The 51,260-nt window shown below is 68.4% G+C and carries 50 protein-coding genes; 28 read left to right on the forward strand and 22 right to left on the reverse strand.

Annotated elements, in window-relative coordinates; genetic code table 11:
• On the reverse strand, positions 1 to 565 hold a 565-nt coding region (locus WC493_RS06665; RefSeq protein WP_373063814.1), incomplete at its 3' end, for an aconitase family protein.
• 226 nt (positions 566 to 791) lie between these two features.
• Here WC493_RS06665 and WC493_RS06670 point away from each other — a divergent pair.
• The 13 genes from WC493_RS06670 to WC493_RS06730 all read left to right on the forward strand — a co-directional run bounded on the left by WC493_RS06670 (position 792) and on the right by WC493_RS06730 (position 11,899).
• Positions 792 to 1,556, forward strand: a complete 765-nt coding sequence (locus tag WC493_RS06670) for a crotonase/enoyl-CoA hydratase family protein (protein ID WP_373063816.1) — start codon at positions 792 to 794, stop codon at positions 1,554 to 1,556.
• A 7-nt stretch (positions 1,557 to 1,563) separates the two neighbouring features.
• Positions 1,564 to 2,175, forward strand: coding sequence for a heme ABC exporter ATP-binding protein CcmA (ccmA, locus tag WC493_RS06675; RefSeq protein WP_373063818.1), 612 nt, complete (start codon positions 1,564 to 1,566; stop codon positions 2,173 to 2,175).
• Positions 2,172 to 2,840 carry a heme exporter protein CcmB gene (gene ccmB / locus WC493_RS06680; RefSeq protein ID WP_373063820.1) on the forward strand — a complete coding sequence of 223 codons (669 nt, stop codon included), beginning with the start codon at positions 2,172 to 2,174 and terminating at the stop codon, positions 2,838 to 2,840. Before ccmA ends, ccmB begins: the two co-directional genes overlap by 4 nt.
• Before the next feature lie 55 nt (positions 2,841 to 2,895).
• Positions 2,896 to 3,621 carry a heme ABC transporter permease gene (locus WC493_RS06685; RefSeq protein ID WP_373063914.1) on the forward strand — a complete coding sequence of 242 codons (726 nt, stop codon included), beginning with the start codon at positions 2,896 to 2,898 and terminating at the stop codon, positions 3,619 to 3,621.
• Between the two features lie 3 nt (positions 3,622 to 3,624).
• Positions 3,625 to 3,825, forward strand: coding sequence for a heme exporter protein CcmD (gene ccmD / locus WC493_RS06690; RefSeq protein ID WP_373063822.1), 201 nt, complete (start codon positions 3,625 to 3,627; stop codon positions 3,823 to 3,825).
• Entirely contained in the window at positions 3,822 to 4,328 is a 507-nt protein-coding gene (gene ccmE, locus WC493_RS06695; protein WP_373063824.1) for a cytochrome c maturation protein CcmE, read from the forward strand. Before ccmD ends, ccmE begins: the two co-directional genes overlap by 4 nt.
• Entirely contained in the window at positions 4,325 to 6,289 is a 1,965-nt protein-coding gene (locus tag WC493_RS06700) for a heme lyase CcmF/NrfE family subunit (RefSeq protein ID WP_373063826.1), read from the forward strand. The genes ccmE and WC493_RS06700 overlap by 4 nt, the downstream gene beginning before the upstream one ends.
• Positions 6,290 to 6,293: 4 nt before the next feature.
• Complete coding sequence (locus tag WC493_RS06705; RefSeq protein ID WP_373063828.1) at positions 6,294 to 6,839, forward strand: DsbE family thiol:disulfide interchange protein; 546 nt, start codon at positions 6,294 to 6,296, stop codon at positions 6,837 to 6,839.
• Positions 6,836 to 7,303 (forward strand): cytochrome c-type biogenesis protein, encoded by a 468-nt coding sequence (locus WC493_RS06710; protein ID WP_373063830.1) that lies wholly within the window; start codon positions 6,836 to 6,838, stop codon positions 7,301 to 7,303. Before WC493_RS06705 ends, WC493_RS06710 begins: the two co-directional genes overlap by 4 nt.
• A complete protein-coding gene (gene ccmI / locus WC493_RS06715; RefSeq protein ID WP_373063834.1) occupies positions 7,300 to 8,412 on the forward strand; it encodes a c-type cytochrome biogenesis protein CcmI in 1,113 nt (370 codons plus the stop codon). Before WC493_RS06710 ends, ccmI begins: the two co-directional genes overlap by 4 nt.
• Before the next feature lie 52 nt (positions 8,413 to 8,464).
• Positions 8,465 to 8,734: a hypothetical protein gene (locus tag WC493_RS06720; RefSeq protein WP_373063836.1), complete on the forward strand. Its 270-nt coding sequence runs from the start codon at positions 8,465 to 8,467 to the stop codon at positions 8,732 to 8,734.
• A 36-nt stretch (positions 8,735 to 8,770) separates the two neighbouring features.
• Complete coding sequence (locus WC493_RS06725) at positions 8,771 to 9,316, forward strand: NUDIX domain-containing protein (protein ID WP_373063838.1); 546 nt, start codon at positions 8,771 to 8,773, stop codon at positions 9,314 to 9,316.
• Positions 9,317 to 9,403: 87 nt separating this feature from the next.
• A complete protein-coding gene (locus tag WC493_RS06730; RefSeq protein WP_373063840.1) occupies positions 9,404 to 11,899 on the forward strand; it encodes an esterase-like activity of phytase family protein in 2,496 nt (831 codons plus the stop codon).
• Between the two features lie 28 nt (positions 11,900 to 11,927).
• Here the strand turns inward: WC493_RS06730 and WC493_RS06735 are convergent, their stop codons facing one another.
• From WC493_RS06735 to WC493_RS06755, 5 genes are read right to left on the reverse strand one after another with little or no spacing between them, the layout of a single operon-like run.
• On the reverse strand, positions 11,928 to 12,506 hold the full coding sequence (locus WC493_RS06735; protein WP_373063842.1) for a septation protein A: 579 nt from the start codon (positions 12,504 to 12,506) through the stop codon (positions 11,928 to 11,930).
• A gap of 4 nt (positions 12,507 to 12,510) precedes the next feature.
• The gene (gene ftsY / locus WC493_RS06740) at positions 12,511 to 13,482 is read right to left on the reverse strand and encodes a signal recognition particle-docking protein FtsY (protein WP_373063844.1); all 972 of its coding nucleotides are present in this window, start codon (positions 13,480 to 13,482) and stop codon (positions 12,511 to 12,513) included.
• On the reverse strand, positions 13,479 to 14,732 hold the full coding sequence (gene mtaB, locus WC493_RS06745) for a tRNA (N(6)-L-threonylcarbamoyladenosine(37)-C(2))-methylthiotransferase MtaB (protein ID WP_373063846.1): 1,254 nt from the start codon (positions 14,730 to 14,732) through the stop codon (positions 13,479 to 13,481). Before mtaB ends, ftsY begins: the two co-directional genes overlap by 4 nt.
• A gap of 6 nt (positions 14,733 to 14,738) precedes the next feature.
• The gene (dapF, locus tag WC493_RS06750) at positions 14,739 to 15,581 is read right to left on the reverse strand and encodes a diaminopimelate epimerase (protein WP_373063848.1); all 843 of its coding nucleotides are present in this window, start codon (positions 15,579 to 15,581) and stop codon (positions 14,739 to 14,741) included.
• A 5-nt stretch (positions 15,582 to 15,586) separates the two neighbouring features.
• A complete protein-coding gene (locus WC493_RS06755; protein WP_373063850.1) occupies positions 15,587 to 16,219 on the reverse strand; it encodes a TetR/AcrR family transcriptional regulator in 633 nt (210 codons plus the stop codon).
• Positions 16,220 to 16,310: 91 nt separating this feature from the next.
• Here WC493_RS06755 and WC493_RS06760 point away from each other — a divergent pair, with 91 nt between their 5' ends.
• Positions 16,311 to 17,573 carry an oxygenase MpaB family protein gene (locus tag WC493_RS06760; protein WP_373063852.1) on the forward strand — a complete coding sequence of 421 codons (1,263 nt, stop codon included), beginning with the start codon at positions 16,311 to 16,313 and terminating at the stop codon, positions 17,571 to 17,573.
• A 1-nt stretch (position 17,574) separates the two neighbouring features.
• Here WC493_RS06760 and WC493_RS06765 read toward each other — a convergent pair whose 3' ends face one another.
• The 3 genes from WC493_RS06765 to WC493_RS06775 form a co-directional block, all read right to left on the reverse strand.
• Entirely contained in the window at positions 17,575 to 18,264 is a 690-nt protein-coding gene (locus WC493_RS06765; protein ID WP_373063854.1) for a DNA-3-methyladenine glycosylase I, read from the reverse strand.
• Positions 18,261 to 18,860 carry a TetR/AcrR family transcriptional regulator gene (locus WC493_RS06770; protein ID WP_373063856.1) on the reverse strand — a complete coding sequence of 200 codons (600 nt, stop codon included), beginning with the start codon at positions 18,858 to 18,860 and terminating at the stop codon, positions 18,261 to 18,263. The genes WC493_RS06765 and WC493_RS06770 overlap by 4 nt, the downstream gene beginning before the upstream one ends.
• A gap of 78 nt (positions 18,861 to 18,938) precedes the next feature.
• A complete protein-coding gene (locus tag WC493_RS06775; RefSeq protein ID WP_373063858.1) occupies positions 18,939 to 19,676 on the reverse strand; it encodes a hypothetical protein in 738 nt (245 codons plus the stop codon).
• 158 nt (positions 19,677 to 19,834) lie between these two features.
• Between WC493_RS06775 and WC493_RS06780 the strand changes: the two genes are divergently transcribed.
• Together WC493_RS06780 and ilvA are read left to right on the forward strand one after the other, a co-directional pair.
• Positions 19,835 to 20,923 (forward strand): hypothetical protein, encoded by a 1,089-nt coding sequence (locus WC493_RS06780; RefSeq protein WP_373063860.1) that lies wholly within the window; start codon positions 19,835 to 19,837, stop codon positions 20,921 to 20,923.
• Between the two features lie 69 nt (positions 20,924 to 20,992).
• Positions 20,993 to 22,507: a threonine ammonia-lyase, biosynthetic gene (gene ilvA / locus WC493_RS06785; protein WP_373063862.1), complete on the forward strand. Its 1,515-nt coding sequence runs from the start codon at positions 20,993 to 20,995 to the stop codon at positions 22,505 to 22,507.
• Here ilvA and WC493_RS06790 read toward each other — a convergent pair.
• Positions 22,504 to 23,442, reverse strand: coding sequence for a GlxA family transcriptional regulator (locus WC493_RS06790; protein WP_373063864.1), 939 nt, complete (start codon positions 23,440 to 23,442; stop codon positions 22,504 to 22,506). The two genes, ilvA and WC493_RS06790, sit on opposite strands and share 4 nt — an antisense overlap.
• 98 nt (positions 23,443 to 23,540) lie before the next feature.
• Here WC493_RS06790 and WC493_RS06795 point away from each other — a divergent pair, with 98 nt between their 5' ends.
• A complete protein-coding gene (locus tag WC493_RS06795) occupies positions 23,541 to 24,791 on the forward strand; it encodes a sarcosine oxidase subunit beta family protein (RefSeq protein WP_373063866.1) in 1,251 nt (416 codons plus the stop codon).
• Position 24,792: 1 nt separating this feature from the next.
• Here the strand turns inward: WC493_RS06795 and WC493_RS06800 are convergent, their stop codons facing one another.
• A complete protein-coding gene (locus WC493_RS06800) occupies positions 24,793 to 25,728 on the reverse strand; it encodes a hypothetical protein (protein WP_373063868.1) in 936 nt (311 codons plus the stop codon).
• A gap of 323 nt (positions 25,729 to 26,051) precedes the next feature.
• Positions 26,052 to 26,960 (reverse strand): LysR family transcriptional regulator, encoded by a 909-nt coding sequence (locus WC493_RS06805; protein WP_373063870.1) that lies wholly within the window; start codon positions 26,958 to 26,960, stop codon positions 26,052 to 26,054.
• Positions 26,961 to 27,113: 153 nt separating this feature from the next.
• Here WC493_RS06805 and WC493_RS06810 point away from each other — a divergent pair, with 153 nt between their 5' ends.
• A complete protein-coding gene (locus WC493_RS06810) occupies positions 27,114 to 27,350 on the forward strand; it encodes a hypothetical protein (RefSeq protein WP_373063872.1) in 237 nt (78 codons plus the stop codon).
• 28 nt (positions 27,351 to 27,378) lie between these two features.
• Positions 27,379 to 27,597, forward strand: a complete 219-nt coding sequence (locus WC493_RS06815; protein ID WP_373063874.1) for a hypothetical protein — start codon at positions 27,379 to 27,381, stop codon at positions 27,595 to 27,597.
• Positions 27,598 to 27,651: 54 nt separating this feature from the next.
• Here WC493_RS06815 and WC493_RS06820 read toward each other — a convergent pair whose 3' ends face one another.
• From WC493_RS06820 to WC493_RS06830, 3 genes are read right to left on the reverse strand one after another with little or no spacing between them, the layout of a single operon-like run.
• On the reverse strand, positions 27,652 to 28,209 hold the full coding sequence (locus WC493_RS06820) for an ActR/PrrA/RegA family redox response regulator transcription factor (RefSeq protein ID WP_373063876.1): 558 nt from the start codon (positions 28,207 to 28,209) through the stop codon (positions 27,652 to 27,654).
• A 2-nt stretch (positions 28,210 to 28,211) separates the two neighbouring features.
• Complete coding sequence (locus tag WC493_RS06825) at positions 28,212 to 29,576, reverse strand: ActS/PrrB/RegB family redox-sensitive histidine kinase (RefSeq protein ID WP_373063878.1); 1,365 nt, start codon at positions 29,574 to 29,576, stop codon at positions 28,212 to 28,214.
• A 41-nt stretch (positions 29,577 to 29,617) separates the two neighbouring features.
• Positions 29,618 to 29,911, reverse strand: a complete 294-nt coding sequence (locus WC493_RS06830; protein ID WP_373063880.1) for a DUF1244 domain-containing protein — start codon at positions 29,909 to 29,911, stop codon at positions 29,618 to 29,620.
• Between the two features lie 87 nt (positions 29,912 to 29,998).
• Between WC493_RS06830 and WC493_RS06835 the strand changes: the two genes are divergently transcribed.
• Positions 29,999 to 32,557, forward strand: a complete 2,559-nt coding sequence (locus WC493_RS06835; RefSeq protein ID WP_373063882.1) for an ATP-binding protein — start codon at positions 29,999 to 30,001, stop codon at positions 32,555 to 32,557.
• On the opposite strand, the gene WC493_RS06840 is transcribed toward WC493_RS06835, so the two are convergent.
• Positions 32,535 to 33,512: a mitochondrial fission ELM1 family protein gene (locus tag WC493_RS06840; RefSeq protein WP_373063884.1), complete on the reverse strand. Its 978-nt coding sequence runs from the start codon at positions 33,510 to 33,512 to the stop codon at positions 32,535 to 32,537. The two genes, WC493_RS06835 and WC493_RS06840, sit on opposite strands and share 23 nt — an antisense overlap.
• Before the next feature lie 132 nt (positions 33,513 to 33,644).
• On the opposite strand from WC493_RS06840, the gene WC493_RS06845 reads away from it, so the two are divergent.
• The 3 genes from WC493_RS06845 to pyk are packed head-to-tail and all read left to right on the forward strand — an operon-like array spanning position 33,645 to position 37,285.
• The gene (locus WC493_RS06845; RefSeq protein WP_373063886.1) at positions 33,645 to 34,547 is read left to right on the forward strand and encodes a DMT family transporter; all 903 of its coding nucleotides are present in this window, start codon (positions 33,645 to 33,647) and stop codon (positions 34,545 to 34,547) included.
• Positions 34,548 to 34,550: 3 nt separating this feature from the next.
• Positions 34,551 to 35,846 carry a glycerate kinase gene (locus WC493_RS06850; protein WP_373063888.1) on the forward strand — a complete coding sequence of 432 codons (1,296 nt, stop codon included), beginning with the start codon at positions 34,551 to 34,553 and terminating at the stop codon, positions 35,844 to 35,846.
• Positions 35,843 to 37,285 (forward strand): pyruvate kinase, encoded by a 1,443-nt coding sequence (gene pyk, locus WC493_RS06855; RefSeq protein ID WP_373063890.1) that lies wholly within the window; start codon positions 35,843 to 35,845, stop codon positions 37,283 to 37,285. Before WC493_RS06850 ends, pyk begins: the two co-directional genes overlap by 4 nt.
• Positions 37,286 to 37,287: 2 nt before the next feature.
• On the opposite strand, the gene WC493_RS06860 is transcribed toward pyk, so the two are convergent.
• Complete coding sequence (locus tag WC493_RS06860) at positions 37,288 to 38,796, reverse strand: UbiD family decarboxylase (protein WP_373063892.1); 1,509 nt, start codon at positions 38,794 to 38,796, stop codon at positions 37,288 to 37,290.
• Between the two features lie 31 nt (positions 38,797 to 38,827).
• Complete coding sequence (locus WC493_RS06865) at positions 38,828 to 39,634, reverse strand: helix-turn-helix transcriptional regulator (protein ID WP_373063894.1); 807 nt, start codon at positions 39,632 to 39,634, stop codon at positions 38,828 to 38,830.
• Positions 39,635 to 39,746: 112 nt separating this feature from the next.
• On the opposite strand from WC493_RS06865, the gene WC493_RS06870 reads away from it, so the two are divergent.
• On the forward strand, positions 39,747 to 40,967 hold the full coding sequence (locus WC493_RS06870; RefSeq protein ID WP_373063896.1) for an MFS transporter: 1,221 nt from the start codon (positions 39,747 to 39,749) through the stop codon (positions 40,965 to 40,967).
• A gap of 131 nt (positions 40,968 to 41,098) precedes the next feature.
• Here WC493_RS06870 and WC493_RS06875 read toward each other — a convergent pair whose 3' ends face one another.
• Together WC493_RS06875 and WC493_RS06880 are read right to left on the reverse strand one after the other, a co-directional pair.
• A complete protein-coding gene (locus WC493_RS06875; RefSeq protein WP_373063898.1) occupies positions 41,099 to 42,202 on the reverse strand; it encodes an NADH:flavin oxidoreductase in 1,104 nt (367 codons plus the stop codon).
• A gap of 73 nt (positions 42,203 to 42,275) precedes the next feature.
• Positions 42,276 to 43,778, reverse strand: coding sequence for a PLP-dependent aminotransferase family protein (locus WC493_RS06880; protein WP_373063900.1), 1,503 nt, complete (start codon positions 43,776 to 43,778; stop codon positions 42,276 to 42,278).
• 131 nt (positions 43,779 to 43,909) lie between these two features.
• Between WC493_RS06880 and WC493_RS06885 the strand changes: the two genes are divergently transcribed.
• The 4 genes from WC493_RS06885 (at position 43,910) to WC493_RS06900 (ending at position 48,370) form a co-directional block, all read left to right on the forward strand.
• On the forward strand, positions 43,910 to 45,055 hold the full coding sequence (locus tag WC493_RS06885; protein WP_373063902.1) for an extracellular solute-binding protein: 1,146 nt from the start codon (positions 43,910 to 43,912) through the stop codon (positions 45,053 to 45,055).
• 93 nt (positions 45,056 to 45,148) lie between these two features.
• Entirely contained in the window at positions 45,149 to 46,234 is a 1,086-nt protein-coding gene (locus tag WC493_RS06890; protein WP_373063904.1) for an ABC transporter ATP-binding protein, read from the forward strand.
• Positions 46,235 to 46,238: 4 nt separating this feature from the next.
• Complete coding sequence (locus tag WC493_RS06895) at positions 46,239 to 47,159, forward strand: ABC transporter permease (RefSeq protein ID WP_373063906.1); 921 nt, start codon at positions 46,239 to 46,241, stop codon at positions 47,157 to 47,159.
• Positions 47,156 to 48,370, forward strand: coding sequence for an ABC transporter permease (locus tag WC493_RS06900; protein ID WP_373063908.1), 1,215 nt, complete (start codon positions 47,156 to 47,158; stop codon positions 48,368 to 48,370). Before WC493_RS06895 ends, WC493_RS06900 begins: the two co-directional genes overlap by 4 nt.
• A 2-nt stretch (positions 48,371 to 48,372) precedes the next feature.
• Here WC493_RS06900 and WC493_RS06905 read toward each other — a convergent pair whose 3' ends face one another.
• Together WC493_RS06905 and WC493_RS06910 are read right to left on the reverse strand one after the other, a co-directional pair.
• Positions 48,373 to 49,503 (reverse strand): ABC transporter permease, encoded by a 1,131-nt coding sequence (locus tag WC493_RS06905; protein WP_373063910.1) that lies wholly within the window; start codon positions 49,501 to 49,503, stop codon positions 48,373 to 48,375.
• A 1-nt stretch (position 49,504) separates the two neighbouring features.
• A partial coding sequence (locus tag WC493_RS06910) for an ABC transporter permease (protein ID WP_373063912.1) occupies positions 49,505 to 51,260 on the reverse strand: 1,756 nt, incomplete at its 5' end.

A 51,260-nucleotide genomic window follows, 5' to 3' on the forward strand; every position in this document is an offset into this window, starting at 1 on the left:
CCAGATATTCCAGGTTCACCTGGTGGCAGATGCCGGTGCCCGGGGGCACGACGCGGAAATTGTTGAAGGCCTGCTGGCCCCAGCGCAGGAAGCCGTAACGCTCGGCATTACGCTCGTATTCCAGCTTCACGTTGTCCTTGAAGGCGGACTTGGAGCCGAACTCGTCGACGATCACCGAATGGTCGATGACGAGGTCGACGGGCGAGAGCGGATTGATCTTGTTCGGGTCGCCGCCCATGCTGGCCATGGCGTCGCGCATCGCGGCGAGGTCGACCACGGCGGGCACGCCGGTGAAGTCCTGCATCAGCACGCGGGCGGGACGGAAGGCGATTTCGCGGTCGGACTTCTTGTCTTTCAGCCAGGCGGCCACGGCCTTGATGTCGTCGACGGTGACGGTGGTGCCGTTCTCGTTACGCAGCAGGTTCTCGAGCAGGACCTTGAGCGAAACCGGGAGGAGCGACAGGTCGCCCAATTCCTTCTCGGCGGCCTTGAGGCTGAAATAGTCGTAGGAAGTCTTGCCGACGGTCAGTTTCTTGCGGGTCTTCAGGCTGTCGAGCGAGGGCACGGAGCAACTCCATGAATGGGCGGGCAGTGGTCGAACATTCCTGCCGGGCGGGCCAAACGAGTCCGATGGTGATCGGGCTCTTCGATCGGTTGCGAGCATAGTGAGGCCGGCCGCGGTCGTGAAGTCCCGACAATGGTCGTGGCCGCCGCTTTTGCGCGATTTTTCTGGTCCTCGTGCCGGCCTTGCCTATGATGCGCGCCGAGAAGCGTTGCAGGGAGACCGAACAATGGCCGTTCATGTCGAGACCAGCGGTCCCGTCACCACGATCATTCTCTCGCGGCCGCATGCGAAGAACGCCGTCGACCGGCCGACCGCGGAAGCCCTGGCCGACGCCTTCCGCGCCTTCGATGCCGACGAGGAGGCGCGCGTCGCCGTGCTCTGGGGCGACCACGGCACCTTCTGCGCCGGCGCCGATCTGAAGTCCTTTTCGAGCGGCGAAAACGTGAACCGGACCCAGCCCGACGGCGACGGCCCGATGGGGCCGACCCGCCTCGATCTCTCGAAGCCGGTGATCGCCGCGATCTCGGGCTATGCCGTCGCCGGCGGGCTCGAACTCGCCCTCTGGGCCGACATCCGCGTCGCCGAAGAGGATGCCGTGCTCGGCGTCTTCTGCCGGCGCTTCGGCGTGCCGCTGATCGACGGCGGCACCGTGCGCCTGCCGCGCATCATCGGCCAGGGCCGCGCCCTCGACCTGATCCTGACCGGCCGTCCCGTCGATGCCGCCGAGGCGCTTTCGATGGGCCTGATCAATCGCGTCGTGCCCAAGGGCGAAGCACGCACTGCTGCCGAGAAACTGGCGGCCGAGATCGCCGCCCTGCCCCAGGCCTGCATGCGCTTCGATCGCCGCTCGGTCTACGAGCAGTGGAACCTGTCGCTCGACAGCGCGCTGCAGAACGAATTCTATCTCGGCATGCAGTCGCTCGAACACGCGGCCGAAGGCGTCGCCCGCTTCATGGAAGGCGCCGGCCGCGGGGGCACCAAGGTCGACTGATCGCATCATGCTGGCAACCGAAGCACTTGGCGTCATTCGCGGCGAAAGGGCCGTGCTGGCCGGCATCGACCTCACCGTCGAGGCGGGCGAGGCGCTGGTCCTGCGCGGGCCGAACGGGGCCGGCAAGTCGACCCTGCTGCGCCTGCTCGCCGGCCTGCTCGCCCCAGCGACCGGACGGATTACCTGGGACGGCCGCCCGATCGACGAGGACCGCGAGGCGCACGGCCGCAGGCTTCGCTACGCCGGCCATGGCGACGCCCTGAAATTCGCCCTGACCGCGTGGCAGAACCTGGAATTCTGGGCCCGCTTCGAAGGCACGCCGGTCACCGCCGTGGACACGGCGCTCGACCGCCTCGGCCTCGGCGCGCTCGGCGACCTGCCGGCCGGCATCCTCTCGGCCGGGCAGAAGCGCCGCCTCGGCCTCGCCCGTCTGGCGCTCGCGCCGCGCCCGCTCTGGCTCCTGGACGAGCCCACCGTGAGCCTCGACGCCGCCTCGGTCGAAGTCCTGGCCGGCCTGATCTGGGAACACCGGGCCGCCGGCGGCATGGTCGTGGTCGCCACCCACGACGGCCTGGCGCTGCCCAACGCCCGCACCTTCACCCTGGAGAAGGCGGCATGACCGGAGCCTTTCTCGCCATTCTCCGCCGCGACCTCCGCCTCGCCTTCGCGCAGGGCGGCTCGGTCGGCCTCGTCATCGGCTTCTTCGTGATCGCGGCGACGCTGTTTCCGCTCGCCGCCGGACCGGAGCGGCAGGAGCTCGCCCGCGTCGCGCCCGCGGTGATCTGGATCGGCGCCCTGCTCGCCACGCTGCTCTCGCTCGACCGGCTGTTCCAGGCCGACCTCGAGGACGGCAGCCTCGACCTCCTCATGGTCGGCGGCCAGCCGGGCAGCGTCGTGGTCTTCGCCAAATGCATGGCGCATTGGCTCTCGACCGGGCTGCCCCTGGTGGTCGCCTCGCCCCTGCTCGGCATCTTGCTCGGGCTCGAGCCCGCCTCGATCGTCATGCTGGCGAAGACGCTGGCGCTCGGCACGCCCACGCTGTCGCTGATCGGCGCGGTCGGCGCCGGGCTCACCGTCGGCGTCCGGCGGGCGGGCATCCTGATCGCCGTCCTCGTCCTGCCGCTCTATGTCCCCGTGCTGATTTTCGGGGCGGGCGCCGTCAATCTTGCCGGCCTCGGGCTGGCGACCGGACCGAGCCTCGCCCTGCTCGGCGCCATCCTCCTGGTCAGCCTGCCGGTCGGCACGCTGGGGGCGGCTGCGGCACTGCGCCTCGCTGTACTTTGAACATGATCTAGATCATGTTGTCGCCCGGGGCAGTCAGGGATAAACCTTCACCATGTTGACGCGCCTCGCCAACCCGACCCGCTTCGTCCGCCTCGCCGACCGGCTGCTGCCCTGGCTGATCGGCGCCATGGCGATCGCCTTCGTGGTCGGCCTGGTCTGGGGCCTCGGTTTCGCGCCGCCGGACTACCAGCAGGGCGACACCGTCCGCATCATGTATGTCCATGTCCCGGCCGCCTGGCTCGCCATGTTCGGCTATTCCTTCATGGCGGTCGCCAGTTTCGTCGCCCTGGTCTGGAAGCATCCGCTGGCCGATGTCGCGGCCAAGGCGGCGGCCCCCATCGGCGCCGGCTTCTGCCTGGTCGCCCTGGTCACCGGTTCGCTCTGGGGGGCGCCCATGTGGGGCACCTGGTGGGTGTGGGATGCCCGCCTCACCTCGATGCTGGTGCTCTTCTTCCTCTATGTCGGCTATATCGCCCTCTGGTCCGCGATCGACGAGCCGGAGCGGGCGGCCAAGGCCGCCGCCATCCTGGCCCTGGTCGGCGCCGTCAATGTGCCGATCGTGAAATTCTCGGTCGACTGGTGGTCGACCCTGCATCAGCCCTCCTCGATCATGCGCATGGACGGGCCGTCGGTCGACCCCACCATCCTGTGGCCGCTGCTGATCAACGCGCTCGCCTTCCAGCTCTATTTCGTGGTCGTCCTGCTGTGGCGCATGAAGGCGGAGCTGATCACGCGGCGCGTCCGCGCATTGACCCTCGGCCTGGCCGCCCGGGAAGCCTGAGATATGGACAAGATCGCCGATTTCCTCGCCATGGGTGGCTATGCCGCCTTCGTCTGGCCGTCCTTCGCCCTGACCTTCCTGGTCGTGATCGTGCTCGGCGTGACCAGCCGGCGGGCGCTGAAACAGGCCCAGGCCCGGCTCGACCTCCTGGAACAGTCCAGGCCCGCGCGCCGGCCGCGCGCCGGCCAGGGGCGCGCGGCATGACGCCCCGCAAGCGCCGCCGCCTGATCATCGGCCTCGCCGGCCTCGCCTGCCTGGGCGCCGCCGCGGCCCTGGTGCTGACCTCGCTCGGCGACCAGCTCGTCTTCTTCCTGTCGCCGACCGAGATCGTGACCAAGGCGCCGCCGCCCAACCAGCGGGTCCGCGTCGGCGGCCTCGTCGAACAAGGCTCGGTGTCGCGCAGCGCCGACGGCACCACGGTAACCTTCAAGATTACCGACCTGACCACCAGCCTGCCCGTCACCTATCACGGCCTCCTGCCCGCCCTGTTCCGCGAGGGCCAGGGCGTGGTCGCCGAAGGCAACCGCCAGCAGGACGGCAGCCTGCTCGCCGCCGAAGTGCTGGCCAAGCACGACGAGACCTATATGCCGAAGGAAGTGGTCGAGGCCCTGAAGGCGTCCGGACGCTGGAAGGAAGGCGACCCGGTCCCCGCCACTGCCCACCCCGGAACCACATCCCCCGGAAACCAGGGAACGGCCAAGCCATGATCGCCGAACTCGGCCATTTCGCCCTGATCCTCGCCTTCACCGTGGCCTGCGCCCAGGGCACCGTGCCCCTGTTCGGCGCCTGGCGCGGCCACCTGCCCTCGATCCGCCTGGCCGATACCGCGGCGGTGCTGCAGTTCGTGCTGGTGGCCGGCGCCTTCGCCGCCCTGATGCACGCCTATGTGACGTCCGACTTCTCGGTCGCCAACGTCTACGCGAACAGCCATTCGCAGAAGCCGCTGCTCTACAAGATCACCGGCCTCTGGGGCAATCACGAGGGTTCGCTGCTGCTCTGGGCCTTCATGCTGAGCCTGTTCGGCGCCATGGTCGCCCTCTTCGGCCGCAACCTGCCGGACAGTTTCCGGGCCCGGGCGCTGGCGGTGCAGGGCCTGGTCGGCGTCGGCTTCATGGCCTTCATGATCTTCACTTCGAACCCCTTCCTGCGCATGGATCCGGCGCCGCTGGAAGGCCAGGGGCTGAACCCGATCCTGCAGGACCCGGGCCTCGCCTTCCATCCGCCCTTCCTCTATGCCGGCTATGTCGGCATTTCGATCGCCTTCTCCTTCGCCGTCGCCGCCCTGATCGAGGGCCGCGTGCCGCCCTCCTGGGCGCGCTGGGTCCGGCCCTGGACGCTGGCCGCCTGGGCCATGCTGACGATCGGCATCACCGGCGGTTCCTATTGGGCCTATTACGAGCTGGGCTGGGGCGGCTTCTGGTTCTGGGACCCGGTCGAGAACGCTTCGCTGATGCCCTGGCTGGCAGCCACCGCCTTGCTCCATTCCGCGATCGTGGTCGAAAAGCGCGACACGCTGAAGAGCTGGACCATCCTGCTCGCCATCGTCGCCTTCTCGCTCTCGCTGCTCGGCACCTTCCTGGTGCGCTCCGGCGTGCTCACATCCGTTCACGCTTTTGCTTCGGATCCGGAGCGCGGCTTCTTCATCCTGGTCTTCCTCGGCTCGGTCACCGGCGGCGCCCTGACGCTCTATGCGATCCGGGCTCCCGCCTTGAAGGCCGGCGGGTTGTTCCAGACCATCAGCCGCGAAGGCGCACTCGTCCTCAACAACCTGCTGCTGGCGACCGCGACCGCGACCGTGCTGCTCGGCACGCTCTATCCGCTCATCCTCGACGTGCTGACCGGCACCAAGGTCTCGGTCGGCCCGCCCTTCTACAATGCGACCTTCATGCCGCTCATGGTGCCCCTGATCGTGGCGCTGGGCATCGGGCCGCTGCTGCCGTGGAAGCGGGGCGATCTCTTCGCCGTGCTCGACCGGCTGAAGTTCATCGCCCTCGCCTCGGTCGTCGCCGCCGCCCTGGTGCTGTGGCTTACCATGGACGCGCCCCTGATGGCGATCGTCGCCTTCGCCTTCGCCTTCTTCCTGGCCGGTAGCGTGATCCTGGAATTCGTCGACCGGGTGCGGCTCCGCCAGCTCGGGCTGGCCGGCGCCTTCCGCCGGCTGTTCACCCTGCCGCGCGGCGCGATCGGCATGTCGCTGGCCCATTTCGGCATGGCGGTCTCGGTGATCGGCATCGCCGCCGCGACCGGCTTCGCGCAGGAACACTTGGGCGTCATGAAGGCGGGCGACACGCTCGACTTCGGCGGCTACCACCTGACCTTCAAGGGCGTCGAGCAGGTTCCCGGCCCGAACTACACGGCCGCCCGCGGCACCGTCGAGGTCGAGGGCGTGGGCCTGCTCCAGCCGGAGACCCGGCGCTTCGTGGCGCCGCCGATGGAGACCACCGAATCGGCGATCCATTCGACCCCCTGGGGCGATCTCTATGTCGTGGTCGGCGACAAGGCGGGCGAAGGCTATGCCACCCGCATCTATTGGAAGCCCTTCGTGATCTGGATCTGGGCCGGCGGCGTGATCATGGCGTTCGGCGGCTTCGTCTCGCTCTCGGACCGCAGGCTCCGCGTCGGCGCGCCGATCCGCCGCGCGGCACCGGCCGCCGCCCCTGCGGAGTGACGCCATGAAGGGCCAGTTCCGCTTCCTGCTCGCCGCTTTGCCGCTCGCCGTCGCGATCGGCCTCGGCGGCTTGTTCTACGACCGGCTGGGCAAGAACCCGTCCGAACTGCCCTCCGTCCTGATCGGCAAGCCCGCGCCGGAATTCGACCTGCCCGGCCTCGATCCCGGCCAGCCGGGCTTCGCCACCGCCGACCTGCGCGCCGGCTCGGTCACCGTCGTCAATGTCTTCGCCTCCTGGTGCGCGCCCTGCCGGATCGAGCACCCGATCCTGACCAAGCTGGCGGGACAGCCGGGCTTCCGCCTGGTCGGCCTCGCCTATAAGGACAAGCCGGAAGCAACCAAGGCTTTCCTGGCCGAGTTGGGCAATCCTTACGCCCTGATCGGTTCCGACCTGGCCGGCCGCGTCGCGATCGACTGGGGCGTCTATGGCGTGCCGGAAACCTATGTCGTCTCCAAGCAGGGCGAGATCATGTGGAAGCATGTCGGCGAGCTGACCGACGAGGTCATCGCCCGCGAACTGCAGCCCCTCGTCGAGAAACTCGCCCAATGAAATCCCTGTTCCTGGCGGCCACCCTGGCCTTCGCGGCGCTGCCGGCGCTCGCTGCCGGCCTCGACCAGCCGCTGCCCGATCCCGCGCAGGAAGCCAAGGCGCGCGCGATCGCCAAGGAAATCCGTTGCCTGGTGTGCCAGAACGAATCGATCGACGAGTCGAATGCCGATCTCGCCGCCGACCTTCGCCGCATCGTGCGCGAGAGGGTCGCGGCCGGCGACGACGAGGCGGCGGTGAAGCGCTATCTGGTCGAGCGTTACGGTGAATGGGTGCTGCTGCGCCCGCCCTTCGAGCCGTCGACCTGGGCGCTGTGGTTCGGGCCGGCCGCCATCCTCCTGGTCGCCGGTGGCGCCATCTGGCTGCGCCGGCGCCGGCCGGCACCCGCCGAAGCCGCCCCCGCCCCCCTGAGCGCCGAGGAAGAAGCCCGCCTCGCCGAATTGATGAAGGACGGAGACCGGTCATGATGCTGGCCGTCTTCGGCTTGATCGCCGCCGCGGTGGCGATCCTCCTGCTGCGCCCCCTGCTGCGCCCGGCCCATAACCGCGACGCCGCCGCGGCCGAACGCGCCGTCTATCGCGCCCAGCTCGACGAACTGGCGGCCGAACAGGCGGCCGGCGGCATCGGCGCGGACGAGGTCGCGGCCGCCAAGCTCGAAATCGAACGCCGCCTGCTCAAGGTGAGCGAGGCCACCAAGGCCTCGGGCCGGCCTTCCCTGGTCCTCGCCCTGGTGGTCGCCATCGGCGTGCCGGCCGGCGGCGCCCTGCTCTACGACGTGCTCGGCGCCAACGGGCTCGGCGATGCGCCGCTGGCGCCGCGCCTGACGGCGGCGGGCCAGATGGCGGAGACCGAACGCCTGATCGCCGAACTCGAAAAGCGCATGGTCGAGCACCCGGAAGATCCGCGCGGCTGGATCCTGCTGGCGCGCGCCCGTGCCGCCGAGGGCAAGCTGATCCCCGCGGCCGAAGCCTATGAGAAGGTGATCGGCCTGATGCCCGACTCGGTCGACGCCCGCCTGGGCGCCGCCGAACTCCGGATCGCCGCCGCCCAGGGCGTGGTGACGCCCGAGGCCAAGGCGTTGATCGATCAGGCGCTGACCCTCGAGCCCAAGAATGCCGGCGCCCGCCATTTCGCCGCTTACGCCAAATTCGCCGCAGGCGACAAGAACGGTGCCGCCGACGATTGGCAGGCCCTGCTGCCCGAACTGACGGCGGACGATCCGCTGCGCGATGCAGTGGTCGCCGGTCTCGCCGCCGCCGGGCGGCCCGTTCCCGAAGTTCCGCCGGCGGCATCGGCGGCACCGGGTCCGAGTGCCGGCGATGTCGCCGCCGCGCAGGAGATGACGCCGGAACAACGCCAGGCCATGATCGAGAGCATGGTCGAACGTCTGGCGGCGCGCCTGAAGGCGCAGCCGGACGACCTCCAGGGCTGGCTGAAACTGGCCCGCGCCTATGACGTCCTGGGCAAGGCGCCGGAAGCGGTCGCGGCCTGGGAAAAGGCGGCGGCCTTGAAGCCGGACGATGCCGAGATCCAGGCCGGCCTGACGGCGGCGCGCGCCAAGGCGGCAGCCCCATGACCCCCCGCCGTTAAGTCCTCCTTAAGCTCTGCGGCGACAATCTGGCGTCATCATGGACATCAAGCCGAGCTCCGCCCTCCTGACCGCCCTCGCCTCGCTGCAGCAAGGCGGCGTCGGCACGCGCACGGCACCCGGCGGCTCGGCCCAGGCCCAGGCGGTGGCGACCCAGACCGCATCCGCCGTACCCGCCACCAATGGCAGCGGCGTCGACATCCGGGTCGGCGCGCCGCCCGTCACGGGCCCGCAGACCCGCGAGGCCCCAGGTACCACCCGCCGCCCGCTCCAGCCCGGCCTCGGCCGCTACATCGACCTTACGGTCTGACTTGCCGTGCCGGCGGCGCCGGCCGACAATCGCGCCATGAGCCAGGCGCCCGATTTCCACATCGCGATCCCCGAAGGCGACGAGCGCCAGCGCGACGTCTGCCGGACCTGCGGCTTCGTCAATTATGTGAACCCCAAGATCGTGGTCGGCGCCGTCGTCACCGTCGGCGACCGTTTCCTGCTGGCACGACGGGCGATCGAGCCGCGGCGCGGTTTCTGGACCATTCCCACCGGCTTCATGGAAGAGGGTGAGAGCGTCGCCGAAGGGGCCGCCCGCGAAGCCCGGGAAGAGGCCTGCGCCGAAATCGCGATCGACGCCCTGCTCGCCGTCTATTCGATTCCGCGCCTGTCCCAGGTCCAGATGATCCATCGCGCCACCCTGGCCCGGCCGGATTTCGCCGCCGGGCCGGAGAGCCTGGAGGTCCGCCTGTTCTCCTGGGACGAGATCCCCTGGGACGAGCTCGCCTTCCCCTCGGTCCATTGGGCGCTGCATCACTGGCGCGCGGTCGAAGGCCGGCACGATTTCGCCCCCTTCGGCAATCCCCCGGGCGAGGACGGCCGCAAGCCCCTGCCGACATCGTAGTTTCACGGGAAGGTCACGCAGCGGTCACCCCCCTGTCGTCTGGCGGCGGCATAACGCCCAGGCTGGGATATTGGCAGGGGGTTTCACATGCGTTTCACGTTCGTCGGCGGCGCCTGCGCCGCCGCGGCGCTTCTGGCAGGGCTGTCGCCCGCGGCCGGCGCCTCGCTCGAATATACCACCACTCATGCGACCACCGGCGACGCGCCGGTCTCGCTGACCATGAACGGCGAGACCTTCGTCAATCAGGGTCTGGTCGGCGCCGGCCGGCTGTCGGCCACGCTGAAGGATTTCATGGGCACTTCGCTCGGCTCCTTCTCCGGGATGGCGATCGATCGCAATACCTGGCGCAAGGTCGGCGACAGCTACACGGGCACCCTCTATACGCTGCCGGACCGCGGCTATAACACCGACAGCTATTATTCGAACTACCAGGGCCGCCTGGTCCAGTTCGACCTCAGCTTCACGCCCTATAGCGGCGCCGATCTGCCGGCCGCGACCACCTCGCAGAGCCAGATCAGCCTCACGCCGACGGGCAGCGGCATCGCCCTGACCGATTTCAACGGCACCGCCACCACCGGCTTCGACCCGGGCACCGGCACGATCACGGAAAACGGCTATCTGCTGCCCTACAGCACCGCGGCCGGCCGCGTGCCGCTGGACGCCGAAGCGCTCGCCTTCCTGCCGGACGGCAGCTTCTACGTGGGCGACGAATATTCGGGCGGCGTCTATCTGTTCGACGCCAGCGGCAAGATGAAGGGCTTCATCGCCCCCGTTGCCGCCCTGGTCCCCATGACCGACGGCGTGGTGGACTATAATTCGACCAGCGCCCCCGATACCGGCCGGCGCAACAACCAGGGCATCGAGGCGGTCTCGATCACCCCGGACGGCAAGAAACTGGTCGAGATCCTGCAGTCCGCCACGCTCCAGGACAGCGATACCTCCGACCAGTCGGACCGCACCAATACCCGCATCCTGATCTACGACATCTCGACCACCCTGACGCCCACCGCGCCGGTCGAGCATTACGTCCTGCAACTGCCGATCATCAACGACAAGGGCAACGGCAAGGCGACCAACAAGACCGCGGCGCAGAGCGAAGTCCTCGCCATCAACGACAGCCAGTTCCTGGTCCTGTCGCGCGACGGCGCCGGTTACGGCACCGAGAGCAACAAGCCCGAGGTCTACAAATCGATCCTGCTGGTCGACACCAATGGCGCCACCAACCTGGCCGGTACCGAATACGAGACCACGACGAAGCCCGTCTCGGACGGCAGGGTGCTCGATCCGTCGATCACGCCGGTCGAGTTCGGCGAGTTGGTGAACATGTTGAACACCACCCAGCTGGCGCGCTTCGGCCTCAATATCGACACTTCGAGCCCGAAGGGCGGCACCAATCTGACGCTGTCCGAAAAGTGGGAAGCGATGGCCCTGCTGCCGGCGCTGGACGAGGCCCATCCGCAGGATTTCTTCCTCTTCGTCGGCAACGACAACGACTTTCTCACCACCGACGGCGTGATGCCGGACGGCTACACCTATGACGCCGGCCTGAACAACGACAGCATGCTGCTGGCCTATCGCCTGACCCTGCCGACCGCGGTCGACCCGCTGTTCGAGCAGGCGATGATCGTCGCCGGCGGCGCCGCCATGGCCTCGGTCGACCAGGCCGTCTTCGGTGCCGCCGACGCGGGCCAGGCCGACGTCGCCGGCCATCTCACCGGTCTCCGCACCGATGCCCTGCTGGCCGGCAAGGGCAAGGCGGGCGACACCCGCCCGGTGAAAGTCTGGGTTTCCGGCACCTACGACTGGGACAACCGCGACGCCGACACCATCTCGACCGACGCCACCAATTACGGCGCCACGGCGGGCATCGATTTCGCCCTCGCCCCCACGGTCACCGTCGGCGGCGCGGTCGGCACCCAGGGCGGGCGGAACGAGCCGGCGACCGGCTTCCGCACCGAATACAGCGCCTATGCGATTTCCGCCTATGGCCAATATTCGGCGGGCGGCCTGTCGGTCTCCGGCAGCTACAGCTTCGTCCCGCTCTCCTTCGGCGAGATTCGCCGGCCCGGCGCCTTCGGCACCTCGGCCGCCGGCTCGACCGAAGGCCGCGCCCATGTCTTCGCCGGTGAGGCCAGCTATCTGACCGGCCTCGGCGGCTTCAGCGCGGGTCCGCTGGCGACCATCTCCCATGTCGAAGCCTCGGTCGACGGCTATACCGAAGAAGGCGGCGCCGGTGGCAACGTGGTCTATCCCGACCGCAACGCCAGCCGTTCCACCGCCGGCTTCGGCGCCGAAGCGGTGTTGCCGCTGACCGGCGTCGCCCTGACCGGCCGTGCCCTCTACAACTGGGTCTTCGCCGATGACGACGGCACGGCGGCACTCCGCCTCGCCAGCGTCGGCGGCAGCGCCGGCGGCGCCACCGTGAACGTTCCCTCGGGCCAGAGCGACAGCATCACCCTGGGCCTCCGCGCCCAGGGCGAGGTGATCGCCAATGTCGGTTGGTTCGTCGGCTACGATCTCGACATCAGCGTCGACGGCGGCACCGCCAACACGGTCTCGACCGGCTTCAGCGTCGGCTTCTGAGGCGGGTAGGGGCGGCTCAGGCCGCCCCCTACTCCGACTTTTCGGGAAGCTGGTGGCGCAGGATCAGCGGCATCTGCGCCAGGGTGAAGGCGATGGTCAGCGGCATGATGCCGAAGACCTTGAAGGCCGCCCAGGTGTCGGTGGTGAAATTCCGCCACACCACTTCGTTCACCACCGCGAGCACCAGGAAGAAGCCGGCCCAGCGGAAGGTGAGTGCCCGCCAGCCCGTCTCGTCGAGCTGGAAGGCGGCGCCGAACAACGGTTTCAGCAATGACCGCCCGGTCATCAGCCCGCCGAACAGGATGACGCCGAACAGCGTGTTCACGATGGTCGGCTTCATCTTGATGAACAGCTCGTCCTGCAGGATCAGGGTGAGCCCGCCGAAGACGAGGACGAAGAAGCCCGAGACCATGGGCATCACGGGCAGGCGCCGTTCGAGCGCCCAATTGGTGCCCAGGGCGGCGACCGTCGCGACCATGAAGGCCGCGGTCGCCGGGAAGATGCCGTAGCGGGCATTGGCGAAGAAGAAGACGGCGAGCGGCCCCGCCTCGAGCAGCAGGCGGACGAAGGGATTGATCTTGGTGGCGTGGGCAGTTGTCTCGGCCATGGCGTCAGTCCCGGTCGGCGACGCCGGCCAGCGCGCGGGCGAAGGCATCGGCATCGAAATCCTGGAAGTCGTCGATCCCCTCGCCGACGCCGATGGCATGGATCGGCATCCAGTATTTCTTGGCGATGGCGACCAGCACGCCGCCCCGGGCGGTACCGTCCAGCTTGGTCATGATCACGCCGCTGATCTTGGCGACGCGCTCGAAGACGTCGACCTGGTTGACCGCGTTCTGGCCGGTGGTGGCGTCGAGCACCAGGATGGTGTCGTGCGGCGCCGTCTCGTCGAGCTTCTTGAGCACGCGGAGGATCTTGGTCAGCTCCGCCATCAGCCCCTCCTTGTTCTGGAGGCGGCCGGCGGTGTCGATCAGCAGGACGTCATAGCCTTCCCGCTTGGCCTGTTCGAGGGCGTCGAAGGCGAGGCCGGCGGCATCCGAGCCCGCGGGCCTGGTGACCACCGGAACGCCCGAACGCTCGCCCCAGACCGCGAGCTGCTCGATCGCGGCGGCGCGGAAGGTGTCGCCCGCCGCCAGCATGACCTTGAGGCCCTGGGCCTTGAAGCGGCTGGCCAGCTTGCCGATGGTCGTCGTCTTGCCGGTGCCGTTCACGCCCACCATGAGGATGACATGGGGCTTCCGGGCGGCGTCGATCACCAGCGGCTTTTCGGAAAACTTCAGGACCTTGGAGACTTCCTCGGCCAGGACGGATTTCACTTCCTCGTCCGAGATTTCCTTGCCGAAGCGGCCCTTGGCCAGGGCTTCGCGCACCGCGACCGCGACATCGACGCCGAGGTCGGCGCGGATCAGCGCCTCTTCGAGCTCGTCCAGCGTCTCGTCGTCGAGCTTCCGCTTCTTGAACAGGCCGGTGATCGACTGCCCGAGCGAGGAGGACGAGCGCGACAGCCCGGCCTTCAGGCGGCTGAGCCAGCCGGATTTCTTGCCTTCCGTCGGAACCTCGGGCGTATCGGTCTTGTCGGTCATGCGGCGATCAACTCCGCGCCCTCGCGGGCGCCAATGGTGACGGGCACGATCTCACCCGGCCCGAATTCGGACTTCAGGCGGACAGCGGCGAAATGTTCGGTACGGCCGAGGCCGGGGCTTTCCACGATCGCCCGCTCCGCCTTGCCGATACGGCTGTCGAGGAAGCGGGCGAGCGCGTCATTGCCCTTGGCGCGCAGACGCTCGGCCCGCTCCTTGGCCACAGTGCGGCCGACCTGGGGCATCTTGGCGGCGGGCGTGCCGGGCCGGGGCGAGAAGGGAAAGACGTGGAGATAGGTGAGACCCGCCTCGTCCACGAGGTTCAGCGTGTCCTGGAACGCCGCTTCCGTCTCGGTCGGGAAACCGGCGATGAAATCGGCGCCGAGGGCGATGTCGGGCCGGGCGGCGCGCAGCTTGGCTGCGAAGCGGATGGCGTCTTCGCGGAGGTGCCGGCGCTTCATGCGCTTCAGGATCAGGTCGTTGCCGGCCTGGAGCGAGAGGTGGAGATGGGGCATCAGCCGCTCTTCTTCCGCCAGTGCCGCCAGGATGTCGTCGTCGGCTTCCGCCGCATCGATCGACGAGATGCGAAGCCTCGGCAGTTCCGGCACCGCCTTCAGCAGGCGGCGGGTGAGCTGGCCGAGGCTGGGCTTGCCCGGCAGGTCCTCGCCATAGGAGGTGAGGTCGACCCCGGTCAGCACCACTTCGCGGTGGCCGGCCTCGACCAGGCGGCGCACTTCCTCGACGATGGCGCCCATTGGCACGGAACGTGACGGCCCGCGGCCATAGGGGATGATGCAGAAGGTGCAGCGATGGTCGCAGCCGTTCTGGACCTGGACGAAGGCCCGCGCCCTGCCCTCGAAACCTTCGACCAGATGGCCCGCGGTCTCGCGCACCGCCATGATGTCGGCGACCTTGACCTTTTCCGTCTCGCCCACGCCGAAATCGGGCGACCAGGTCTCGGCCGCCATCTTCTCGAGATTGCCGACCACCTGGTCGACCTCGGCCATTTCGGCGAAGCGCTCCGGCTCGACCTGGGCGGCGCAGCCGGTGACGATCAGCTTGGCCCCCGGGTTCTCGCGCCGCGCCTTGCGGATCGCCTGGCGGGCCTGGCGCACCGCCTCCGCCGTGACGGCGCAGGTATTGACGATCACCGCATGGTCGAGGCCCGCCGCCTCGGCATGGCGCTTCATCACCTCGGATTCATAGGCGTTGAGGCGACAGCCGAAGGTGATGACCTCGATCCCGTTGGGCATGGAAACTCAGGCGGCCTTGACCCGCGGCGGCAGGGCGATGACGCCCGAGAAGGCGACCGCGACCGGCCCGGTCATGATCACATGGTCGTCCTCGGCCCGCCATTCCATGTCGAGCCGTCCGCCGTCCATCCAGATCGTCGCCTTGCGGTCGACCAGGCCGCGGCGCGTCGCCGCGACCACGGTGGCGCAGGCCGCGGTGCCGCAGGCGAGCGTGCGCCCGGCGCCGCGCTCCCAGACCACGACGCGGAGCGAGCCGTCCGCCTGCTTCGAGACGAAGGAGACATTGGTCCGTTCCGGGAACAGCGGATCATGCTCGATCACCGGCCCCAGCGCCTCGACCTTCACCTTTTCGGCGTCGTCGACGAAGAAGACGACATGGGGATTGCCCATGCTGACCGCGGCCGGCCCGGCCAGGCCGGGGGCGGCGGCGTAATCGAGCTTCACCGTGTCCATGGCGCGGGCGAGCGGGATTTCCGACCAGTCGAGCCGGGGCTTGCCCATGTCGACGGTGATATAGCCGTCCGGCGCCGAGGAGGCGAGCAGGATGCCCGCGACCGTCTCGATCGAGACCGCGTTCCGCCGGGCGCCGGCGATCATCAGGGCACCGACGCAGCGCGTGGCATTGCCGCAGGCGCCGGCTTCGGAGCCATCCGGGTTCCAGATCCGCATGAAGACGTCGGCCTTGTCGGAGCGTTCCAGCACGATGAGCTGATCGCAGCCGACGCCGGTCCGCCGGTTGGCGATCGCCTGCGCCAGCGGTTCGTTGATCTCCACGGGGGAGGTGCGGGCGTCGACGATGACGAAGTCATTGCCGAGGCCGTGCATCTTGATGAAGGGAATGCCGTCCATGGCCGCTATATAGGCGCTTGAGCCCCCTCTCGTAAACCGTCCCCGGCGAGGCGAGCGATGATTTCCGCGAGGGTCTCGATCGCATCCGCGCGGGTCATGCCCGGCAGCGGTGCCAGGATGCTCTCCAGCACGGCCGACTGGATCATCGCGGTGAGCTGGAAGGCCGCCACATTGGGCCGGCTGAAGGCGTTCCGTCCGATCGACTGGGCATAGATCTGGCCCGCCAGCACGAGCAGCCGCTCGCGCAGCGTGGCGACCGCCGGCAGGTCGCGCAGAAAAGGAATCTCGTATTGGATCGCGCGCACCAGGGGGGCGCGGCGGTCGATCGTGTCGTAGAGGACTTCGGCCGCGCGGCGGAAATCGGCCTGGACGCCCAAGAGGCCGGCGCCGAATTCGGCCAGGATCTCGTCCACCGCCCGCTCGACCAGCTTGGCGACGATCGCCTCCTTGCCCGGGAAATATTGGTAGACCGAGCCGATCGAGACGCCCGCCCGTTCCGCGATGTGGTTGGTGGTCAGGGCGCCGTAGCCGCGCTCCCCCAGAAGTTGAGCGGCCGCGGTCAGCACGGCATCCACCGTGGCCTGGGAACGCCCCTGGGTCGGGCGCTTTTTCATCGAAAGATCAACGGCTTCGGCCATGGAACCGGGCACCTCCGCGGGGCTCGGCCCCATGTAAGTAGATATGAATAATTGCTCATATACAATCGATGAAAACAAGTGGAGGAGCGTGATGACCAAGACCCCCGCCCAAAGCCCTGTGCCCGCCCGCTGGCGCGACCCGGACCATGATCCGGCGCCCTGGACCCTGCATCTGACCCGCCATTTCGGGGCGCCGAGCCAGGACCCCGTCCGCCGCGCCGCGGTGCGCGATGGGCTTCTCCGCAGCGACGATCTGGCCGACGCCTTGGTCGACTGGATGGCGGAGAGCAAGGGCCAGGGCTGGCGCCTGTTCGACCAGGCCCTCCGTGACGGCATCGAGGCGATCCCGAACCCGCCCGAGGCGCTGTCTGCCTTCTTCGCGCAGATCGACCGCCGGCCCGATTGGGTCGACGACGACAAGCTCCGCCTCGGCTGCCGGGTGGCGCTCTCGACCGGGCCTCTGCTCCGCTACGCGCTGGGCTCCGGCACGCTGATGGTCGGCTATTGCTCGAGCGCCATTGCCCGCGTCCTGGTGATGACCGGGGCGCTCGACCGCCGGACCTATTCCCGGCTGGAGGAGACGGGGAAATTCGCCGTCGACATTTTCGCCTCGGGCACGGTCGGCCGCTTCTCGGACGGTTTCGCTGCCGCCGTGCGGGTCCGCGTCATGCACACGATGGTCCGCCGGGCGCTGCGCAAGGACAAGCGCTGGCGGGAAGACCTCTGGGGCCTGCCGATCAACCAGTCCGACATGGCGGCGACGGCTTTGGCCTTCTCCCTCGGCATGGTCGGGCCGCTGATCGACCTCGGCCTGACGCTGACACCCGCCGAGAAGGAAGGCGTCGTCCACCTCTGGCGCTACGTCGGCTATATCATGGGGGTCGAGGAAACCCTGTTGCCCGAGAGCTATGCCCAGGCGGCCGCGCTGTTCAGCCTGATCGTCCGCTCCCAGCCCGATGCGGACGAGGACAGCCGCGTACTCTCCCGCGCCCTGTTGGGGGCCGCGCGCGACGCCCTGAAGGACCTGCCGAAGCCCTTCGGCCCCTGGCTCGCCGAAGCCGACGCCATCACCTATGCCGGCGCCTCGCGCCACATCATCGGCGACGTCGCGGCCGATACGCTGGGCATTCCCAAGACCGCCTGGCGCTTCGCCCCCCGGGTGCTGAAGCCCGCGATCGCGGCCGCCAACAGGATCCGCCAGGTGCCCCTCGCCCGCGAAGCCGTCGCCGGCCTCCGTCTCGCCCTTCTGCAGCGGCAGATCCGCAAATCCTTCCGCGACCGCAAACCGGCCTTCGAGACCGGCGAAGGCAGCCCCCTGCGCAAGCCGGAGGACATGCCCCGGGCCGCCGAATAGGTCAGTGGCGGGGCGGACTGTCGACGCTCATGGCGAGCGTCCGGCTGATCGCGGTGAGGTCGCGGCCGGACTGTTTCGACCAGGTGTTGAAGGCGGCCTGTACGGCAGCCATGTCCTTCTTGGACGACGGCAGCTTGGCCACCACGCCCTCGCGGATCAGGGCGGCGATCACGTCGGGCGAGGTGACGAAGGCTGGCTTGCCGATCATGCGCAGGAAGCGCATGGCGGAATCGCCGCCCAGGTGGCTGCCCCGCTTCTTGAAGATCTCGAGCAGGCCGACGTAGTCCCCGTCCGGCCAATCGGCGATGAAGCGCGCCGCACTGCCGGCCTCGCGGGCGAGATCGAGGACGAGCTGGGCATTGACCTGGACCGAGCGGATCTTGGCGCCGTTCCGCACGATGCCCTTGTCGGCCAGCAGGGCGTCGAATTTCTCATCCGACATCATGGCGCAGGCCGCCGGGTCGAAATGATCGAAGCCCGCCTCGAAGGCCGGCCATTTGTCGTCGATCACCTTCCAGGAGAAACCGGCGTAGAAGATCCGCCGGGTCATGGCGGCCAGGATGCGGTGATCCGGTATCGCCGCGATTTCGCCCGGCGCTTTCGAGGGGGTCTCTGCCAGCAGGGCTTCGAGCGCCGGCGCCCCGCCCTTGCGCGCCGCGGCCTGGGCGAAGATCGCCTCGAAACGTCTCATCGCGTCGCCTCGCCACGGCAGTCGAGCAGGGCCAGGGCGGGCATCACCACGCCTTCCAGCAGGCGGCGTTCCGGCCGCACCCGCGCCAGGACACGCACCCCCATCAGAACGCCCAGCAGATGGCGCGCCAGTTCCGCCGCCGGCAGGGTGGCGGCGATCGTACCGTCGCGCTGGCCAGCCGCGACCAGGCGCCCGAAGAACCCTTCGATCCGGGCCAGCACCGCATCCACTTGGCGCTGGAAACCGGCGTCATGGGGGGCGACGTCGAGGGCGGCATTGACCAAGAGGCAGCCGCGGTGATGGGGATCGGCCAGCGACCGTTCCACCACCTCGCGGAAGAAGGCGGCGATGCCGTCGCGCGGCGCCATCGTCTCGCAACGGGCCATGCGTTCCGCCACCGTCGTATCGACATAGTGGTCGAGCGCCCGCTCGTAGAGCGAGCGCTTGTCACCGAAGGCGTTATAGAGGCTGGCGCCGTTGATCCCCATGGAGGCCGCCAGTTCGCGCACCGAGGTCGCCTCGAAACCATTGTTCCAGAAGCATTGCACGGCGGCATCCAAAACGGCCGCCTCATCGAATTCGCGCGGCCTCGCCATCGCATCCTTCCCGGTCAGCCGGGCTATTTTAGATCACCCGGTCGACAACTCAAGCGAACCGTCAGGACCAAGACTGTTTCAGGGCCGGGACGGAATCACGAAGCCGTCGCCGCAGCGCCCGAAGCGGGTCTTGCCGCTGCGCGGCTTGCGCGGGGCGCCGGGCTCCGGCCCCCAGTCGTAGTCGACCGACAGCGAGACCAGGAGGCCGCCCTTGCAGGTCAGGCGGAAGGCCCCCACCAGCTCGGGCAGGCGGGCGGCGACCGCGGCATCGAATTCGGTGCGCGAGAGCGGCTTGTCGACCGGCAAGGCGAGGCCGGTCACGATCGCCTCGGTGGTGTCGAGCGACCAGGTGATCCAGGTCGCCGGGTCCATGGGCGAGCAACTGCCGTGCTTCACCCATTCATGGCGTTCCAGGCATTTTTCGGTACCGGCGAAATAGCCCTGCTTCTTCTTCCAGGCATCGGTGCGGTAGAGCGCCGGCACATCCGGCAGGCGGCAGAAGTCGGCGCCGGTGCGGCATCCCGTCTCGGTACAGGAGCCTTCGGGGAAACGGTCGCCGGAACCTGCGGCATAATCGACCCAGAGCCCGTGCAGTTGGATCGCCGCCGGTTTGGGAAAGCCGCGACAACTGGCGTCCCGGCGCTTCTCCTTGCAGAAGGTCGCCGGCACCGTGAGCTCCAGATGGTAATAGGGCTGCCACTCCGTCGATACGCTACAGGAAGTGTCGGCGAGAGCGGGCGCCGTTACAGCAACGGCCAGAGCCGCGGTCACGGCGCGGATGATGCGGAGCCGACGCAATCCCCATTCCTTCATCATTCCCCTCTTTCAGCCACGAATCGTCGAAACCCAAACCGCCCGCAGACCACACGCTAATCCACACCAATTCGACCACTTTTGCGCTATTTTCCGCGCAAAATGCAGCTTAGGTTTTGTCGCGATCGGTGGCGATGATAGCCAGATCGGGAGTGTGAGGCATGAAGAAATCGGTGTTCGTCGCTGGCATTCTGGTGGCGTCCAGCAGTCTCGGCGGCTGCGTCAGCGTCTTCGAAGGAACGTCGCAGGATATTTCAGTGAACACCACGCCGGCAGGGGCGACCTGCGTGTTCGAGCGCGAGCAGAAATCGATCGGCACGCTCACCACGACGCCCGGCACCCTGACCGTGCGCAAGAGCAAATACGACATCACCATCCGCTGCGACAAGACAGGTTACCAGCAGGCATCGGCGGTTAACCATTCCGGCGTCTCGGCGGCGATCGCCGCCAATATCGCGGTCGACATCCTGTTCACCGCCGGCATTTCGTCGATCGTCGATTCCGCCAATGGCGCCGACAACAAATATGACCCCGTGGTCAACCTCACTCTGGTCCCGATCGGGGCGCCTGCCTCCCCCATGGCGTCGGCGAGCTCTCCTTCCGCTGTTCCGCCCGCACCGCCGGTCCCGGCGGCGGCTAGCGCCTCTGCCGCGCCCGCCCCTGTCACGCCGGCCCCAGCCACCGTGGCGCCCGCGGCTACCGCACCCGTTGCCCTGACCCCTGCCGCGGCCACTCCGGCCACCCCGGCTTCCGCTGCCCCGGCCCCGGCGACCACGGCGCCGGCGACAACCGAGGTCGCGGTCGCAGCACCCGCTCAGACGAGCGCCGCACCCGTGGCGACGCCGCCCGCGACGACGCCCGCCGCAACGGTGCCTGAGAGCGCTCCCTCGGCAATCTCCGCCACGACCGCCAGTACTGGCGGTCCGCTCGAGTCGCGCTTCGCCGACAAGACGGTCTATGCCCTGGGCTCCGGCGGCACCTACGTCGACTATTACGCCCCGGGCGGCAAGGCGGTGCGCAAGGAAGCGAACTGTATGCGCGCCGGCACCTGGTCGATCAGCGACGACCACTTGTGCCTGCAGTTCCCGAGCCAGGGCTCGACCACGACCTGCTACGCCGTCACCGGCACGTCGAAACAGCCGGAATTCCGGGACGCTGCCCAAGGAGTGACGGCGCCGGTGATCCGCACGCAACTGGTCTCGTCCGGCAATGCCGCCAGCCTGCCGCTGGACACGCTGACCTGCCATTGACGGCAGAAAACCGTGGTGTCGGCTGCGGGTCCCGACTAACACTTGCGGCCTCCACCGGAGGGGTCGCAAGTGACGGACTATGTGCGCAAGATCCTGGATGCCCGCGTCTATGACGTCGCGGTGCAGACGCCGCTCGATGCCATGGTGCGGCTCGGCGCGCGGATCGGCGCCGAGGTCCGCCTGAAGCGCGAAGACCTGCAGCCGATCTTCTCGTTCAAGATCCGGGGCGCCTACAACAAGCTGGTGCGTCTGTCGCCCGAGGCGCGGGCGGCCGGCGTCATCTGCGCCTCGGCGGGCAACCATGCCCAGGGCGTCGCCCTCTCCGCCCGTCAGCTCGGCGTCTCCGCGACCATCGTGATGCCGGTGACGACGCCGCCGATCAAGATCGAGGCGGTGCGCTATTTCGGCGCCGAAGTGGTGCTGACCGGCGATACCTTCGATGTCGCCTACGAGCACGCGCGGAAGCTCGAGCGCGAACGCGGCCTGACCTTCGTCCATCCTTACGACGATCCGGACGTGATCGCCGGCCAGGGCACCGTCGCGGTCGAGATCCTGCACCAGCACCCGGAACCGATCGAAGCGATCTTCGTGCCCGTGGGCGGCGGCGGGCTGGCCGCCGGCATCGCCTCCTACGTCAAATTCCTGCGCCCCGAGACCAAGGTGATCGGGGTCGAGCCCATCGATGCCGCCTCGATGCAGGCGGCGATCCGGGCGGGCGAGCGGGTGGTGCTCGACCGTGTGGGCCTGTTCGCCGACGGTGTCGCCGTGCGCCAGGCCGGGGTCGAGACGTTCCGCCTGTGCCGCGCCCTGCTCGACGATGTGATCACCGCCGACACGGACGCGATCTGCGCCGCGATCAAGGATGTCTTCGAAGACGTCCGGGTGATCGCCGAGCCGGCGGGCGCCCTGGCGCTGGCCGGGTTGAAGGCCTATGCCGCCGAGAACCCCGTGCGCACCGGCACGCTGGTCGCGATCAATTCCGGCGCCAACATGAATTTCGATCGCCTGCGCCATGTCGCCGAACGGGCCGAGATCGGCGAGGCGCGCGAGATCCTGCTCGCCGTCACCATTCCCGAAGTGCCCGGCTCCTACCGCCGCTTCATCCAGACCCTGGGCAACCGGGCGATCACCGAATTCAACTACCGCTATGCCGCGGGCGAGGACGCCCATGTCTTCGTCGGTGTGAAGCTCGGCGATGCGCTGAAGGAAAAGCCGCCGCTGATCCAGGCGCTGCGCGACCTCGGTTACCGCGTGCTCGATATTTCGGCCGACGAGACGGCCAAGCTCCATATCCGCTATATGGTCGGCGGCAAGGCCCCCGCACTCACCGACGAGGTGATCCTGCGCTTCGAATTCCCGGAGCGTCCGGGCGCCCTGATGCGCTTCCTCGACGGTGTCGGCAAGGACTGGAACATCACCCTGTTCCACTACCGGAACCACGGCGCCGACTATGGCCGCGTGCTGGTCGGGCTCCAGGTGCCGGCGGGCGGCCGCGCGCGGCTCGAGGCGGAACTGGCCGAACTCGCCTATCCCTACGAGGACGAGACGGAAAACCCCGCTTACCGCCTGTTCCTGGGGCGTTAATTCTCGCTGCTCGGGGCGTGGCCGAAGCGGGCGCGATAGACGCGGGCGAAGTGGCTGGCACTGGCGAAACCACAGGCGAAGCCGACCTCGGCGACCGAAAGCTCGGTCTGTCGCAACAGGGAACGCGCCCTGTCGAGGCGGACGCCCAAGTAGTGGGCGGCCACCGTCGTGTTCAGCCGTTCGGCGAAGAGCCGTTCGAGTTGGCGCACCGAGACGGCGACCCGGTCGGCCAGATCGCGGCGCGACAGCGGTTCCTCGATATGGGCCTCCATCGCCTCGATCACCTTGACCAGGCGGCGGTTGGCGATGCCGAGCCGCTCGCCCACCGGCATCCGTTGCAGGCGGTCGCCGTGGCGGATCTGGTTCTGCAGGAACCAGTCGTTCACTTGGGCCGCCAGCAGGGCGCCGTGATCGGCCGCGATCAGCTCGTGCGCCATGTCGAGCGCGGCGATGCCGCCGGCGCAGGTGAGCCGGCCGCGGTCGATCTCGAACAGGCTGCCGGTCAGGCGCAGCTCTGGGAATTCCTCGGCAAAGGCAGGGGCATGTTCCCAATGGACCGTGCAGTGGTAACCGTCCAGCAGCCCGGCCCGGGCCAGCACCACGGGCCCGCCCGAAATGCCGCCCAGGCCGACACCACGCCGGGCCAGCTGACGCAGCCAGGCCAGCGTCGGCCCGTGATCGAAATCGATCCGCTGGCCGCCCGCGCAGACGAAGAGCAGGTCGAAATCCCCCGCCCCCGTCGCCGCCTGCTCGACCGGCAGGGCACTGCCGGTCGAGGCGGCGACCGGCGCCCCGTCGACCGAGACATGGCGCCAGCGATAGAGTTCCCGGCCCGAGAGCAGATTGGCGGCACGCAGCGGCTCCACCATCGAGGCGTAGGACATCAGGGCGAAGCCGGGCACCAGGAGGAATCCCACGCTACGGGGCGGCGGCATTTCGGTCATGTCGTAACCAGGCGATGATCTGTCGCTTCCAGTCATGTCCCCGGCCGGCCTCCCGGTCAATGCTGAAAGCCGCCGAGACGGACCCTGCGATGCGCCATTCGATCTTCTCCCTCGCCCTCAATGCCCTGACCGGACACCGCGCCTGGCGCCCGACGTGGACCGATGCCGCCCCCCGGCCGGATTACGACGTGATCGTGATCGGCGGCGGCGGCCACGGCTTGGCGACCGCTTATTACCTGGCCAAGGTGCATGGCATCCACCGGGTCGCGGTCGTGGAGAAGAGCTGGATCGGTTCCGGCAACGCCGGGCGCAATACGACGATCATCCGCTCCAACTATCTGCTGCCGGGCAACAACGCCTTCTACGAGCTTTCCATGAAGCTGTGGGAAGGGCTGGAGCAGGAGCTCAATTACAACGCGATGGTCAGCCAGCGCGGCGTCCTGAACCTGGCCCATTCCGATGCCCAGCGCGACGCCTATGCCCGGCGCGGCAATTCGATGCGCCTGCATGGGGTCGACGCCGAACTGCTGGACCGCGGCCAGATCGAGGCGATGGCGCCCTTCCTCGATTTCGACAATGCCCGCTTCCCGATCAAGGCGGGCCTCCTCCAGCGCCGGGGCGGCACCGCGCGCCACGACGCCGTGGTCTGGGGCTATGCCCATGCCGCCTCCAAGCTGGGGGTCGACATCGTGCAGAATTGCGAAGTGACCGGCTTCCTCCGCGACGGCGAGCGCATCGTGGGCGTCGAGACCACGCGGGGGCCGATCCGGGCGGCCAAGGTCGCCATGGCCGTCGCCGGCCATTCGTCGCTGGTCGCGGGCCTCGCCGGCTTCCGCCTGCCGATCGAGAGCCATGTCCTGCAAGCCTTCGTCTCGGAAGCGGTGAAGCCGTTGATCCCGGGCGTGATCACCTTCGGCGCCGGGCATTTCTACATCAGCCAGTCCGACAAGGGCGGGCTCGTCTTCGGCGGCGACATCGACGGCTATAATTCCTACGCCCAGCGCGGCAACCTGCCGGTGGTCGAGGATGTCTGCGAGGGCGGCATGGCCCTGATGCCCATGATCGGGCGGATCCGCCTGCTGCGTTCCTGGGGCGGCGTCATGGACATGACCATGGACGGCACGCCGATCATCGATCATTCACCGGTCGACGGGCTCTATCTCAATGCCGGCTGGTGCTACGGCGGCTTCAAGGCGACGCCGGGCTCGGGCTTCTGCTTCGCCCATCTGATCGCCCGGGGCGAATCCCATCCGACCACCGCGGCGATGCGGCTGGACCGCTTCGCCCGCGGTTATGTGATCGACGAGAAGGGCCAGGGCGCCCAGCCCAACCTGCACTGAGTCAGAACGGGATCGCCGCCTTGCAGTGACGGCTCTCCAGGCCCAGTTCCTCGCCGTTGCCGTCCCGCGTCTTCCAGGCGGTCAGCACCGGGCGCTCGTCCGCGCTGTCCAGCGGCACATAGGCGAGTTCCTCCGGCAGGCCAGCGACGGCAAAGCAGCTCGACTTCTCGCCCGGCAGGTTCAGGCACAGTTCCTCGCCCGCGGTCCCGCCCCGGACCGACCAGCTGCCGACCCGGTCGCAACGCCCCGCCCGCCGCACGAAGCGCCAGTTGGGATCGAAATAGTCGACCACGGAGACGGGCTCGCCCGCGGTGGTGTGTAAATAGAAAGTCTTGCCGGCGAGTGCCGCCGCCAAGTCCGAGACCGGCTGGCCCGCGCCGTCGACCGCGAGCCAATGGGGCGCGCCGGCACCGAGGGAAGCGAAACGCTCGGCGATCGCGGCATTGAGCCCAACCAGGGCGTCATGGGTGGTGGTGCCCAGCGCTTCCGCCCCGTTGTCGCAGGCGAATTCGAAGCCGTCGCCGTTCCGCCAGGTCCGCTCGGCGGCGACCCGCGTCTGCCACATCGCGCCGCTGCGGTCCTGCAGCGAGATGCGGGCGGCGACGTCGATCTCCGCGGTCGACGCAGCGTGCCAGAATTCGATGAAGTAGCGCCGCTCGAACCAGAAGCGCCGCTCGAAATCGAGGCCGAGGTCGAGCGGCAGGGCGTCGACCACGATCTGCCCGTCGAAGCCCTGGGCCCGCAGCTCGGCGGTCGACAGCGGCGCCGGCCCGAGCTCGACCGAAGCGACCATCTGGCGGATCTGGCTCTCGACCGATTGGCGGAAGGCGGGGGCTGCATCCAGCGTCAGGTAATCGGCATTGCAGTGATAGGCCGAAGGGGCGACGGCGCCGCTCAGCGGCTCGGCCCGGATGACCAGCAGGTAACGGCCCGCCAATTTCGCCCCGACCGGGGTCGCCGCCGCGGCGGCCGGTTGGACCGGCGCATCGACGTCATATCCGACCGCGCATCCCCCGAGAAGCATCACCCCGGCAGCCAGCCCCAACCATCGCAGCATCGATCGCAGTCCCCAGCGGATTGACGGCGGGCCGGCCGACCCAGCCCCGTTCCGAAACCTAACGTCAATATTGGCCTCGTACCAGTTTAGCATTTGATAACGGGTACTTACGCTGTGCCCGGCGGCCGCCCCCGGATACCGCGATCGGGACCGATCCACGGCGAGAGCGCTGTAGATTGCGCGCAACATATCTGTTTCTTTGATCAAATTCGGGCTGAATCATGGGAAAGCAGCCGCTGCCACAACCAGAGGCCGGCCGGCCCGAGGGCGCGGTCGGTGCGCCGGGCCAGGAACAGCGGATGGCTGGTTCCTTCGGGCGGGAAGCCGGCGATGCGCAGGCGCACCAAGCGCCCTTCGGCCAGATCGGCGGCGACCAGATGCATGGGCATGGTGCCCCAGCCGGTCCCGGCCAGCAGCATGGCGCGCTTGGTGGCGAGATCGCCGAGCCGCCAGGGCTGACGGCTGATGACATCGAAGTCGCGGCCTTCGGTCACCCGGCTGCGGTCGGTCAGCACGAGTTGGACATGTTCGGCCGCGACGTCGGTCTCGATCGTGCCCGTGACCTGGGCCAGCGCATGGCCGGGCGCCGCCACCGGCACCAGGCGCACGGCGTGGAGCGCGGTCGCGGACAGCCCCGTGCCGTCGTGTACCGTGCCCTCGAAAATGCCGATCTGGGTGGCGCCCCCGACCACCCGTTCGGTGACCGCCCCCAGTGCCTCGATCTCCAGGCGAATGGCCACGGTCGGATAGGCCGCGCGCAGCTCGGCGAAGACGGACGGCAGCAGATGCCCCGGATAGAGCACGTCGACCACCAGCGAGACCTCGGCCTCGACGCCGCGCCCGAAGCCGGCGGCCCGGGCCAGGAAGGCATCCGCCTTGGCCAGCACCGCGCGGGCATCGGCCAGCAGGGCCTGGCCGGCCCGGGTCAGTTGCGGGCGTTTGGCCGAACGGTCGAACAGCCCGATGCCGAGCTGCCCTTCGAGCGCCGCGATCGCATAGGAAACCGCCGATTGGGCCCGCTGCAACCGCTTGGCCGCGGCGGAAAAACTGCCGGTCTCGACCACGACCGAAAAGACGCGCAGCTGGTCCAGGGAAAAGGGCTCGATATTCATCGGCAAGACCCATCTGAATTCCAGATGATAATTGCCGAAAATATATCTGATTTTTCGAGGTTCGACATCCCCATCTCTTCAACAGGCAGCGAGGCCACCCCGACGAGGGAGCGACGCCCGCAACGCCCGACAGGAAAGAGTAAGGAGACTTCGATGACCCCCACGTCCCGCATCATCGCCGCCCTCGGCGCCTTGGCCATCGCCAGCATCGGCTCGACCGGCGCCTATGCCGCCCGTGCCCAGGAAGGCGACGCCTTCCGCCTGCCCCCGATCACGGGCCAGGCGCCTCAGCAGCAGGCCCCGCAGATCCAGAAGGCAACCTCCAGCTCCGGCACGTCCAACGCCGCCACTCAGGTCGACAGCGACTATCCGGTCGGCCGCGACAACTGATCCCTACCGAAAACCAAGGAGAAACGTGATGACCACTTCGATCCGCCTGATCGCCGCCCTCGGCGCCCTCGCCATCGCCAGCATCGGCTCGACCGGCGCCTACGCCGCCCGTGCCCAGGAAGGCGACGCCTTCCGCCTGCCCCCGATCACCCAGCAGGGCCAGCAGGCTGTCACCGCCAGCTCGGGCGTGACGTCGGCCACGGTTGCGGCCGACGACACCGTCTACCCCCAGGGCCACAACCGCTGACCCCGACGGACCGACGCGGGCCGGGCCTTGCGCCCGGCCGGCGCCTGGCCGGGTTCAGCGCGGCGAGTGTTTGGCCAGGATGCGCTGCAGGGTGCGCCTGTGCATGTTGAGCCGGCGGGCGGTCTCGGAGACGTTCCGCTCGCACAATTCATAGATCCGGTTGATGTGTTCCCAGCGCACGCGATCGGCCGACATCGGCCGTTCCGGCGGTTCCGGCTTCTCGTCGCCGTCGGCCTGGAGGGCGGCGTCGATGTCGTCGGCATCGGCGGGCTTCGCCATATAGTCGACCGCCCCCGCCTTCACCGCGGCGACCGCGGTCGCGATATTGCCATAGCCGGTCAACATGACGATGCGGGCATCGGGATTGGTCTCGCGGATCGCCGCCACCACGTCGAGCCCGTTGCCGTCGGCCAGCCTGAGATCGCAGACCGCAAAGCGCGGCGGATTGGTCCGCGCGGCAGCGATGCCGGCCGCGACCGAACCCGCCGTGGTGACGGCATAACCGCGCTTGGCCAGTGCCCGTGCCAGCCGTTCGCGCAGGGTATCGTCGTCGTCGACCAGCAGCAGGGTCCGGCTGGCATCCACCTGCCCGGGAGCCGAAATCATATCCATGGTCATCTCACTTCCCGACTTTCTGTGGGAATGGTCGCAGCCGCGGCGACCACCGCATTTCCAACGTCCAATATGCGCCGGGGCCAGCGAATCGCAACCTCGGCACCACCGTCGACCCGGTTGAAGAAGCTGATCCTGCCACCCGAATGCTCGAGCAGCGTCTTGGCGATGAAGACGCCGAGGCCGAGCCCTTCGCCGGTCCGCGTCGTGACATAGGGCTCGCCCAGGGATTCGAGGACTTCGATCGGAAAGCCCGGGCCGTCGTCACTGACCGCGACAACGACTTCGTCGGCGTCCCAATCGGCCACGATCACCACCTGATCGGCCGCGTAGCGCATGGCGTTTTCGACCAGATTGCCGATGCCGTGGATGATCTCGGCGCTACGCTTCACCTGCGGTTCGGGGCCGCTGCCCGCGATCTCGAGCGAGAAGCGGACATGACGCCGGATATGGGGCGCCGCCGCCGCCTCGACCAGCGCGGTCAGGGGCAGGATCGAGAAGGTCGTGTCGCGCATGTCCTCCGGCCGGCGCGACAGGCGCGACAGGATCTCGCGGCAGCGCCGGGTCTGGGATTGCAGGATCTCGATGTCGTCGGCATGGGGGCCGTCGCCCAATTCGTCCGCCAGCTCGCCGGCCACGATGGCGATCGTGGCGAGCGGCGTGCCCAGCTCATGCGCCGCCGCGGCGGCGAGCGCCCCCAGGGCGGAGAGTTGCTGCTCCTTGGCGAGCGCGTCCTGGGTCGCGGCGACGGCGCTGGACAGACGCCGCGCCTCGGCCGCAACGCGCCAAGCATAGGTCACGATGAAGACCATGCCGAGCGCCAGGCTGGCCCAGATGCCGAGCAGATAGACCGGATCGAAGTCGACTGGGTCGCCCCGCCAGGGCAGCGGCAGGTGAAAGATCGACAGGATGGTGATGCAGGCGAGGGCGAGCGCACCGAGGCCGATGGTCAGCCCCAGCTCGAGGATGGTGGCCGAAATGGTGACCGGCACCAGGATCAGGAACGAGAAAGGGTTCTGCAGGCCGCCCGTCAAATAGAGCAGGGCGGCGAGCTGTAGCACGTCATAGGCGAGATAGAGATAGGCTTCGCGCTCGGTCAGCCGCTTGCTCGCGGGATAGACGAGCTGGAGCACGATATTGACCAGCACCGAGGCAAGCACCGGGATGACGATCGCCGGGACCGGCAACGGAAAGCCCAGCACCGCCGAGACGACGATCAGCGCCCCCACCTGACCGCCGATCGCGAGCCAACGCAGCAGGACGAGGGTGCGCAGACGCAACGGTGCACCCGCCGCCGCCTTGGTCAGCGACGCCGCGGGGCTCTCCCGCTCATCCGATTCGCCCGCACTCCAGAAACTACTCGGCATGGGCGGCAGCTTAGGCTTCCAGCACCGGCTCCGCCATGGCCTCACGCTCCGCCTTTAGCCGCAAAGAGCGCCTTCTGCTCGGGCGTCGCCTCGGTCTGATGGCACCGCTTCCATTCCTCGTAGGGCATGCCATAGACCGCCTCGCGGGCTTCGTCCTTCGATAGCGGTACGCCCGCTGCGTCGGCCGCGTCCTTCAGCCAGTTGGACAGGCAGTTCCGGCAAAAGCCGGCGAGGTTCATGAGGTCGATGTTCTGAACCTCGGTATGGGCGCGCAGATGCTCGACCAAGCGGCGAAAAGCCGCAGCCTCGAGGATCGTCCGCGTTGCATCGTCCATTCACTCTTCCCCTTTCCCTCACTCGCTGAGGGTTGGTTAACCTTTGTCCACCAGATTTGTCAGCATGTATCTGACCGACGATCCGTCATGAAAGTCCAGCGGGACAAGGGACGCCGCCCGGTGCGGCCGCGCCAGCTCATGCTGCGCATCGCCCTGGTGCTACTCGCCCTGGTCCTGGCTTTCCTGGGCAATCTTTATGTCGAGCGGCAGATCGCGATCGGCCAGGGTGACGACAGCCTGCGCAGCGGCGCCGGCGTGGGTGCCCTGATGACCGCCCGCAGCCTGGAAGTGGTCGAGGCGGTCATCCTGGCCGGCACCCGCATCGCCGTCGAGCGGACCGGGCCGGACGGCCCCATCGCCGACCCTTGGAGTTTGCAGAACGCCCTCTCGGTGGTGGTGGACGCGCGCGCCGCCGTGGCCGACATCGGAATCTACGACCCGGAGGGCGCCCTGGTCGCCGCAGCCGGCGGCGGCCGCTACTTGCCGCCCCGCCTGGCCGACCCGCAGTGGCTCTCGCCCCCCCCTGTCGCCGGCTCGGGCAGGCCGGTGGCAGGCATCGCCCTGACCACAGCCGATGGCGCGCCCGTCGTGCCCGTAGCACTCCGCCTGCCCAAGGGGGCGGGACCGGAATGCCTGGTGGTCGCCGCTCTGCGACCCAGCTACTTCGCCGACATCTTCAACACCTACCGGCGCCGCGAGACCTCCATCATCACGCTCTATGACAACCGGGGCCGCATCGTCGCGCGGACCGCCACCGACAGCCTGCAGCCGGGAAACCCGTCAGGCGGCGACATGGTGGCGGCCGACGAAGCTGCCCATCCGGCCGACGGGTCCCGCGTCGGCGCCAGCGCCCCGGTCCCCGGCACCGGCCTTTCGATCGCCGTGACGGTGGCACGGGGCGAACTGGCGGCCGCCTGGTGGCAGGCCAAGTGGAGCTCGATCACCGTCTTCTTCGCCTTCCTCGGCGTCCTCGGCATCGGTGCCGTCGCCTTTTACCGCCGGCTCCGCGACCTCGAGCGCAACCGCGTCGACCTCGCCCTGGCGCGCGACCAGGCGAACGAGGCGAACCGTGCCAAGTCGCGCTTCCTCGCCATGATGAGCCACGAACTGCGCACCCCGATGGCCGGCGTCATCGGCACGCTCGACCTGCTGCGCCAGACCCCGCTCAACCGCGAACAGGCGCAATACGCCCAGATCCTGAATACCTCCGCCAATGCCCTGCTCGACGTCCTGAACGACATCCTCGACTTTTCCAAGATCGAGTCGGCCGGTGTCGCCATCGAGGCGATCGACTTCAACCTGGACGACGTCGTGAACTCGACCGTCGACCTGTTCCGCGCACGCTGCGAACAAAAGAAGATCACGCTGCGGGCGGTGATCGCCGACGACGTGCCCCGCTGGCTGCACGGCGACCCGGCGCGGCTCCGGCAGGTCCTCTCCAACCTGGTCGGCAATGCCGCGAAATTCACCGACGACGGCGAGATCACGGTGCGCATCAACCGCCTGCCCGCCAGTCCCGAGACCCTGCATTTCGAGGTCCAGGATACCGGGGTCGGAATATCCAGCGCGACCCAGGCCATGCTGTTCGAACCCTTCGTGCAGGCCGATGCCTCGACCTCGCGGCGTTTCGGCGGCACCGGCCTCGGCCTCGCCATCTGCCGACGCCTGGTCAAAGCGATGGGGGGCGAAATCGGTGTCGCCAGCGCGATCGGCCAGGGCAGCCTGTTCTGGTTCACCGCCCATCTGCGCGCCGGCTTGAGCCCGGCCCGGCCCTCCGCCTCCGTGGTGGCAGCCACGGTGCGCCCCCAGCCCCCTGCCGATGTCCAGGTCCCGGCGGCAGAGACCCTGCCGCGCATCCTGGTGGCCGAAGACAACGACATCAACCGCTTCCTGATCCAGGAGCAACTGAAGCGCCGCAACTTCGACGTCACCACGGTCGAGAACGGCCGCAAGGCGCTGGAAGCTCATGCCGCCCGGCCCTTCGACCTGATCGTGCTCGACATGCGGATGCCGGTGATGGACGGGCCGACCGCCCTCGGCCATATCCGCGCCCTCGAAGGCAATGCCGCCCTTGTCCCGGTGGTCGCCCTGACCGCCGACGCTCTGCCGGCGGACAAGGAAGTCTATCTGCGCTCGGGCGTCGACGCCCTGCTGACCAAGCCGGTCGACTGGAAGGCGCTGGAGGCGACCCTGCGCCGGCTGCTCGACACCAACAAGCCGGCGGCATCGGCTGCGCCGTCCGCCGCCGCGGAAGCCGCCCTGCCCGCCGACCTGCTGCGCCTCGGCCCTGCCAATCCGGATTTCGACCGCCGCGCCATCGACGAATTGCGCGACGTGATGAGCGACATCGCGATCGCCGAACTGATCGGCTCCTTCCGCGTCACCCTGGCGGAGGAGAGCGAGAAACTGCATCGCGCCGTCGCCGCCGGCGACGCCTTCCACGTCCGCGAGGCGGCCCACACGATCCAGGGCATGGCGTCGCAACTGGGCGCCGCGGGCATCACCACGGTCGCCCGCAGCATCCGCCTGGACGGGCCGGTGCCGCTGCCACCCGGCGCCATCGAGCAGCGCCTGGCCCTCTATGACACGGTGGTCGCGGCCACCCTGGACCGGCTCGACGCGATCACGGAAAGAGGCGCCGCCTGACTTCGGCCGCGATGCGGGGCATCTCGTCCAGCGGCTCGTAATGCCAGGCGTCGAAACGCCCGTCGAACCAGCGCACGTAACCATCGGCGACGAGATCGTCGACGAAGCGGCCGAGCCGGCGCGAGCGCCCGGGCAGGCGTGCGACATGCACGGGTTTTCCCGTGATCAGCGCTTCCGAGATCATCGAAACCGAATCGGCTGTGATCACCAGATGATCGGCGAGGCCGAGCAGGCCGAAATAGGGATTGTCGCCCTTGCCGTCCCAGATGAAGCGCGGCCGGTCGCCCAGCGCCTCGCGCAGGCCCTCCATCGCCGGGGGGCCGGTGCGGCGTGACGGCGTCACGGCGAGACTGCCACCGACGGCAGCCGCCGCCGCGGCGAGCCTCGCCCCGAGTTCGGCCCCGGTGCGCCGGTCGAGCAGGTAGCGCCGGTTCGAGCCACCCAGCAGAACCCCGATCAGGGGCCGCGGCATATGGGCGAATCGGTCGCGCCACTGGTCCGCCCCGGCCTGGATCTTGGTCTGTGTGACGCGGTGCAGCCCGGCCCTGGTCTCGATCACATTGGGCCCGGACAGACGGTCGTGGCGCGGCGCCACGACGACGTCGAACAGGCCGAGCGCCATCTTGGGATTTTGCAGGTGGACGAGGCGCGTGCGCCCGCCGCTGGCCGCCTTGATGGCGACGGCAAGGGGGGCCGCGACATTGCCGGTCGAGATCACCACGTCGGGCCAGGGCGGCTGCAGGGAATCGCTGTCCGCCGTCGGTGCCGCCAAGGGACGGAACCACAGGCGGCCGGGCAGCCAGTCCCAGGGCCGGCGCGCGCGCACCCGCTTGGTCTCGTAGGAAAGGCCCAGTGCTTCGGCCAGGCCGACCACCTGGGTCTCCATGCCGGCGTGGCCCTCGCTCAGGCACCAGGCGGTGGCCGGTGCCGTCACCGGCGATAATGCCGTGCTCACACGCCCTCCCAAACCGCTGTACCCGAACCGTTGCACCCGCGCGAGAGGGTAGCGAGACCGGCGCCGGGCACAAGCCCGCATTTCCCCGATCGCCATAGGCGGCCCGGCGGCGTGAGGCTATAAGTCGCGGCCATGACCGCGTCCACCGCCACTTCGGCCCCTTCGGCCCCCGCGCCCACCTGGGCCCTGCCCGCCCTGGTGGCGGGCGCCGCCGCCATCGGCTGCTCGCCAATCTTCGTCCGCCTCTCGGAACTGGGGCCGACGGCGACCGGCTTCTGGCGCCTCACCCTCGCCCTGCCGCTCTATTGGGCCTGGGCGCAGGTCGCGGCGAAGCGCGGCAACGCCAGTCCGGCGCTGCCCGCAGGCTCGCGCCGGCGCCTGCTGATCGCCGGCCTCCTGTTCACCGGCGACCTCGCCACCTGGCATTGGTCTATCCATTTCACCTCGGTCGCCAATTCGACCTTGTTCGCCAATTTCGCCCCGGTCTTCGTGGTCTTCGGCGCATGGGCCCTGTTCGGCGAGAAGCCGCGGCCGGTGTTCCTTGCCGGCCTCGCCCTCACGGTCGGCGGTGCGGCCTGCCTGATCGCCGATTCCTTCACGATCGGCGCCGATCATGCCTTGGGCGACGGGCTCGCCCTGGTCACCGCCTTCTTCTTCGGCACCTATCTGCTGGCGGTCAAGGACCTGCGGCACCGGATCGATGCCGCCCGCCTGATGCTCTGGTCCAGCATGGTGACGGCACTCGGCCTGCTCGTCATCGCGCTGATCTCGGGCGAATCGATCCTGCCTACCAGTTGGCACGGTTTCGCCGTCCTGCTCGGCCTCGCCTGGGTGTCCCAGGCGGCGGGCCAGGGGTTGATCGCCGAGGCGATGGGCCACCTGCCTGCCGGCCTGTCGTCCCTGGTCATCCTGGTCGAACCGCTGTCCGCCGCCCTGCTCGGCTGGGTCGTATTGGGCGAGGCGCTGGGGCCCGTCCAGGCCCTGGGCGCCGGCCTCATCATGGCGGGCATCCTGGTCGCCCGGCGGGCAGGCTGAGCCATGGACGGAGACCTTCGCGACTCGCTCTTCCAGGCCGCCCTCGCCGGGGCCGACGCCGGCGCCGCGACCCGCCGCAACCTGCCCGGACGCCCGCGCGGGCGGACCGTCGTGGTGGGCGCCGGCAAGGCCGCCGCTGCCATGGCCGCCGCCTTCGAAGACGAATGGGACGGCCCGCTCGGCGGCCTCGTGGTGACCCGCCACGGCCACGGCCTGCCGTGCCGCCGGATCGAGGTGATCGAGGCCGGCCACCCCCTGCCCGACGGTGGCGGCACTGCCGCCGCCGCTCGCATCCTGGAGAAGGTCGGCGGCCTCGGCCCGGATGATCTCGTGGTCGCCCTGATCTCGGGCGGTGGTTCGGCGCTGATGAGCCTGCCGGCCCCCGGCCTCTCGCTCGCGGACAAACGGGCGGTGACCGGCGCCCTGCTCCGCGCCGGAACCCCGATCGGCGAGATCAACGTCGTGCGCAAACACCTCTCGGCGATCAAGGGCGGCCGGCTCGCCCTCGCTGCCCATCCCGCCGCGGTCGAGGCCCTGATCGTCTCCGACGTGCCGGGCGACGATCCGGCGCTGGTCGCCTCCGGCCCGACCCTGCCCGATCCCTCCACCCTTTCCGAGGCGGCGGCGATCCTGGCCCGGTGGGGCATCGAGCCGCCGCCCGCCGTACGCCGCCACCTGGCCGATCCGGCGGCTGAGACGCCGAAGCCGGGCGAGCCCCGCCTCACCCGCTCGCAGGCCCGGCTGATCCTCCGCCCGGCCGACATGCTGGCGGCGGCTGCGACGGCGGCACGCGCCTCCGGGCTCCGGGTGATCGAACTGGGCGACCGGATCGAGGGTGAAGCGCGCCAGGTCGGCGCCGCGCACGCCATGATCGCCGCCGCGGTCGCGGGCGGCGGGCCGACCGCCATCATCTCCGGCGGGGAACTCACCGTCACCGTCGCGGGCGACGGGGCCGGCGGGCCCAACAAGGAATATCTGATGGGTCTCGCCCTGGCCCTGGGCGGCGCCCCGGACATCATGGCGCTCGCCTGCGACAGCGACGGGATCGACGGCACGGCGGCCGACGCCGGCGCCCGGATCGATCCCACGACCCTGGCCCGGGCGCAGGCGGCCGGGATGGATGCCGCGGCCATGCTGGCGCAGAACCGCTCAGCCGACTTCTTCGCCGCCCTCGGCGACTTGGTGGAAACCGGCCCGACGCGGACAAACGTGAATGATTTCCGCGTCATTTTGGTCAACGTTCCGTCACCGATTGGCCGTGGCGGCGACACGATGGCGGCGTTACCCTTCGGCCCATGAAAAAATTCAGAAGCCGCCGCGCCCGCATCATCGCCACCCTGGGTCCCGCCTCGTCCGACAGCGAGACCATCAAGGCCCTCTATCAGGCGGGGGCCGACGTCTTCCGCCTGAACATGAGCCACGGTAGCCACGACGACCATCGCGCCCGCTTTGCCGCCGTGCGCGCGGTCGAGGCGGAGCTGGGCCGGCCGATCGGCATCCTGGCCGACCTGCAGGGACCGAAACTGCGCATCGGGCGCTTCGCCGCCGGCAGCATCGAGGTCGCCCCGGGCGACCGCATCACCCTCGACATGGACGAGACACCGGGCGACGCCAGCCGGGTCTGCCTGCCACATCCCGAGATTTTCGCCGCCATGCGGCCCGGCACCGAGCTTCTGCTGGATGACGGCCGCGTCCGCCTGATGATCGAGACGACGACAGGCGAACGCGCCGAGGCGCGCATCGTCGAGGGCCGGCGGCTCTCCGACCGCAAGGGCGTCAACGTCCCGAACGCCATCCTGCCGCTCGCCGCCATGACGCCGAAGGACCTGCGCGATCTCGACTTCGCGCTGGAAATCGGGGTCGACTGGATCGCCCTCTCCTTCGTCCAACAGCCCGAAGACGTCGCCGCCCTGAAGGCGATCGTCCAGGGCCGGGCCGGCGTCCTCGCCAAGATCGAGAAGCCTTCGGCGGTCGAACAGATCGACGGCATCCTGGCCGAGTCGGACGCCATCATGGTGGCGCGCGGCGACCTCGGCGTCGAACTGCCGCTCGAAACCGTGCCGGGCATCCAGAAGCGCCTGACCGCCAAGGCCCGGGCCGCCGGCAAGCCGGTCGTGGTCGCGACCCAGATGCTGGAGAGCATGATCACCGCCCCGGTGCCGACCCGGGCCGAAGTCTCGGACGTCGCCACCGCCGTCTACGACGGCGCCGACGCCGTGATGCTGTCTGCCGAATCGGCTGCCGGCAGCTTCCCCCGCGAAGCCGTCGCGACCATGAGCCGGATCGCCGAACAGGCCGAGCGCGACATCGTCTACGACCGCCTGATCCACGCCCAGCGCGAGAGCCCGGGCGAGACCACGGCCGATGCCATCACCGCCGCTGCCCGCCAAGTCGCCGCCACGGTGAAGGCGGCCTGCATCGTCACCTTCACCTCCACGGGCTCGACCGCGCTGCGTGCCGCGCGGGAACGGCCGGAGACGCCGATCCTGGTGCTGACCCCGAGTCTCGACACCGCGCGCCGTCTGGCTCTCGCCTGGGGCCTCACCTGCGTGGTCACCGACGACGTGAAGAATTTCGCCGAGATGGTGCAGCGTGCCGGGGCGACCGCGGCGGTGCAGGAATTCGCCGTGCCGGGCGATCAGATCGTGATCACCGCCGGCGTGCCCTTCGGCACTTCCGGCGCGACCAACATCCTCCGCGTCGCCACCATCGGCCGCCCGGGCGATCCGACGGTCTGACCCTATTTCCAGATCGGCTTGCCCGTGCCGGGCAGGCCGAGACGGGACCACATCTTGTCCACCCGCTCGATCACATGGTCGTCCATGCGGATCTTGGTGCCCCATTCGCGCTTGGTCTCGGGCGGCCATTTGTTGGTGGCGTCGAGACCGATCTTGCCGCCTAGGCCGGATTCGGGACTTGCGAAGTCGAGATAGTCGATCGGCGTGCCTTCGATCAGGGTGACGTCGCGCACCGGGTCCATGCGGGTCGAGATCGCCCACATCACATCCTTCCAGTTCCGCGCATCGATGTCGTCGTCCACGACGATCACCCATTTCGTGTACATGAACTGGCGCAGGAAGGACCAGACGCCCATCATCACCCGCTTGGCATGGCCCGGATAGGCCTTCTTCATCGAGACCACGGCGATCCGGTAGGAGCAACCCTCGGGCGGCAGCCAGAAGTCGACGATCTCCGGGAACTGCTGGACGAGCAGCGGTATGAAGACTTCGTTCAAGGCTTCGCCGAGCACGCTCGGCTCGTCCGGCGGCCTTCCCGTGAAGGTCGAGAGATAGATCGGGTCGCGCCGCCGCGTGATCGCGGTCACCGTGAAGACCGGGAAAGGCTCGACCGAATTATAGTAACCCGTATGGTCGCCGTAGGGACCTTCGTCGCCGAAATCGTCCAGGCTGACATAGCCTTCGAGCACGATCTCGGCCTGGGCCGGGACCTTGAGCGGCACGGTCTTGCAGTCGACCAGCTCGACCTTCTGGCCGCGCAGCAGGCCGGCGAACTGATATTCGGACAGCGTATCCGGCACCGGCGTCACCGCCGCCAGGATGGTGCCCGGATCGGCGCCCAGGACCACGGCAGCCGGCAGGGGTTCGCGCTTTTCTTGCGCCCAGCGGCGGTAGTGCTGGGCGCCGCCCCGATGCTTCAGCCAGCGCATCAGGGTGGTGTTCTTGCCGGTCACCTGCATCCGGTAGATGCCGAGGTTGAAACTGTCCTCCCGCCCCTCGCCCGGGCCTTTGGTCACCACCAGGGGCCAGGTGATCAGCGGCGCCGGTTCGCCCGGCCAGCAGCTCTGCACCGGCAAGTCGGAAAGATCGACCTGATCGCCGGTCAGCACCACCTCGTGGACCGGCGCACCGCCCACCGTCTTCGGCTTCATCGCCATCACGGTCTTGACCAGGGGCAGCATGGCCCAGGCTTCACGAAGCCCGCCCGGCGGTTCCGGCTGCTTCAGGAAGGCCAGCGTCTCGCCCACCTCGCGGAGCTGGTGCGGCTCGCGGTCCATGCCCCAGGCGACCCGCTCGACCGTGCCGAAGAGATTCACCAGGACGGGATAGGGCGACATGGTACCGTCGGCCCGGATCGGCTTTTCGAAGATGACGGCGGGGCCGCCTTCGGCCAGCAGCCGGGTCTGGATCTCGGTCATTTCGAGCACGGTCGAGACCGGCTCGGTCACCCGCACCAGGCGGCCGGCGGATTCGAGGCGTTCGATGAAGTCGCGCAGGGATCGGAAGGGCATGATCGGTCGTTCGTTGGGGCGGGGGAGCCTATCACGCTTCGGCGTGCGACAAAGACCCCTCGGCGGCATGGCGGAAATAGCGGCTCGGCGCCTCGCCCAGGATGCGGCGGAACATCGTGGTGAAGGCGGCAGGGCTGTCGTAACCGAGGTCGAGGGCGACAGTGGTGACCGACAGCCCGGCGCCCAGCCGCGGCATCGCCGCCATCAGGCAGGCGCGCTGGCGCCATTGCTGGAAGCTCAGGCCGGTCGCCTCGCGGAACAGGCGGGTGAAGCTGCGCCGGCTCATGCCCAGCCCCCGGCACCAGTCGTCGATCGAGGCATGGGGATCCGGCGCCTCGGCGAAGCGCCGGCACGGTTCGACCAACGGCCCGCTGCCCGGCATCGGCAGGCTGACCGGCACGGTCGGCAGGCTGCGCAGTTCGTGCAGAAGGAGGTTCATGACGAGGCCGCCCCGCCCCTCCATGTCGTATTCGAGGGGCAGGTCGACCGCCTCCAGGATCAGGGCGCGCATCAGGGCAGTGATGCGCACCACCCGGCAATCCTCCGGCAGACCGTCGATCGCCTCGGGCTCGATGAACAGGCTCCGGGTGCCGAGCGGCGCGCCGGTCGAGCGCATGCTGTGCACGATGCCCGGCGGGATCCACACCGCCCGGTCCGGCGGCACCAGCCAGGTGCCCCCGGCGGCGCCGACCAGCATCACGCCCGAGATGGCATAGAGGAGCTGGCCGCGCCGGTGGCTGTGCGGCTCGCGCTCGTAGCCGGCCGGATAGTCGTTGCCGACCGCCAGCACCGCCCGCGGCACGGCTTCATATTCTGCAATGCTGACATTCCGGACCATGGCCCACTCGCGAAAGAAACAGACCCGCCGTCGATAGAAGGTCTTTGCAAGCATAATAAGATGCAGCGCCTCGGGAAATGCTGCTGCCGCCTCGGCAGGATGGGAGGACGACTTGAGCGACACCACGGCCAATCGCGCCGGGCCGGCCGCGGCCGATACGGCGGGGACCGCCTATGCGATCCTGCTGGCGATCTCCTTCTGCCATCTCCTGAACGATCTGATGCAGTCGCTGCTGCCGGCGATCTATCCGATGCTGAAGGGGAATTTCGCCCTCGACTTCGGCCAGATCGGCATGATCACCCTGACTTATCAGATGACCGGCTCGATCCTGCAACCGATCGTCGGGATCTATACCGACCGGCATCCGAAGCCCTATTCGCTGGTGGTCGGCATGGGCAGCACGCTGGCCGGCCTCGCCGTCATCTCGCAGGCCGGGTCCTATCCCATGGTGCTGGCAGGTGCCGCCATGCTGGGCGTCGGCTCGTCGATCTTCCATCCGGAATCCTCGCGCGTCGCCCGGCTCGCCTCCGGCGGGCAGCATGGGCTCGCCCAGTCGCTGTTTCAGGTCGGCGGCAATTTCGGCTCTTCCGTGGGTCCCCTGGTCGCCGCCTTCGTGATCCTGCCCAACGGGCAGAGCGCGGTCGGCTGGTTCACCGCCGTCGCCCTGCTGGGCATGACCGTGCTATGGCAGGTCGGACAATGGTACGGTCCGCGCCGTCTTTCGGCCGGCAAGCCGAAGCGCGCCGCGGTCGACGGTGTCGTGCTGTCGCGCCGGCGGGTCGCCACCGCGATCGCGATCCTGATCACCCTGATGTTCTCGAAGTTCATCTATATGTCGAGCTTCCAGAGCTATTACACCTTCTTCCTGATCGACCGTTTCCACCTCTCGATCGAAGAAGCCCAGGTGCGCCTGTTCATCTTCCTGGGCGCCGTCGCGGTGGGCACCATCGCGGGCGGGCCGATCGGCGACCGCATCGGGCGGAAATATGTGATCTGGGGCTCGATCCTGGGCGTGCTGCCCTTCACCCTGGCGCTGCCCTATGCCGACCTGTTCTGGACCAGCGTGCTGTCGATCGCGATCGGTCTGATCCTGTCGTCCGCCTTCTCGGCGATCGTGGTCTATGCCCAGGAGCTGATGCCGGGCCGGGTCGGCATGGTCGCCGGCCTGTTCTTCGGCTTCGCCTTCGGCCTTGGCGGCCTCGGGGCCGCCGTGCTGGGCGACATCGCCGACACGACGGGGATCGAATATGTCTACAAGCTGTGCAGCTTCCTGCCGGCGCTGGGCATCCTGACGATCTTCCTGCCCTCGCTGAAGGAAGAAAAGGCGCGCTGAGCCGCCCGGATACTCCCCAAACCGTCATGCCCGGGCTCGTCCCGGGCATCCACGCGAACACAGTCGGCAGCGAGTAATCGTGGATGGCCGGGTCGAGCCCGGCCATGACGAAGTGGGGTACGGCCCCCGTTTCAGACCAGTTCGGTCAGATACTGCGGGCCGAAGGCTTTGAGGTCGGCGTAGCGGCCGGCGTGCACCAGATTGGCCCAGTCGGGATTGGCGAGCAGGGCGCGGCCGACCGCGACCAGGTCGAATTCACCCCGTTCCATGCGCGCGACGAGGTCGTCGAGGCCGGCGACCGCCGCCCCCTCGCCCCGGAAGGCGGCGATGAAATCCTCTGTCCCGTTCAAGCCGACCGAGCCGACCGAGATGGTCGGCTTGCCGGTGAATTTCTTGGTCCAGCCCGCCAGGTTGAGGTCCGAGCCCTCGAATTCCGGCACCCAGAAGCGCCGGGTCGAGCAGTGGAAGACATCGACCCCGGCATCGACGAAGGGGGTGACGAAGGCTTCCCATTCGGCCGGCGTGTCGGCCAGGCGCTTGGTGAAGTCCTGCTGCTTCCACTGCGACAGGCGCAGGATCAGCGGGAAGTCGGGGCCGACGGCGGCCCGCGCCGCCTTGACGACCTCGAGGCCGAAGCGGGCACGGGCGACCAGATCACCGCCCCAGGCGTCGGTCCGGACATTGGTGCCGTCCCAGAAGAACTGGTCGATCAGATAGCCGTGGGCGCCGTGGAATTCCGCGGCATCGAAGCCGAGGCGCTTGGCGTCCGCCGCGCCCTTGGCGAAGGCGGCGATGATATCGGCGATCTCGCTCTCCGAGAGCGCATGGCCGACCAGCTTGCCCGGGACCTTGAGGCCGGAGGGGCCGACGCTGGCGACCTCCGGATTGAACACCTGCTTGGGGTTCCGCATCATGCCGAGGTGCCAGAGCTGAGGGGCGATCTTGCCGCCCTCCTCGTGCACCGCAGCGACCACCTTGGCCCAGCCGTCCAGCGCATCATGGTGGAAGCGCGGGTAGCTGTCCGAGCCCGAGGCGGCGGGATGATCGATCGTCGTGCCCTCGGTGATGATCAGGCCGACGCCGCCCGCCGCTCGCCGGCGGTAATAGGCGACGACATTGTCCCCCGGCACGCCGTTCGGCGAGAAATCGCGCGTCATCGGCGCCATCACCACCCGGTTCTTCAGGTGCAGCGTCTTCACGTCGAACGGGCGGAACAGGATGTCGGCCGAAGTCATGCGTCTCTCCCCGATAATTCGTTAACGGGGCGCAGGGTGCCAAGCCGGGCGGGTCCGCGCCAGCCCCTTTCGCTCATGGCCCCCCGCGGCGCAGATCATCGATCGCGAGCTGTAGTTCGGCGAGGCCCGGCGCGATCTGCTCGAGGCCCAGGGCGGCGAAGCCGAGGCGGATGAAATTGCGCGGCGCGTCTTCGGAGAGGAAATGGATGTCGCCCGGCTCGATCAGCACGGAGCGGCGCGCGGCGGCACGCTGCAGATCCCAGCAGTCGATGCCCGCCGGCAGGCGCAGCCAGACCGAGGAACCGCCGGTCGTCACGGTCGGCCGGCAATCGGGCAGGAGCTGGCCGATCTCGCGATTGATCACGGTCCATTTGCGGGCGAGCTGGTCGCGGCTCCGCCGGATATGGGCGTCGAGATGGCCTTCGAGGATGAAGATCGCCATCGCCCGCTGATCGAGGCCGGAGGGGTGGCGATACATGAGGCGGCGCAGTGCCCGCATCTCGCGGATCAGGGGTTCGGGCGCCACCGCGAAGCCGAGCCGGAGCCCGGGGAACAGCGCCTTGGAGAGCGAGCCCAGATAGATCGTGCGGCCCGAATTGTCGAAGCTCTTCAAGGCGCCGCGCTGGGCGCCGATGAAATTCAGCTCGTGCTCGTAATCGTCTTCGACCAGCAGGAGATCGCGCTGGCGGGCCGCCTCGACCAGGGCGAGCCGGCGCGACAGGGTCATGGTCACGCTGGTCGGCGACTGGTGGCTGGGCGTCACATAGACGATCGAACAGCCGCCCAGCCGCTCGTCCACCACGATACCGTTGCCGTCGACCGAGAGCGGTACAAGCTCCGCCCCGGTGACACGCCAGATGTTGCGCGCATCGACATAGCCGGGATCCTCCACCCCGACGCGGACGCCGGGGCCGGCCAGCAGGTTCGCCGCCATGTAGAGCGCGTTCTGCGAGCCGATGGTGATCAGCACTTCCTCCGGCCGGGCCTTCAGGCCGCGCTGGGGCAGCACGCGGGAGATCACCTGTTCGACCAGCAGGGCGTCGTCGGCGTCGATCAGGTCGCCGACCCAGGCATTGGCGTGATAGGGCGTGCCGGCGAGACGGGTGCAGTCGCGCCAGCGCGCGATCGAGATCTTGTCCGTGGTCACCTGGCCATAGATGAAGGGATAGCGGAAGTCGCGCCAATTGGCCGGCTTCACGATGTTGCGGTTCAGCGAGGGATGGAGGCGCAGGCGTTCCGCCCAGGCCTTGCCCTCCGCCTCGTCGCCGCGGAACAGGGCCGAGGGGCGGAAGGCCGACGGCACGGTGAGCTGCTGGCGGACATATTGCTCGTTGATGAAATGGCCGCGGCGTTTCACCGGTGTGAGATAGCCGTCCTCGACCAGCCGCTCGTAGACCAGGACCACCGTGTTGCGCGAGACGCCGATCTGCTCCGCCAGGTCGCGCGTCGGCGGCAGGGGTTCGTGCGGGGGCACGCCGCCGTCCAGGATCGCCTCGACCAGGCGTTCGTGCACCTGCTGCTGCAATCCGCGCCTGCGGTCCAGGGGCTCGATGAAATAGCGGTCCAGCAGACTCATTCCCGGTTCCTGGCACCAAAGAATTCTTCCTGTGGATCTAATACCGCTTCGCTCTCTCGACCTAGCGTTTTTGCGCCGCACCAATCCTGCGGCGGACAGCGAGCAGGCGCATCCAGGGGAAGGAGTGGGTCATGGCATCCAAGAAACGCATGGACAGGGGCATCAGCCGTCGTTCCGTGCTGAAGGGCGTCGCCGCGGGCGGCGTCATTCTCGGCGCGCCCGCCATCGTGCGGCGCAGCGCCCTCGCCTCGTCGGGCGAGATCGACATCATGATGTGGTCGGACTATCTGCCCGACTCCTTCCGCGACGCCTTCACCAAGAAAACCGGCATCAAGATCAATTTCACCGGCATCGGTTCGAACGACGACATCCTGAACAAGATGAAGGCGACGAACGGTCAGGGCTTCGACATCATCACCCCGACCATGAATCGCTCGCCGCTGTGGGAGCCGCTGGGCCTGACCCAGCCCTTCGACATGAAGAAGATCGCGATCGACAAGGTGAACCCCGCCATGGCCAAGGCGGGCGAGACCAACTGGAATTTCGGCGGCAAGGGCCAGATGTGGATCCCGCACATCTGGGGCACCGAGGGCGTCGCCTGGCGCACCGACAAGTTCAAGCCGGCGGGCGAATTCCCCTCCTACGGCGATATCTGGGACGACGCCAACGCGGGCAAGACCATGGGCCGCGGCCATTCCGTGATGCTGGGTGCCGGCCTCGCCCTGGAACATGCCGGCAAATGGGCCCCGGGCACCATGTGGGAAGCCTATAAGACGCCCGAGAAGATGGCCGAGACCTGGACCAAGCTGACCGAATACTGCATCTCGAAGAAGAAGAACCTGAAGCTGCTCTGGGACGACGCCGACACCCAGAAGAACGGCCTCCTGAACGAGGGCGTGATCGTCGGCCAGACCTGGGACGGCCCGCCGATCGCGCTCAAGACCGCGGGCGAGCCGGTGATGTACCGCGCCCCCGTCGAAGGCGCCATGGCCTGGGTCGACGGCATGGCCCTGCCGGTCGGGGCCAAGAACATCGACCAGGTCTATGCCTTCATCGAAGCCTGCTACGACCCCGAGCTGGCCGGCACGGCGATCAAGACCCACGGCTACAATTCCCCGGTCATCGGGGCGGAGAAATTCGGCGGCGACGTCTATGCCAAGAATTTCGCCGACGCCTATCCCGGCGACGCCCTGGCCAAGCTGAACCCCTGGCCGCCGGAACAGCCCTGGTATGCCGAAAAGCGCGCGGAATTTGTCAACAAGTTCAAGAGCGCGTGACGGCAGTCCGGACCGGTGCGGGGGGCGCACCGGTCCGGATGTTTTCTGTAATGTCACCCGTCCCCTTGTAACCCGACGCGAACGGATGCGTGCATGACCAAGAACGTCACCCTGGATCATGTCTCGATCCGCTTCGGCAACTATCTGGCGGTCGACAACGCCCATCTCGAAATAGCGGGCGGCGAATTCTTCTCGTTCCTGGGCCCCTCCGGCTGCGGCAAGACCACCCTGCTCCGCTGCGTCTCCGGCTTCGTCCAGCCGAGCGAGGGCCGCGTGCTGATCGGCGGCCAGGACATGAAGGGGGTCGGCCCCAACAAGCGGCCGACCGCGCTGATCTTCCAGAATCTCGCCCTCTTCCCCTTGATGTCGGTGGCCGACAACATCGCCTTCCCGCTCGAGGTGCGCGGCATCTCCAAGAAGGAACGGCGGAAACGCGCCGACGAACTGCTGGACCTGATCGCCCTGCCCGGCCAGGGCGAGAAGCGGGTGACCGAATTATCCGGCGGCCAGCGCCAGCGCGTCGCGATCGCCCGCGCCCTGGCCGTGCAGCCCGACATATTGCTGCTGGACGAGCCGCTCTCCGCCCTCGACCTCAAGCTCCGCCAGCACATGCGGACGGAACTCCGCGAGATCCAGCGCCGGGTCGGCCTGACCTTCATCTACATCACCCACGACCAGGGCGAGGCACTGACCATGTCCGACCGGGTCGCGGTGATGAGCCGGGGCGTGATCGAACAGGTGGCGGACCCGGTCACCCTCTACGACAAGCCAAAGACCGCCTTCGTCGCCTCCTTCGTCGGCGAGACCAATGCGATCCCGGGCAAGGTCACGGCGCGGGACGACCTCGTGGTCGAGATCGAGGCGGCGGACGGGCTGAGGTTCCGGGGCATCGCCGCCGGCGGGCGCCATTACCAGCCGGGCGATGCCTGCCTGCTCTTCGTCCGTCCCGAACAGATGCGGCCGGGGGCGGACGGCGCCAATGTGATCAAGGCCAGCCGGATCGGCGACGAATTCGAGGGCAATGCCCGCCACCTGCTGCTCGAGGCGGCGGGCCAGCGGCTGCGCATGATGCTGGTCAACGACGGCCGCCTGGCCGAGTTCGGCGACGGCCCGATCGACGTGACCTTCGACGTCGAGAGCGCCCTGGTGCTGCCCGACGGGCCGCTGGCCAAGGGGTGAGACGATGCGCCTGATCCAGGACATCAAGCCGCTGTTCGCCCGCTACGGCACCGGCGTCGGCCTCTTCGTCACCATCGCGGTCAGCCTCTGGGTCTTCGTGCTGATCGTGCTGCCGCAGATCGCCATGGTCGAGATTTCCTTCGGCCACAATCTGCCGCCGGCCGAGCGTGGCGGGCCGAAGGATGTCTACACGCTCTCGAACTACGCCTATTTCCTGTTCGGCAACGACGGCAGCTTCAACGCGCTCCACGTCATGATCATGGTGAAGACGGTGCTCGCCTCGGTGATCGTCACGATCTTCGACGTGGTGCTGTGCTACCCGATCGCCTTCGTGCTGGCGCACGGCGCCCGGCCGGCGGCGGCGCGGCTCATGGTGATCGGCCTGATCGTGCCCTATTGGGTGAACGAGGTGCTGCGCGCCTTCGCCTTCCGCATCATCTTCGGCGCGACCGGCCTCGTGAACGGCCTCGGCCAGGCGCTCGGCTTCTGGGACGAGCCGATCGACTTCATCCGGGAAGATGTCGCCCTCTACGCCGGGCTCACCTATGCCTACATCCTCCTGATGATCTTCCCGATCTACAATGCGATCGAAGCCCTCGATCGCAACCAGATCGAGGCGGCGCGCGACATGGGGGCGAGCTGGTGGCGCATCCACTGGCGGGTGGTGATCCCCATGGCCAAGCCCGGCATCGCATCGGGCTGCACCATGGTCTTCATGCTGACAACGGGTGCCCTGGCAGCGCCGCAGATCCTGGGCGGGCCGTCCAACCTGTGGTTCACCCAGCTCGTCTACCAGTGGTTCAACGAGGCGTCGAACTGGCCGCGCGGCTCGGCCTATGCGGTGATCCTGGTCGCCGTCTGCATCCTGTTCACCTTCCTGATGATGCGCGTCTTCAAGGTGAAGATCGGGGAGATCGGCCGATGACGTCGTCCGCCCTCGTCCGCTTCGGCACCGCGACCTTCTGCCTGCTGTTCTTCGCCTATCTGTTCGGGCCGCTGATCATCATGGTGGTGACGGCCTTCAACTCGTCGTCCTTCCCCCGGATCGTGCCCTGGGACTGTTTCACCACCGATTGGTTCGGCAAGCTGGCGGCCGACGCCAAGCTGGTCCACGGGCTCGGCAATTCGCTCTTCATCGGGGCCGGCGTCGTGCTCGTCGCGACACCGGTCGGCCTCGCCGCGGCGCTCGCCCTCTCCGAGGTCGGTCCTCGGCTGCGCGGCATGCTCTATACCGTCTTCATCTCGCCCATCCTGATGCCGGGCATCGTGATCGGCATCTCGACCCTGCTGTTCTGGGGCAAGATCGGCGGCGGTCTCGGCTTCGGCTTCGACTCGGTCTTCTTCAACGGCTTCTTCCTGACCATTCTGGGCCAGGTCTGCTTCATCTCGGCCTATTCGATGCTGGTGTTCATGGCCCGCATCCAGCGCTTCGACCACACGCTGATGGAAGCGGCGCTCGACATGGGGGCGACGCCGGGCCAGGCCTTCGTGAAGATCCTGCTACCCTTCCTGCGTCCCGCGATCTTCTCGAGCGCGGTGCTGGCCTTCCTCGCCTCGCTGGAGAATTACAACACCACGGTGTTCTCGATCGTGGCGGAGAGCACCTTCACCACCGAACTCGCCTCCAAGGTCCGGCTCGGCATCGATCCTTCGATCTCGGCGGTCGCCGTGGTGATCATCGCCACCACCCTGTTCGGCGCGATCGTGCACGAAGCCTGGCAGCGCCGCGCCAATGCGCTGGCCCAGGGCGGGGCCGCGGCCCAGCGCATCCTGGGCAATCCGGCCGCAGCCTTCCTGCGCCACCCTGCCACCGTGGGCGCCATCCTGGCCGCCGTGGTCGGCGTCGCGATCTACGAGGGCTCGCATTACGACAGCAGCGCCTGCCAGCAGGACATATTGGACGCCAAGCGGCGCGAACAGCAGCGCCTGTTCGACGAACAGCGGCTGCCCGCGGCACCGGCACCGGAGAGCAGCGGCAGCGCCCCCGCGCCCTCGACCCCTTACGGCGGCGTCTTCGCCCCCGGCGGCCTCGGCGGCACGCCGGCAGCTCCGGCCCCCGCCCCCGCCCCGTCGACGCCCTACGGCGGGGTCTTCGCCCCGGGCGGGCTCGGTGGCGGGACCAAGCCCAACCCTTAAGATCAGCTCCGCATCGAGGACAGGGTCGAACGGAAGCGGGTGGCGGCGACCACGAAATAGAGGGCGCCGATGCCGGCGAGCGCGAGCAGCCGGTCGGCGATCACGCCGACCCCGGCGCCGCGATAGAGCACGGCCTGGGCCGCCGCCACGAAATGGGTCGAGGGCGAGGCCTGCATCATGGTCTGCAGCCAGACCGGCATGCTGTCCATCGGCGTGGTGGCGCCCGAGAGCAGGTTCATCACGATCAGGATGGGCAGGGCCAGCAGGCCGAACTGCGGCATCGAGGTGGTGAAGGTGGCCAGCAATATGCCCATGGTGGCGACCGAGAATTCATAGAGCACGGTCGTCGCGATGAAGAGCGGCACCGAACCCGCCAGCGGCACCCCCAGCATCCAGCGCACGATGACGAGCAGCGAGAGAATCGCGGCGACCACGATGACCAGCCCGTTGGCCCAGACCTTCGCCAGCATGATGTCGATCGGGCGCACCGGCATGACCAGCAGGTGTTCGATCGTGCCGTGCTCGCGCTCGCGGATGAAGGCGGCGCCGGTCAGGATCACGGTCAGGATGGTGACATTGTTGATCACCTGCATCACCGGCGTGAACCATTCGGAGGCGAGGTTCGGGTTGAACCTGGCATGGGTCACCAGGTTGATCGGCCCCCCCGCCGCCGGCATGTCGTGGGCGAGGCGTTTGGCCACCGTGTCCGACAGGATCGAGCGCAGATAGGCGAGGCCGTTGCCCGCCTGGGTCATGGCGGTCGCGTCGATGTTGATCTGCAGGTCGGGCCGGCGTCCGGCCAGCACGTCGCTCTCGAACTTGGGCGGAATGTCGATCACGAAGACGTAACGCCCCTCGTCCAGCGCGCGGTCGACCGCGGTCGCGTCGATCTCGACCGGTGCCTTGAACTGCGGCGGCCGGATCGCATCGGCGATCGCGAAGGAGAGCGCCGAATGATCCTCGTCGACGACCGCGACGGCGGCATCGTGAACGTCGAAACGCGCCCCCGTGGCGACCGTATAGATCGCGATGGTGAAGGTGTAGAAGACCAGGAACAGCATCACCGGATCGGCCCGAAGCGAGCGCAGTTCCTTGATGCCCAGGCGGAAGATGGTGGCGATCCGGTCCCTCATCTCAACGCTCCTGCTTCGAGAGGGTGATCATCGACGCCACGATGTAGACCACGGCGAAGCCGACCAGGGCGGCATGGTTCTCCCAGAGGTCGAGCCAGCCGAGCGATTTGGTGAAGGCGCCGACGCTGATCTGCTGATACCAGCCGGCCGGGAACAGCAGGCCGAAGATCCGCCCGCCGCCCGAGAGCGAAGAGACGGGCACCAGAAGGCCGGAGAAATTCACCGCCGGGATGATGGCGATGATGGCGGTGGCGAAGATCGCGGCGAGCTGCGACTTGGTGAAGGAGGAGACCAGGAGGCCGAAGCCGGTCGTGGCCACCAGATAGGCGAAGGTGCCGCCGACCAGGGCCAGGAAGGAGCCCTTCACCGGCACGTTGAACAGGAAGGCGGCGAGCACCAGCATGGCCGAAAAGGACACCATGGCGATCGCGACATAGGGCGCCTGCTTGCCGGTCAGAAACTCGAAGCGTGTCACCGGGGTCGAGCGGAAGTTGGCGATCGAGCCCGTTTCCTTTTCGCGCACCACGCCGACCGCGGTCATCATGGCGGGGATCAGCACCAGCATCAGCATGACGACGCCCGGCACGATCGCCGGGGCCGACTTGAAGGATTGGTTGTAGCGGAAGCGGCTCACGACCGAGAAGGCGTCGGTGGCGAGCGCCACCCCCTGTTCCGCCGCGATCACCTGCAGCCGCTGGGCGATCGCCGCCTTGGTGTAGGACCGCGTGGTCTCGCCCCGGAAGGGCATGGCGCCGTCGATCCAGACGGCGATCTCGGGTTGCCGGCTCTCCATCAGGTCGCGGCCGAAATCGGGCGGAATCTCGACCACGAATTTCAGGGTGCCGTCCTTCAGGTGGCTTTCCGCCTCGGCCGAACTGGTGAATTCGCCGCCCAGGTGGAAAGTTTTGCTGCCGGCGAAGGCGTCGAGCACGGCCCGGCTCTCGCGGCTCTGGTCCATGTCGACGACGCCGTAGGCGAGATCGTCGACGTCGAATGAAATGCCATAGCCGAAAGTGATCATCAGGAGGATCGGGGCGAGCAGCGCGAAGGTGAGACGGATCGGATCGCGCAGGATCTCCATCGTCTCGCGCCGGGCATAGGCCCACCAGCGCTTGCGGCTGAACCAGCGCGCCTTGGTGGAATCGCCGGCCTCGACCGCGAGCTGTTCGCCCAATTCCTCGGGCGGCGGCGTCTCGGCCACTTCCTCGAGATAGGCGATGAAGGCGTCTTCGAGCCGGGCGCTGCCCTTGGAACGGGCGAGTTCGGCCGGCGCCCCGACCGCCAGCACCTTGCCCGCGTGCATGAGCGAGATGCGGTCGCAGCGTTCCGCCTCGTTCATGAAATGGGTCGAGATGAAGATGGTGACGCCCTTGTTGCGGGCGAGATCGACGAGGAAGCGCCAGAACTGGTCGCGCGCCACGGGATCGACGCCCGAGGTTGGCTCGTCGAGGATCAGCATGTCCGGCCCGTGCAGCACGGCGGCGGCCAGCTGCAGGCGCTGGCGGATACCGAGCGGCAGGTCGTCCGGCAGGCTGTGGCGGACCTCGACCAGATCGAAATCGCCCAGCACCTCGCGGATGCGTTTCCTCGCCACTTCGGGATCGAGATGGAACAGCTGGGCGTGCAACTCAAGGTTCTGCAAGACGGTCAGCTCGCCATAGAGCGAGAAGGACTGCGACATGTAGCCGACCCGGCGTCTTGTCGACATGTCGTCGGCGTCGAGCACCTGGCCGAACAGCCGCGCCTCCCCTTCCGTC

Origin of the sequence: Zavarzinia sp., assembly GCF_041650655.1 — a bacterium.
Classification (GTDB): Bacteria; Pseudomonadota; Alphaproteobacteria; order Zavarziniales; family Zavarziniaceae; genus Zavarzinia.

Bases quoted from the DNA above. Each gene is read 5' to 3' on its own strand.
- WC493_RS06670 (WP_373063816.1), top strand. From the start codon at position 792: ATGGCCGTTCATGTCGAGACCAGCGGTCCCGTCACCACGATCATTCTC.
- ccmA (WP_373063818.1), top strand. From the start codon at position 1,564: ATGCTGGCAACCGAAGCACTTGGCGTCATTCGCGGCGAAAGGGCCGTG.
- ccmB (WP_373063820.1), top strand. From the start codon at position 2,172: ATGACCGGAGCCTTTCTCGCCATTCTCCGCCGCGACCTCCGCCTCGCC.
- ccmD (WP_373063822.1), top strand. From the start codon at position 3,625: ATGGACAAGATCGCCGATTTCCTCGCCATGGGTGGCTATGCCGCCTTC.
- ccmE (WP_373063824.1), top strand. From the start codon at position 3,822: ATGACGCCCCGCAAGCGCCGCCGCCTGATCATCGGCCTCGCCGGCCTC.
- WC493_RS06700 (WP_373063826.1), top strand. From the start codon at position 4,325: ATGATCGCCGAACTCGGCCATTTCGCCCTGATCCTCGCCTTCACCGTG.
- WC493_RS06705 (WP_373063828.1), top strand. From the start codon at position 6,294: ATGAAGGGCCAGTTCCGCTTCCTGCTCGCCGCTTTGCCGCTCGCCGTC.
- WC493_RS06710 (WP_373063830.1), top strand. From the start codon at position 6,836: ATGAAATCCCTGTTCCTGGCGGCCACCCTGGCCTTCGCGGCGCTGCCG.
- ccmI (WP_373063834.1), top strand. From the start codon at position 7,300: ATGATGCTGGCCGTCTTCGGCTTGATCGCCGCCGCGGTGGCGATCCTC.
- WC493_RS06720 (WP_373063836.1), top strand. From the start codon at position 8,465: ATGGACATCAAGCCGAGCTCCGCCCTCCTGACCGCCCTCGCCTCGCTG.
- WC493_RS06725 (WP_373063838.1), top strand. From the start codon at position 8,771: ATGAGCCAGGCGCCCGATTTCCACATCGCGATCCCCGAAGGCGACGAG.
- WC493_RS06730 (WP_373063840.1), top strand. From the start codon at position 9,404: ATGCGTTTCACGTTCGTCGGCGGCGCCTGCGCCGCCGCGGCGCTTCTG.
- WC493_RS06735 (WP_373063842.1), bottom strand. From the start codon at position 12,506: ATGGCCGAGACAACTGCCCACGCCACCAAGATCAATCCCTTCGTCCGC.
- ftsY (WP_373063844.1), bottom strand. From the start codon at position 13,482: ATGACCGACAAGACCGATACGCCCGAGGTTCCGACGGAAGGCAAGAAA.
- mtaB (WP_373063846.1), bottom strand. From the start codon at position 14,732: ATGCCCAACGGGATCGAGGTCATCACCTTCGGCTGTCGCCTCAACGCC.
- dapF (WP_373063848.1), bottom strand. From the start codon at position 15,581: ATGGACGGCATTCCCTTCATCAAGATGCACGGCCTCGGCAATGACTTC.
- WC493_RS06755 (WP_373063850.1), bottom strand. From the start codon at position 16,219: ATGGCCGAAGCCGTTGATCTTTCGATGAAAAAGCGCCCGACCCAGGGG.
- WC493_RS06760 (WP_373063852.1), top strand. From the start codon at position 16,311: ATGACCAAGACCCCCGCCCAAAGCCCTGTGCCCGCCCGCTGGCGCGAC.
- WC493_RS06765 (WP_373063854.1), bottom strand. From the start codon at position 18,264: ATGAGACGTTTCGAGGCGATCTTCGCCCAGGCCGCGGCGCGCAAGGGC.
- WC493_RS06770 (WP_373063856.1), bottom strand. From the start codon at position 18,860: ATGGCGAGGCCGCGCGAATTCGATGAGGCGGCCGTTTTGGATGCCGCC.
- WC493_RS06775 (WP_373063858.1), bottom strand. From the start codon at position 19,676: ATGATGAAGGAATGGGGATTGCGTCGGCTCCGCATCATCCGCGCCGTG.
- WC493_RS06780 (WP_373063860.1), top strand. From the start codon at position 19,835: ATGAAGAAATCGGTGTTCGTCGCTGGCATTCTGGTGGCGTCCAGCAGT.
- WC493_RS06790 (WP_373063864.1), bottom strand. From the start codon at position 23,442: ATGCCGCCGCCCCGTAGCGTGGGATTCCTCCTGGTGCCCGGCTTCGCC.
- WC493_RS06795 (WP_373063866.1), top strand. From the start codon at position 23,541: ATGCGCCATTCGATCTTCTCCCTCGCCCTCAATGCCCTGACCGGACAC.
- WC493_RS06805 (WP_373063870.1), bottom strand. From the start codon at position 26,960: ATGAATATCGAGCCCTTTTCCCTGGACCAGCTGCGCGTCTTTTCGGTC.
- WC493_RS06810 (WP_373063872.1), top strand. From the start codon at position 27,114: ATGACCCCCACGTCCCGCATCATCGCCGCCCTCGGCGCCTTGGCCATC.
- WC493_RS06815 (WP_373063874.1), top strand. From the start codon at position 27,379: ATGACCACTTCGATCCGCCTGATCGCCGCCCTCGGCGCCCTCGCCATC.
- WC493_RS06820 (WP_373063876.1), bottom strand. From the start codon at position 28,209: ATGGATATGATTTCGGCTCCCGGGCAGGTGGATGCCAGCCGGACCCTG.
- WC493_RS06825 (WP_373063878.1), bottom strand. From the start codon at position 29,576: ATGCCGAGTAGTTTCTGGAGTGCGGGCGAATCGGATGAGCGGGAGAGC.
- WC493_RS06830 (WP_373063880.1), bottom strand. From the start codon at position 29,911: ATGGACGATGCAACGCGGACGATCCTCGAGGCTGCGGCTTTTCGCCGC.
- WC493_RS06835 (WP_373063882.1), top strand. From the start codon at position 29,999: ATGAAAGTCCAGCGGGACAAGGGACGCCGCCCGGTGCGGCCGCGCCAG.
- WC493_RS06845 (WP_373063886.1), top strand. From the start codon at position 33,645: ATGACCGCGTCCACCGCCACTTCGGCCCCTTCGGCCCCCGCGCCCACC.
- WC493_RS06850 (WP_373063888.1), top strand. From the start codon at position 34,551: ATGGACGGAGACCTTCGCGACTCGCTCTTCCAGGCCGCCCTCGCCGGG.
- pyk (WP_373063890.1), top strand. From the start codon at position 35,843: ATGAAAAAATTCAGAAGCCGCCGCGCCCGCATCATCGCCACCCTGGGT.
- WC493_RS06860 (WP_373063892.1), bottom strand. From the start codon at position 38,796: ATGCCCTTCCGATCCCTGCGCGACTTCATCGAACGCCTCGAATCCGCC.
- WC493_RS06865 (WP_373063894.1), bottom strand. From the start codon at position 39,634: ATGGTCCGGAATGTCAGCATTGCAGAATATGAAGCCGTGCCGCGGGCG.
- WC493_RS06875 (WP_373063898.1), bottom strand. From the start codon at position 42,202: ATGACTTCGGCCGACATCCTGTTCCGCCCGTTCGACGTGAAGACGCTG.
- WC493_RS06880 (WP_373063900.1), bottom strand. From the start codon at position 43,778: ATGAGTCTGCTGGACCGCTATTTCATCGAGCCCCTGGACCGCAGGCGC.
- WC493_RS06885 (WP_373063902.1), top strand. From the start codon at position 43,910: ATGGCATCCAAGAAACGCATGGACAGGGGCATCAGCCGTCGTTCCGTG.
- WC493_RS06890 (WP_373063904.1), top strand. From the start codon at position 45,149: ATGACCAAGAACGTCACCCTGGATCATGTCTCGATCCGCTTCGGCAAC.
- WC493_RS06895 (WP_373063906.1), top strand. From the start codon at position 46,239: ATGCGCCTGATCCAGGACATCAAGCCGCTGTTCGCCCGCTACGGCACC.
- WC493_RS06900 (WP_373063908.1), top strand. From the start codon at position 47,156: ATGACGTCGTCCGCCCTCGTCCGCTTCGGCACCGCGACCTTCTGCCTG.
- WC493_RS06905 (WP_373063910.1), bottom strand. From the start codon at position 49,503: ATGAGGGACCGGATCGCCACCATCTTCCGCCTGGGCATCAAGGAACTG.